The 57671-nt window shown below is 64.1% G+C and carries 50 protein-coding genes, 1 tRNA gene and 2 riboswitches (1 of these 53 running past the window's edge); of the genes, 16 read left to right on the forward strand and 35 right to left on the reverse strand.

All coding sequences use genetic code 11. The annotated features are described in order from the left end of the window. The 10 genes from NFJ07_RS21110 to pcrA all read right to left on the reverse strand — a co-directional run. Positions 1-1388 (reverse strand): CoA-acylating methylmalonate-semialdehyde dehydrogenase (locus tag NFJ07_RS21110; RefSeq protein ID WP_269997559.1); only part of this gene is annotated, 1388 nt, incomplete at its 3' end. A 49-nt stretch (positions 1389-1437) separates the two neighbouring features. Further along, on the reverse strand, positions 1438-3375 hold the full coding sequence (iolD, locus tag NFJ07_RS21115; RefSeq protein WP_269997658.1) for a 3D-(3,5/4)-trihydroxycyclohexane-1,2-dione acylhydrolase (decyclizing): 1938 nt from the start codon (positions 3373-3375) through the stop codon (positions 1438-1440). A 20-nt stretch (positions 3376-3395) separates the two neighbouring features. Then, complete coding sequence (locus NFJ07_RS21120; protein ID WP_269997561.1) at positions 3396-4325, reverse strand: Cgl0159 family (beta/alpha)8-fold protein; 930 nt, start codon at positions 4323-4325, stop codon at positions 3396-3398. Continuing rightward, positions 4322-5344 carry a 5-dehydro-2-deoxygluconokinase gene (gene iolC / locus NFJ07_RS21125; RefSeq protein ID WP_269997563.1) on the reverse strand — a complete coding sequence of 341 codons (1023 nt, stop codon included), beginning with the start codon at positions 5342-5344 and terminating at the stop codon, positions 4322-4324. Before iolC ends, NFJ07_RS21120 begins: the two co-directional genes overlap by 4 nt. A gap of 210 nt (positions 5345-5554) precedes the next feature. Beyond that, complete coding sequence (locus tag NFJ07_RS21130) at positions 5555-5959, reverse strand: tautomerase family protein (protein ID WP_269997565.1); 405 nt, start codon at positions 5957-5959, stop codon at positions 5555-5557. Between the two features lie 351 nt (positions 5960-6310). Further along, entirely contained in the window at positions 6311-6541 is a 231-nt protein-coding gene (locus NFJ07_RS21135; RefSeq protein WP_269997567.1) for a hypothetical protein, read from the reverse strand. 9 nt (positions 6542-6550) lie between these two features. Beyond that, entirely contained in the window at positions 6551-7474 is a 924-nt protein-coding gene (locus NFJ07_RS21140; protein ID WP_269997569.1) for a hypothetical protein, read from the reverse strand. A 628-nt stretch (positions 7475-8102) separates the two neighbouring features. Further along, a complete protein-coding gene (sucD, locus tag NFJ07_RS21145; protein WP_241708187.1) occupies positions 8103-9005 on the reverse strand; it encodes a succinate--CoA ligase subunit alpha in 903 nt (300 codons plus the stop codon). A 12-nt stretch (positions 9006-9017) separates the two neighbouring features. Beyond that, positions 9018-10187, reverse strand: a complete 1170-nt coding sequence (gene sucC, locus NFJ07_RS21150; RefSeq protein ID WP_269997571.1) for an ADP-forming succinate--CoA ligase subunit beta — start codon at positions 10185-10187, stop codon at positions 9018-9020. A 284-nt stretch (positions 10188-10471) separates the two neighbouring features. Further along, a complete protein-coding gene (pcrA, locus tag NFJ07_RS21155) occupies positions 10472-13033 on the reverse strand; it encodes a DNA helicase PcrA (protein WP_269997572.1) in 2562 nt (853 codons plus the stop codon). 172 nt (positions 13034-13205) lie between these two features. On the opposite strand from pcrA, the gene NFJ07_RS21160 reads away from it, so the two are divergent. The 3 genes from NFJ07_RS21160 to NFJ07_RS21170 are packed head-to-tail and all read left to right on the forward strand — an operon-like array spanning position 13206 to position 16203. After that, positions 13206-14387 carry a sensor histidine kinase gene (locus tag NFJ07_RS21160; protein WP_269997574.1) on the forward strand — a complete coding sequence of 394 codons (1182 nt, stop codon included), beginning with the start codon at positions 13206-13208 and terminating at the stop codon, positions 14385-14387. A gap of 11 nt (positions 14388-14398) precedes the next feature. Further along, positions 14399-15559 carry a hypothetical protein gene (locus NFJ07_RS21165; RefSeq protein ID WP_269997575.1) on the forward strand — a complete coding sequence of 387 codons (1161 nt, stop codon included), beginning with the start codon at positions 14399-14401 and terminating at the stop codon, positions 15557-15559. Beyond that, complete coding sequence (locus tag NFJ07_RS21170; protein WP_269997576.1) at positions 15547-16203, forward strand: sigma factor-like helix-turn-helix DNA-binding protein; 657 nt, start codon at positions 15547-15549, stop codon at positions 16201-16203. The genes NFJ07_RS21165 and NFJ07_RS21170 overlap by 13 nt, the downstream gene beginning before the upstream one ends. On the opposite strand, the gene wsfD is transcribed toward NFJ07_RS21170, so the two are convergent. The 8 genes from wsfD to NFJ07_RS21210 all read right to left on the reverse strand — a co-directional run bounded on the left by wsfD (position 16200) and on the right by NFJ07_RS21210 (position 24572). Next, on the reverse strand, positions 16200-17840 hold the full coding sequence (gene wsfD, locus NFJ07_RS21175) for a glycan biosynthesis hexose transferase WsfD (protein WP_269997577.1): 1641 nt from the start codon (positions 17838-17840) through the stop codon (positions 16200-16202). The two genes, NFJ07_RS21170 and wsfD, sit on opposite strands and share 4 nt — an antisense overlap. Continuing rightward, positions 17833-18666: a septum formation family protein gene (locus NFJ07_RS21180; protein ID WP_269997578.1), complete on the reverse strand. Its 834-nt coding sequence runs from the start codon at positions 18664-18666 to the stop codon at positions 17833-17835. Before NFJ07_RS21180 ends, wsfD begins: the two co-directional genes overlap by 8 nt. Before the next feature lie 34 nt (positions 18667-18700). Beyond that, positions 18701-19285, reverse strand: coding sequence for an exosortase S (xrtS, locus tag NFJ07_RS21185; RefSeq protein WP_269997580.1), 585 nt, complete (start codon positions 19283-19285; stop codon positions 18701-18703). Further along, positions 19285-20646 (reverse strand): glycosyltransferase family 2 protein, encoded by a 1362-nt coding sequence (locus NFJ07_RS21190; RefSeq protein WP_269997582.1) that lies wholly within the window; start codon positions 20644-20646, stop codon positions 19285-19287. The genes xrtS and NFJ07_RS21190 overlap by 1 nt, the downstream gene beginning before the upstream one ends. Positions 20647-20744: 98 nt before the next feature. After that, positions 20745-20930, reverse strand: a complete 186-nt coding sequence (locus NFJ07_RS21195; RefSeq protein WP_269997584.1) for a hypothetical protein — start codon at positions 20928-20930, stop codon at positions 20745-20747. Between the two features lie 46 nt (positions 20931-20976). Continuing rightward, on the reverse strand, positions 20977-22263 hold the full coding sequence (locus NFJ07_RS21200; RefSeq protein WP_269997586.1) for a PVV-CTERM domain-containing choice-of-anchor G protein: 1287 nt from the start codon (positions 22261-22263) through the stop codon (positions 20977-20979). Between the two features lie 130 nt (positions 22264-22393). Next, the gene (gene wecB / locus NFJ07_RS21205; RefSeq protein ID WP_269997588.1) at positions 22394-23560 is read right to left on the reverse strand and encodes a non-hydrolyzing UDP-N-acetylglucosamine 2-epimerase; all 1167 of its coding nucleotides are present in this window, start codon (positions 23558-23560) and stop codon (positions 22394-22396) included. A 169-nt stretch (positions 23561-23729) separates the two neighbouring features. Next, positions 23730-24572, reverse strand: a complete 843-nt coding sequence (locus NFJ07_RS21210; RefSeq protein ID WP_269997590.1) for an inositol monophosphatase family protein — start codon at positions 24570-24572, stop codon at positions 23730-23732. A gap of 33 nt (positions 24573-24605) precedes the next feature. On the opposite strand from NFJ07_RS21210, the gene NFJ07_RS21215 reads away from it, so the two are divergent. Then, positions 24606-25235, forward strand: coding sequence for a hypothetical protein (locus NFJ07_RS21215; protein ID WP_269997591.1), 630 nt, complete (start codon positions 24606-24608; stop codon positions 25233-25235). 21 nt (positions 25236-25256) lie between these two features. On the opposite strand, the gene NFJ07_RS21220 is transcribed toward NFJ07_RS21215, so the two are convergent. After that, positions 25257-26297 (reverse strand): hypothetical protein, encoded by a 1041-nt coding sequence (locus NFJ07_RS21220; RefSeq protein WP_269997592.1) that lies wholly within the window; start codon positions 26295-26297, stop codon positions 25257-25259. A gap of 172 nt (positions 26298-26469) precedes the next feature. On the opposite strand from NFJ07_RS21220, the gene NFJ07_RS21225 reads away from it, so the two are divergent. Continuing rightward, on the forward strand, positions 26470-26796 hold the full coding sequence (locus tag NFJ07_RS21225) for a hypothetical protein (RefSeq protein ID WP_269997593.1): 327 nt from the start codon (positions 26470-26472) through the stop codon (positions 26794-26796). Positions 26797-26873: 77 nt separating this feature from the next. Here NFJ07_RS21225 and NFJ07_RS21230 read toward each other — a convergent pair whose 3' ends face one another. The 3 genes from NFJ07_RS21230 to NFJ07_RS21240 form a co-directional block, all read right to left on the reverse strand. Next, positions 26874-28391 carry a putative bifunctional diguanylate cyclase/phosphodiesterase gene (locus NFJ07_RS21230; RefSeq protein ID WP_442865382.1) on the reverse strand — a complete coding sequence of 506 codons (1518 nt, stop codon included), beginning with the start codon at positions 28389-28391 and terminating at the stop codon, positions 26874-26876. Then, complete coding sequence (locus NFJ07_RS21235; RefSeq protein WP_269997596.1) at positions 28384-28821, reverse strand: DUF7793 family protein; 438 nt, start codon at positions 28819-28821, stop codon at positions 28384-28386. Before NFJ07_RS21235 ends, NFJ07_RS21230 begins: the two co-directional genes overlap by 8 nt. A gap of 276 nt (positions 28822-29097) precedes the next feature. Then, a complete protein-coding gene (locus NFJ07_RS21240; protein ID WP_269997598.1) occupies positions 29098-29862 on the reverse strand; it encodes a hypothetical protein in 765 nt (254 codons plus the stop codon). Positions 29863-30039: 177 nt separating this feature from the next. Here NFJ07_RS21240 and NFJ07_RS21245 point away from each other — a divergent pair. From NFJ07_RS21245 to NFJ07_RS21265, 5 genes are all read left to right on the forward strand, one after another. Further along, positions 30040-30112 (forward strand) — tRNA-Arg (locus NFJ07_RS21245). Between the two features lies 1 nt (position 30113). Further along, the gene (locus NFJ07_RS21250) at positions 30114-30569 is read left to right on the forward strand and encodes a DUF6314 family protein (protein ID WP_269997600.1); all 456 of its coding nucleotides are present in this window, start codon (positions 30114-30116) and stop codon (positions 30567-30569) included. After that, entirely contained in the window at positions 30566-30982 is a 417-nt protein-coding gene (locus NFJ07_RS21255) for an NUDIX hydrolase (protein ID WP_269997602.1), read from the forward strand. Before NFJ07_RS21250 ends, NFJ07_RS21255 begins: the two co-directional genes overlap by 4 nt. 119 nt (positions 30983-31101) lie before the next feature. Next, positions 31102-34458: a PAS domain-containing hybrid sensor histidine kinase/response regulator gene (locus NFJ07_RS21260; protein WP_269997604.1), complete on the forward strand. Its 3357-nt coding sequence runs from the start codon at positions 31102-31104 to the stop codon at positions 34456-34458. Continuing rightward, complete coding sequence (locus NFJ07_RS21265) at positions 34455-35387, forward strand: GGDEF domain-containing response regulator (RefSeq protein ID WP_269997606.1); 933 nt, start codon at positions 34455-34457, stop codon at positions 35385-35387. Before NFJ07_RS21260 ends, NFJ07_RS21265 begins: the two co-directional genes overlap by 4 nt. A 17-nt stretch (positions 35388-35404) precedes the next feature. Here the strand turns inward: NFJ07_RS21265 and NFJ07_RS21270 are convergent, their stop codons facing one another. Together NFJ07_RS21270 and NFJ07_RS21275 are read right to left on the reverse strand one after the other, a co-directional pair. Next, the gene (locus NFJ07_RS21270; RefSeq protein WP_269997607.1) at positions 35405-37318 is read right to left on the reverse strand and encodes an ABC transporter ATP-binding protein; all 1914 of its coding nucleotides are present in this window, start codon (positions 37316-37318) and stop codon (positions 35405-35407) included. Then, on the reverse strand, positions 37315-38985 hold the full coding sequence (locus NFJ07_RS21275; protein ID WP_269997608.1) for an ABC-F family ATP-binding cassette domain-containing protein: 1671 nt from the start codon (positions 38983-38985) through the stop codon (positions 37315-37317). Before NFJ07_RS21275 ends, NFJ07_RS21270 begins: the two co-directional genes overlap by 4 nt. Positions 38986-39230: 245 nt before the next feature. On the opposite strand from NFJ07_RS21275, the gene NFJ07_RS21280 reads away from it, so the two are divergent. The 5 genes from NFJ07_RS21280 (at position 39231) to NFJ07_RS21300 (ending at position 43220) form a co-directional block, all read left to right on the forward strand. Then, positions 39231-39956 carry a hypothetical protein gene (locus NFJ07_RS21280; RefSeq protein WP_269997609.1) on the forward strand — a complete coding sequence of 242 codons (726 nt, stop codon included), beginning with the start codon at positions 39231-39233 and terminating at the stop codon, positions 39954-39956. Then, on the forward strand, positions 39953-40660 hold the full coding sequence (locus tag NFJ07_RS21285) for a hypothetical protein (RefSeq protein ID WP_269997610.1): 708 nt from the start codon (positions 39953-39955) through the stop codon (positions 40658-40660). Before NFJ07_RS21280 ends, NFJ07_RS21285 begins: the two co-directional genes overlap by 4 nt. A gap of 246 nt (positions 40661-40906) precedes the next feature. Beyond that, positions 40907-41725 carry an amino acid ABC transporter substrate-binding protein gene (locus NFJ07_RS21290; RefSeq protein WP_269997612.1) on the forward strand — a complete coding sequence of 273 codons (819 nt, stop codon included), beginning with the start codon at positions 40907-40909 and terminating at the stop codon, positions 41723-41725. A gap of 15 nt (positions 41726-41740) precedes the next feature. Next, the gene (locus NFJ07_RS21295; RefSeq protein ID WP_269997613.1) at positions 41741-42406 is read left to right on the forward strand and encodes an amino acid ABC transporter permease; all 666 of its coding nucleotides are present in this window, start codon (positions 41741-41743) and stop codon (positions 42404-42406) included. Beyond that, positions 42393-43220 (forward strand): amino acid ABC transporter ATP-binding protein, encoded by an 828-nt coding sequence (locus NFJ07_RS21300; protein WP_269997614.1) that lies wholly within the window; start codon positions 42393-42395, stop codon positions 43218-43220. The genes NFJ07_RS21295 and NFJ07_RS21300 overlap by 14 nt, the downstream gene beginning before the upstream one ends. An 89-nt stretch (positions 43221-43309) precedes the next feature. Here the strand turns inward: NFJ07_RS21300 and NFJ07_RS21305 are convergent, their stop codons facing one another. The 10 genes from NFJ07_RS21305 to NFJ07_RS21350 all read right to left on the reverse strand — a co-directional run bounded on the left by NFJ07_RS21305 (position 43310) and on the right by NFJ07_RS21350 (position 55772). Next, positions 43310-46336, reverse strand: coding sequence for an alpha-mannosidase (locus NFJ07_RS21305; protein WP_269997616.1), 3027 nt, complete (start codon positions 46334-46336; stop codon positions 43310-43312). 164 nt (positions 46337-46500) lie between these two features. Further along, positions 46501-47415 carry a formate dehydrogenase accessory sulfurtransferase FdhD gene (fdhD, locus tag NFJ07_RS21310; RefSeq protein WP_269997617.1) on the reverse strand — a complete coding sequence of 305 codons (915 nt, stop codon included), beginning with the start codon at positions 47413-47415 and terminating at the stop codon, positions 46501-46503. A gap of 1 nt (position 47416) precedes the next feature. Then, positions 47417-49732 carry an FdhF/YdeP family oxidoreductase gene (locus NFJ07_RS21315; protein WP_269997619.1) on the reverse strand — a complete coding sequence of 772 codons (2316 nt, stop codon included), beginning with the start codon at positions 49730-49732 and terminating at the stop codon, positions 47417-47419. Between the two features lie 62 nt (positions 49733-49794). After that, positions 49795-51120, reverse strand: a complete 1326-nt coding sequence (locus NFJ07_RS21320; protein ID WP_269997620.1) for a molybdopterin molybdotransferase MoeA — start codon at positions 51118-51120, stop codon at positions 49795-49797. Further along, positions 51117-51404 (reverse strand): DUF6457 domain-containing protein, encoded by a 288-nt coding sequence (locus NFJ07_RS21325; protein WP_269997622.1) that lies wholly within the window; start codon positions 51402-51404, stop codon positions 51117-51119. The genes NFJ07_RS21320 and NFJ07_RS21325 overlap by 4 nt, the downstream gene beginning before the upstream one ends. A gap of 31 nt (positions 51405-51435) precedes the next feature. Beyond that, positions 51436-52053 carry a molybdenum cofactor guanylyltransferase gene (mobA, locus tag NFJ07_RS21330; protein ID WP_269997624.1) on the reverse strand — a complete coding sequence of 206 codons (618 nt, stop codon included), beginning with the start codon at positions 52051-52053 and terminating at the stop codon, positions 51436-51438. A 37-nt stretch (positions 52054-52090) separates the two neighbouring features. Beyond that, the gene (locus NFJ07_RS21335) at positions 52091-52591 is read right to left on the reverse strand and encodes an HNH endonuclease (RefSeq protein WP_028266173.1); all 501 of its coding nucleotides are present in this window, start codon (positions 52589-52591) and stop codon (positions 52091-52093) included. A 248-nt stretch (positions 52592-52839) separates the two neighbouring features. Continuing rightward, the gene (locus tag NFJ07_RS21340) at positions 52840-53604 is read right to left on the reverse strand and encodes an NlpC/P60 family protein (RefSeq protein ID WP_269997627.1); all 765 of its coding nucleotides are present in this window, start codon (positions 53602-53604) and stop codon (positions 52840-52842) included. 5 nt (positions 53605-53609) lie between these two features. Then, a riboswitch (cyclic di-AMP (ydaO/yuaA leader) is annotated at positions 53610-53776 on the reverse strand. 145 nt (positions 53777-53921) lie between these two features. Further along, positions 53922-54740 (reverse strand): M23 family metallopeptidase, encoded by an 819-nt coding sequence (locus NFJ07_RS21345; protein WP_269997629.1) that lies wholly within the window; start codon positions 54738-54740, stop codon positions 53922-53924. A gap of 2 nt (positions 54741-54742) precedes the next feature. Then, positions 54743-54951: riboswitch (cyclic di-AMP (ydaO/yuaA leader) on the reverse strand. Positions 54952-55076: 125 nt separating this feature from the next. Next, entirely contained in the window at positions 55077-55772 is a 696-nt protein-coding gene (locus NFJ07_RS21350; RefSeq protein WP_269997631.1) for a metal-dependent transcriptional regulator, read from the reverse strand. A gap of 361 nt (positions 55773-56133) precedes the next feature. On the opposite strand from NFJ07_RS21350, the gene serC reads away from it, so the two are divergent. Next, a complete protein-coding gene (gene serC, locus NFJ07_RS21355) occupies positions 56134-57264 on the forward strand; it encodes a phosphoserine transaminase (protein ID WP_269997633.1) in 1131 nt (376 codons plus the stop codon). Positions 57265-57285: 21 nt separating this feature from the next. Here serC and NFJ07_RS21360 read toward each other — a convergent pair whose 3' ends face one another. Continuing rightward, positions 57286-57671: the final stretch of an MFS transporter gene (locus NFJ07_RS21360; protein ID WP_269997635.1), read on the reverse strand. It continues 973 nt past the right edge of the window; the window shows 386 of its 1359 coding nt (coding positions 974-1359); the start codon falls outside the window, past its right edge; the stop codon is at positions 57286-57288.

Below are 57671 nucleotides of genomic sequence, written 5' to 3' on the forward strand. Positions count from 1 at the left end.
AAGAGGGAGGCTTTCCAGCCGCCGAAGGAGTGGTAGGCCACCGGTACCGGCAGGGGCACGTTGATGCCGACCATGCCGACGGTGACGGAGCGCTGGAACTTGCGGGCGTTCGCGCCGGAGGAGGTGAAGATGGCGGTGCCGTTGCCGTAGGGGTTGGCGTTGATCAGCTTGATGCCTTCATCCAGGTCCTCGACCCGGACGACGACGAGGACGGGGCCGAAGATTTCCTCGGTGTAGGCGGTCATTCCGGTCGTGACGTGGTCGATCACGGTGGGGCCGACCCAGAAGCCTTCTTCGTGGCCGGGGACCACGAGGTCGCGGCCGTCCACGACCATGGCGGCGCCGGCGGCTTCGGCTTCGGTGACGATCCGCACGATGCGTTCCTTGGAGGCCGGGGTGATGACCGGGCCCATTTCGGCGTCGGGCTCGGTGCCGTTCTTGACCTTCACCGCGAGGGCGCGCTCTTCGACTTTCTTGACCAGCAGCTCCGCGGCGTCCCCGACGGCGACCGCGACGGAGATGGCCATGCAGCGTTCGCCGGCGGAACCGAACGCGGCCGCGGCGAGGTGGTCGGCGGCGTTGTCCAGGTCGGAGTCGGGCATGATGATCGCGTGGTTCTTCGCCCCGCCCAGGGCCTGGACCCGTTTGCCGTGCTTGGTGGCGGTTTCGTGGACGTACTTCGCGATCGGGGTGGAGCCGACGAAGGAGATGCCGTCCACGTCCGGGTGGGTCAGGAGACCGTCCACGGTTTCCTTGTCACCGTGCAGGACCTGGAACACGCCGTCGGGCAGGCCGGCGTCCTTCCACAGCTTGGCCAGCAGCATGGAGGCGGAGGGGTCGCGTTCGGAGGGCTTGAGGATGAAGGCGTTGCCGGTCGCGATCGCCATCGGCGCCATCCAGAGCGGGACCATGACGGGGAAGTTGAACGGGGTGATGCCGGCGACGACGCCGAGGGGCTCGCGGAAGGAGAACACGTCGATGCCGGTGGAGACCTGGTCCGAGTAGTCGCCCTTGAGCAGGGTCGGAATCCCGCAGGCGAACTCGATGACTTCCAGGCCACGGCCGATCTCGCCCTTGGCATCGGAAATGACCTTGCCGTGCTCGGCGGTGACCAGGGCCGCGAGTTCGTCCACGTGCGAGGCGACGAGTTCGCGGAACTTGAACAGCACCGCGGTGCGCTTGGCCAGGGAGAAATCGCCCCACTTTTCCGCCGCGGCCTTCGCGGCGGCAACGGTGGCGTCAAGATCGGCCCGGTTCGCGAGCCGCAACTCCGCGGTCACGGCCCCGGTGGCCGGGTTGTACACCGGCTGGCTGCGGTCCCCGGCGCCGGCGGTTTCAACACCGTTGATGAAATGCTTGATGGTGGTCAGGGTGGTCGTCGTCGACATGTGCGGACTTCCTTGTCTGTAGCTTGAAGAGGTCTGTAGCTGGGGGGGGTTAGCCGAGCAGCTTGCGCTGGCGGTTCTTGTGGTCTGTGTACGTCTGGTAGGCCTGCTGGGTGGATTCGAGTTCGGAGACCTGCGAGACGGGAACGTCCCACCAGGATTCGGAGCTCGGGGCGTCCAGAAGGGGGTCCGATTCAACGTGGATGACGATCGGTCCGGTGTCTTCCGGTGCCGCCTTGGCGTCGCGGATGGCCTGTTCGAGTTCGGCGATGACTTTCTCGCCCGGTTCGATCCGGATGACCTTCGCACCGAGGGACTCGGCGTTGAGGGCCAGGTCGATGGGCAGGTTCTGGCCGGCGTCGAAGGAGTGCTGTTCCTTGTCCAGGACCCGGTACTGGGTGCCGAAGCGCTGCGAGCCCAGCGACTCGGAAAGGGAACCGATCGAGGCGTAGCCGTGGTTCTGGATCAGGACCACGATCAGCTTGATGCGTTCGGCGACGGCGGTGACCAGTTCGGTGTGCATCATCAGGTAGGAGCCGTCCCCCACCATGACGACCACGTCCCGTACTAATGCATCCTTGCCGCCCGCGGCGGCCTCCGCCAAGGCGGCACGCTTGACGCCCAGGCCGCCGGGGATCTCGTAGCCCATGCAGGAGTAGGCATATTCGACGTGGTAGCCGAAGGGGTCCCGAACGCGCCACATCTTGTGCAGGTCACCGGGCAGGGAACCGGCGGCGCAGATGACAACGTCCTGCTCGTCCATGGCCCGGTTGGTGGCGCCGATGATCTCGTTCTGTGCCGGGAGCGGGGTGTGCCGGGTGTCGAAGGCTTCGTCCACGATGGCGTTCCAGCGCTGCTTCTCCGCAGCGATCTTCTGCTCCAGGTCCGCGCCGACACGGTAGCCGCCCAGGGCCTGGTTCAGCTTGACGAGCGCCTTGCGGGCGTCGGCGACGATCGGCAGCACGGTGCCGTGCTTGTACGCGTCGATCGCGGCCACGTTGATGTTCACGAACTTCACGTCGGGGTTCTGGAAGGCAGTGCGCGACGCCGTCGTGAAGTCCTCGTAACGGGTACCGATGCCGATGATCAAGTCAGCTTCGGCAGCGATGGCGTTCGCCGCCGTCGTGCCCGTGGAGCCGATGGCTCCGAGGGAGAACTTGTGGTCCCAGGGCAGGACGCCGACGCCGGCCTGGGTGTTGCCCACCGGGATGCCCGTCAGTTCGGCGAACCTGGCGAGTTCCTCGTTGGCGAAGGCGTAGAGGACGCCGCCGCCCGCAATGATGAGCGGACGCTTCGCGGCGCGGATGGCCTCGGCGGCGCGGCGGATGTCGTCGTCGTCGGCTTCGGGGCGGCGGATCCGCCACTCGCGCTCGGCGAGGAACTCCTCCGGAACATCCAAGGCCTCGGCCTGGACATCCTGTGGCAGTGAAATGGTCACCGCGCCGGTCTCGGCCGGGTCCGTCAGGACGCGCAAGCCGTGGTGGAACGCGGAGAACAGCTGCTCCGGGCGGGACACCCGGTCGAAGAACTTCGAGAGCGGACGGAAGGCATCGTTGACCGTGATGTCGTACGCGTAGGGCAGCTCGAGCTGCTGCAGCACCGGGTCCGCGGCCCGGGTGGCGAAGGTGTCGGACGGCAGCAGCAGGACCGGCAGCCGGTTGGTGGTCGCCAGGGCCGCGCCGGTCAGCAGGTTCGAGGAACCCGGGCCGATCGAGGTGCTGATCGCGAACGTCTGGCGGCGGCGGGTGTGCCGGGCGTAGCCGACAGCCTGGTGCGCCTGGGCCTGCTCATTGCGACCCTGGTAGTACGGCATGATGCTCGGGTCCGCGGCCTGATACTGCTTCAGGGCCTGTCCCACACCGGCGACGTTGCCGTGCCCGAAGATCCCGAAAGTGCCAGGGATCAGGCGCTCCCGGTACTCGCTCCCGCCGAGAGTGTCCACCGTGTACTGCTTGGACAGGAACTCGACAACCGCCTGGGCGACCGTCATTCTGCGCGTTGACATTACTCTTACTCCGATACTTTCGCAGGTGTCTTCAGCAGCTCAGGTGTCTTCAGCAGCGAGGCGGCGGTGGCCACAGCCCCGGCCACGTCACCGTCGGCCGGATACAAAAGGGTCCGCCCGACGGTCAAGCCCTGGACTCCGGGCAGGGCAAGTGCGGCCTGCCAACTGGCGAAGACCTCGTCCTGGCCCGCGTCCGGGTCCCCGCCGAGCAGGACCGTGGGCAGCGTGGTGGCCGCCATGACGCGTTCCATCTCCGCCACGACCGGCAGTTTCATCCAGGTGTAGGCGCTCGTTGAGCCCAGCCCCTCTGCGATGGCGACGGACTTGATCACGGCGTCCGGGGAAAGGTCGTTGCGGACCTTTCCGTTTGCCTCGCGGACGGACAGGAACGGCTCCACCATGGCGATCAGCTTGCGCGCCGCGAGCGAGTCCACGGCCTTGGCGGTGGCTTCCAGGATCGACGCCGTATCCGGGTCCCCGAGGCAGATCCGGGTGAGCATCTTGCCACCGTCGGCGCCGAGGGCTTCCAGGGCGGCTGCGGTGTGGCCCGTGAAACGGTCATCGATTTCATTGACCAGCCCCGCGAGGCCGCCGCGGTTCATCGAGCCGAAGACAAGCTTGCCCTCGAGGGCGCCAAGCAGGAGCAGGTCATCCATGATGTCCGGCGAGGCGAGGACACCGTCGACGGCGGGATTCGCCAAAGCGATCTGCAGCCGGTCCAAGAGATCCCGGCGGTCAGCCATGGCCACCGGGTCCGGACCGACGCTCAGGGCGCCGCGGGCCGGGTGGTCGGCCGCCACGATGAAGTTCTGCGAGCCGTACTTGAGCCCCGGGTGGCGGCGACGCGCGGCGGCGGCGCGGGCAACGGCGTCGGGATCTTCAAGCCGGATAGCACTCAAGTGCTCGTAACGGCGGGGGTCATCATTGAAGCTCAACGTGTTGCTCCTTCAGAAACTGCTGCGTGGGAAGCTGTATCGGTGCCCGCCGGGGTCAGGCGGCCGCGTTCGGTCAGCAACGAGGTGACTTCCTCCGGCGTCGGCATCGCATCCGCGCACGAGAGCCGGGAGGCGACAATCGCCCCGGCGGCATTGGCGTAGTCCAGGACCTGGGCCAAAGGCCAGCCGGACAACAAACCGTGGCAGAAAGCGCCGCCGAAGGAATCGCCCGCGCCCAGTCCGTTGACGGTCTCAACCGGGACCGGCGCGGAAACAACGCGTTCGGTGCGGGTCTTGGCCATCACACCTTCGGGGCCAAGCTTGACGACGGCGATCTCGACACCGGCAGCCAGGAGGCGGTCCGCCTGCTCGTCCGGGGTTCCCTCGCCCACGGCGACGGCGCATTCCTTGTCGTTGCCGATGGCCACCGTGACGTGCGGCAGAATCTTGGCGACCTCGGCCCGGGCCTCGTCCTCCGAAGCCCAGAACATGGGCCGGTAATCCAGGTCCAGGATGGTGTACTGGCCCTCGCCCAGGCCGGTCCGCGGCCGGGCTTCGTGGGCCGCGAGGTGGGCTGACCGGCTGGGTTCCTGGCAGAGGCCGGTCACGGTAGACCAGAAGATGCCGGCGTCCTTGATGGCCTCAAGGTCGAGTTCCTCGGCCTTGATCTGCAGGTCCGGCGCCGTCGGGAACCGCCCGTAGAAGTACAACGGGAAATCGTTCGGAGGCTGAATCGCGCAGAACGTGGCAGGCGTCTGAAGGCCCGACACCGGAGTGACGAACGTGTCGTCCACCTTGAACTTGCGCAGCTCGCGGTGCAGGTAAACGCCGAAAGGGTCATCGCCGGTGCGCGTGATCACGCCGGAGCGGCGGCCGTGGCGGGCGGCGGCGACGGCCACGTTGGACGGCGAGCCGCCAAGATACTTGCCGAAGGACAGCACGTCCTCCAGTCCCACACCGATGTCGTTCGGGTAGATATCAACGCTGATGCGCCCGATGGTGAGCAGTTCGTGGGTCACGGTGATCGCGGACCTTTCTGTAGTGAACTCTTCTTGCGGGACGGTGAGAGCTCCGGTGCTTTTGCCGGCCCGCAGTGAGCGGGGCCACAACCACTACTTTGCACCAGAATTCATGTCCTGTCAAAGGTTTGTACTGACATATTTACAACGAAACGTAATGGCCTAAACTACGCAGTGATTTGGGCTTGAATCCACTCCAAAACGCCGGAGTTACCGTGCGGGAACAGCAAGCTCGCCAGTGACATACTGGGCGCGGCCAAAGCCGAAGGACCAGTCATCGGCCGTATTTTCCACGTAGCCCAGGAAGACATCCTCGCCGGCGACGCCAATCTCGCCGAGCTGGGCGGCAATGGCGGCGAACAAGGACTGCTTGGCTTCGCGGCTCCGCCCGCCCTGGGTGAATATCTGGATCATGACCACGCCTGAACTTCGCTCGAAACCGAGACCGGCATCCTGCGCAACAATCTGACCCTTGGGATGCTCGGTGATGATGTGGAAGTAGTCGCGCTCGGGGATGCCGTACTCGGCGAGGATAGCATCGTGAATTCGCTTACTGAGGTCACCGAGCTGCTCGGGCGTTCGGCCTTCGTTGACATCAATGCGGACGAGGGGCATCTGCTCTCCTTTGGTAGTTTGTCCTGACATACTAACAAACTACTCTGAAATGCTGCAAGGAATTTGGCTCGCCGCCCACGCCCCCGTCGGCCGTCGCCTGTCGCCTGTCGCCTGTCGCCTGTCGCCGGATTCTGCTGGATCATTCCACCGGCCGCAGGCAACGGCCGCGAGATTCCGCGCCTCCGAGGTTTGTCCATTCGAATGATTGAGCAGAATGTCACGCCTCGCCGAGCAGGCCCAGGGCATGGTCTTCGCGCACCTAGCTAAACACGACGATGCGCCTCTCCCCTATCAAGGGGAGAGGCGCATCTGGCCGGTCAGCCCGTTGGCGAAACAGCCGCTATCGGACTGTCATTGACTCCCAGAGTCCGGATTTCTGTTGCTGACGATCAGGGGAACGACGATAAAGACGTAGCCAACCGACACTACGAAAAGCCCCTCGACGGCACCCGGGATCGACTGCACTGCCGGCAACCAAGGAAGGAAAATGCAGCCAGCCATCAGAACCCAGAAGATCAAGCCCGTCCAACCCGTGGCAAGTGTGGCTTGGAAATCTTTCATTTGCGCGGATTTCTTTTGCATGGAGGCCTCCTACCTGCAGTTTGGGCCGTTGTAGATGACCGGCCATACAACCTGCATGCCAGTTCCCCGATATTGAATACTCAAGCACCGCCCCGTGTCACGAGCGTGCACAGCTGTATTCCAAATCGCCAGCCCATATGTCAGGCATGCGACACCCAGCCACGGCATCGCGAGCGCGCACATCGCACCAAACGCTCCTGCGTTGCCGCCTCCGACGTTGGCAACAGTACTTGTCTCATTCTTATTCAGTTGCTGGGTGCACAACGCCCAATCGCAACTAAGCGCCGGATCTGCCACTACCGAATATGACGCAGCCCGGAGCTCAACAGTTTGAGTGAGGACGTTGCCTCTGATGCTGTAAAACGTCGGGAGTTGTTTGCCGGTGGCGTCCACAGCCCAAGCAGGCGCAATCGTGTTCATCAACCTCCCGGATGCATCCTTCAAAAGGACTTGCCCAGTGGATCCTTTAGCCAGAGTCGCAGGGGCCCCATCAACGAAGAACTCGTACTCGAACGAGTCTTGAGAACCAGAACCGTGAATGATCGCGTAGGCTGCGAAACGCCCACCATCTGCGGAAGCCGCAAAATTCACGGCATTGCCGCTGGCACCATAAACTGCGCGCTTCTGGTTTCCCGCGAGCTTCCCTCTTGCCGCCCCATCAACAAATCGGAGCTCGATGCTGTGTCCAGAGGCCTTTGAAAGCGCACCGGTGTCGGTGAGCTCAGCCAGAAACCGAGTGCCGCCAGGCTCTGAGCTTGCGCCATGAACGGGTTGATCAATGGGCAACACGCGGTCCAGCGCCTCTAGGGCAGTTTCGGCCCGTTGCTCGTCGATCGCTTCTTGAGCCGTCGCAGCCGTAGCCGCATTCGGTGTCAAAATCGCGACGGCAAGAAAACATCCAAGTGCCATTTTTAATGGGTTCCAAGTCTTCACGGCGTTCCCCAATCTGTTGATTCCAGAACAGGACTAGCTACTGCGCCGAGGTGGGTCTTGCACATTCAGACCCTGAGAGCCCTGTTTGACCTACCAGGATCGGCGCCTCCTTGGTTGAGGCTAAGCCATCGTTTCTGCCGCTGGTGTGCAATGAAGACAAAATGAGTGTCCCTAAGCGACAAAATGAGTATTCCAAAGCACCAAAATGAGTGTTTGATGGTCGCCTGGTGTGAGATCTCGGGCGTCTCACGGCGATCTTCAGGTTCGGGCCTTAAACGACGGCGAGGCGCTCGCTCACAAGACGTGAGCGAGCGTTGGTGAAAGCGCCGCCAGACGTGAGCGAGCGTCGGGCCAAGACCCTTCATAAGTGAGCGAGCGTTGGGCCAAAAGCCTTCAAAGGTGAGCGAGCGTTGGTCCTGGCAGACACTCAGATGTCCACGCGCTTAAACAACGACGGCGCCCGTCACCTTCACATGGAAGGTGACGGGCGCCGATCCCCAGACGCTCCCACCGCTCGCAAGCTCGCGGCGGGTCCCTCGCGTCCGTGGGCCCTCCGGACGCTCCCACCGCTCGCAAGCTCGCGGCGGGTCCTCGCGTCCGTGGGCCCTGATTTGGGGGTCCCCGGAACCTAGAGGGTTGCGAAGACCTCGCGGAGGAGCTTGGCGGTCTCGGACGGAGTCTTGCCGACCTTCACCCCTGCAGCTTCGAGAGCTTCCTTCTTGGCCTGTGCCGTACCCGCGGAGCCGGAGACGATGGCGCCAGCGTGGCCCATGGTCTTGCCCTCGGGGGCGGTGAAGCCTGCAACGTAGCCAACAACCGGCTTGGTGACGTTCGCCTTGATGAAGTCGGCTGCGCGCTCTTCAGCGTCGCCACCGATTTCGCCGATCATGACGATCGCCTTGGTCTCCGGGTCAGCCTCGAACGCAGCTAGGGCGTCGATGTGCGTGGTACCGATGACGGGGTCGCCACCGATTCCGATGGCGGTGGAGAAGCCGAGGTCGCGCAGTTCGTACATCATCTGGTAGGTCAAGGTACCGGACTTGGAGACCAAGCCGATGGGGCCCTTGCCCGTGATGTTTGCCGGGGTGATGCCAACCAGGGCTTCGCCCGGGGTGATGATGCCGGGGCAGTTCGGCCCGATGATGCGGGTGATCTGCTTGCCGTCAGCGTCCACCGTGGCCTGGGCGAGTGCCCAGAACTCGGCCGAGTCCTGAACCGGCACGCCTTCGGTGATGACAACGACCAGGCCGATGCCTGCTTCGATGGCTTCAACCACTGCGGCCTTGGTGAATGCCGGCGGAACGAAGACGATAGAGACGTCGGCGCCGGTCTCGGCAATGGCTTCCTTGACGGTGCCGAAGACGGTGATTTCCTTGTCGCCGTGCAGCACCGTGGTGCCGGCCTTGCGGGCGTTGACGCCACCGACGATGTTGGTGCCGGCCTTGAGCATCAGGGCGGTGTGCTTGGTGCCTTCGCCGCCGGTGATGCCCTGGACGATGACCTTGGAGTCCTTGTTCAGATAAATAGACATTGTGAGGTCCCTTTACTTCGCTGCGTTGGCGAGCTCGGCGGCCTTGTCGGCGCCCTCGTCCATGGTGGCTGCCAGGGTAACCAGCGGGTGGTTGGCCTCGGCCAGGATGCGGCGGCCCTCTTCGACATTGTTGCCATCGAGGCGGACAACCAGCGGCTTGTTGGCGTTGGTGCCAAGCTCGGCCAGTGCACCGACGATGCCCTTTGCCACAGCGTCACACGCGGTGATGCCACCGAAGACGTTCACGAAAACGCTCTTGACTTGCTCGTCACCGAGGATGACGTCCAGGCCAGCGGCCATGACCTCAGCAGAGGCTCCACCGCCGATGTCCAGGAAGTTGGCCGGCTTGACGTTGCCGTGGTTTTCGCCTGCGTAAGCAACGACGTCGAGGGTGGACATCACAAGACCGGCGCCGTTGCCGATGATGCCAACCGAACCGTCAAGCTTCACGTAGTTCAGGTCCTGCGCCTTGGCCTTGGCCTCGAGCGGGTCGGCTGCGTCCTTGTCCTCAAGTTCATTGTGGTGAACGTGGCGGAAGCCGGCGTTTTCGTCCAGCGAGACCTTGCCGTCAAGGGCAACGATGTCGCCAGCGCCGGTCTTGACCAAGGGGTTGACCTCAACAAGGGTTGCGTCTTCCTTCTTGAAGACGTCCCAGAGCTTGAGGATGACGGAGGCGACCTTGCCACGCAGTTCCTCGGAGAAACCGGCTGCGGCAACGATTTCGTCGGCCTTGGCCTGGTCGATTCCGACGGCGGGATCGATGGCGACCTTGGCGAGTGCCTCGGGGCGCTCTACGGCAAGCTGTTCGATTTCCATGCCGCCTTCAACCGAGCACATGGCCAGGTAGTTGCGGTTGGCCCGGTCCAGGAGGACGGAGAAGTAGTACTCCTCGGCGATGTCCGCGCCGGCCGCGATCATGACCTTGTTGACGGTGTGGCCCTTGATGTCCATGCCAAGGATGTTGGTGGCGTGCTCAAGCGCTTCGTCAGCGGACTTTGCGACCTTGACACCGCCGGCCTTGCCACGGCCACCGACCTTTACCTGCGCCTTGACGACGGTCACGCCGCCGATGTTCTCGGCAGCAGCCTTTGCCTCTTCAGGGGTGTGCGCCACGATGCCGGCGAGCACGGGTACACCGTGCGCTTCGAACATATCGCGCGCCTGATATTCAAACAGGTCCACGGTTTAGTGTCCTTCTACGTCGAAGTAGTTTCTGTACAGCCGGAAACCACGGTGACCGCGAAAACCGGCTGCGGATAGGTGCGCATCGAACGGCCGCCAGGCAGCCGGTCACATTGCGCAAGTTCCTCTCGAACTTTAGCCCCCCGGGGAGGCCAGCCGGTTCTACAGTACCTGTTAAGTGAGTAAGCACACACTTCTATCGACCGTAGAAAAACCGCTATATGACGCGGTTTTCCGGCGCGCCAGACTCACGTCATGCTAGGCCGACAGGACGCGGGGAGCCGCTAGGAATCCAGTTTGGTCAGCGGCGCGTAACGCAACAGCAGCCGTTTCTCCCCGACGTCGAACGTCACCTTCGCCACGGTCTTGTCACCGGCGCCTTCGATGCCGATCACGGTGCCGTTGCCGAAGCTCGTGTGGTTCACTTTGTCCCCCACGACGACGGCGACCACTTCCTTTTGCGGCTGGACGCGGTTGCGTACGACGGCGGCCGGCACGTCGGCGTTGAAACCGGCGGTTGGGCTGGCGGCAGCTCCGCGCGAGGTACCGGCACCCCAGAAGGAGCCGCCGTAACGCCCGGAACCGATGGGCGCGTTGCCCCAGCCGCTCACTTGGCGGGAGGTACCTTCGCGCTTCCACTCCACGAGACCGGTGGGGATCTCCTCAAGGAATTGGCTGGCGGGGTTGTATTGGCTCTGGCCCCACATGCTGCGGACCTCCGAACGGGTCACATAGAGGCGCTTCCGTGCACGGGTGAGGCCCACGTAGGCCAGGCGACGCTCTTCTGCCAGTTCTTTGGGATCCGTTGCGGAACGCTGATGCGGGAACAACCCGTGCTCCATGCCGGTCAGGAAGACCACGGGGAATTCCAAGCCCTTGGCCGTGTGGAGCGTCATGAGCGTGACCACGCCCATCCGCTTGGCCTCTGCCACGGCGGCGGCAGCGTCCTCGGAGGATCCCTCGGGAGCGTCCGGGATCTGGTCGGCGTCGGCTACTAGGGAGACTTGCTCCAGGAACTCACCCAGCGAGCCTTCGGGGTTGTCGCGCTCGTATTCCCGGACCACCGCCACCAATTCGGCGAGGTTTTCCACGCGGGATTCGTCTTGCGGATCGGTGCTGGCGCGGAGCCCGGCAAGGTACCCGGTTTGTTCCAGGACAGCTTCCAAAGCTGCCGCGGCCCCGGAACCCGAGGCCACTTCGGCCAGGTCATCCAGGAGTTTCACGAAGCCCAGAACTGCGTTCACGGAGCGGGTGGCCATGCCGGGAGCCTGGTCTGCCTTGCGTGCCGCAGTCATGAACGACGTCCGTTCCCGTTCGGCGAGCGCCGCCACGGCACCTTCGGCACGATCGCCGATTCCCCGCTTGGGTTCGTTGAGGACGCGACGCAAATTGACGTCGTCGTCCGGGTTCACCAGGACGCGAAGGTACGCGAGGGCGTCCTTGATTTCCTTGCGCTCGTAGAAGCGGGTGCCACCCACCACTTTGTACGGCAGTCCGACGCGGACCAGGACGTCTTCAATGGAGCGGGACTGGGCGTTGGTGCGGTAGAAAATGGCGACGTCGCCTGGACGCAGGCCCTCTTCGTCCTGGAGCCGGTCGATTTCCTTGGCGATGAACTGGGCTTCGTCGTGCTCGTTCTCCCCCACGTAGCCGATGATCTTCTCGCCGTCGCCCTCGGCCGTCCAGAGTTTCTTGTCCGGGCGGTTGGGGTTGCGCGAAATAACGGAGTTCGCCGCGCTCAGGATGTTCTGGGTGGAGCGGTAGTTCTGCTCCAACTTGATGGTGCGCGCTTCCGGGTAGTCCTTCTCGAATTCGACGATGTTGCGGATGTCCGCACCACGGAAGGCGTAGATGGATTGGTCGGAGTCGCCGACGACGGTCAGCTCGCTCGCTTGGGGACCCTCGCCGACGATTTCGCGGACCAATGCGTACTGCGCGTGGTTGGTGTCCTGGTATTCGTCCACGAGTACGTGACGGAAACGACGGCGGTAGGACTCTGCGAGCGCGGGGAAGGCCCGGAACATGTAGACGGTCTGCGCGATGAGGTCATCGAAGTCCATGGCGTTGGCCTGGCGCAAGCGCTGGGTGTAGCCCTTGAAGACCTCGGCAACGGCCTGCTCGAAGGGATCGTTGTAATTAGCGCTGGAAGAGTACGCGTCGTCGTCGATGAGCTCGTTCTTGAGGGCGGAGATCTTGTGCTGGATGGCCTTGGGCGCGAACTTCTTGGGGTCAAGGTCCAGGTTCTTCGCTACGAGGGTTATGAGCCGCAGGGAGTCCGCGGAGTCGTAGATGGAGAAGTTGGAGTTCAGCCCCACGTTGGCGGCTTCGCGGCGCAGGATACGCACGCAGGAGGAGTGAAACGTGGAGATCCACATGGACTTGGCGCGGGCACCCACCAGGGCTTCGATGCGTTCCCGCATTTCCGCCGCTGCCTTGTTGGTGAAGGTGATGGCCAGGATCTCGCCGTGGTGGGCCCGTCTGGTGGCGATCAGGTACGCAATGCGGTTTGACAGGACGCGGGTCTTACCTGAACCCGCACCGGCGACGATCAGCAAGGGGCTGCCGGCATGTTTGACGGCTTCCTCCTGCTGGGGGTTCAACCCTTGGAGCAATGCCTCCGCAGACGGCAAGCCCGAGTGGCCCCCGTCGTGCCCGCCGCCGGGCGTCCCACCCAAAGACACACCCCCACCAGGCGCACCCCCACCGGGCGCAGTGCCACCGGGCGCCGGGCTGCTGGGCGCTGGGCCGCTTCCGGCGTGCGACAGCATGGCCGGAGCGGCCTTGGTGGCAGCTCTGCTTGCAGCTTTGAAGGGGCCATCTGCGTACGGGTCAAACAACATATCCATGGTGTTTACCAGTCTAGGCGGTGGCTCTGACACTGAAGGACCCGCATGATCTTCCTCGGTATCCGTCAAATACCGGCTCAGGCGGGAAATACCGCGGTTCCGAAGCCCTCTCCCACTTATGCTTCTAGAAGCTACAAGTTCGCTGGCTCAGGGACACATCTGAAGGAACGGCATGCGCAGAAAACGAGGGGTTTGGAGTACGCGCCGTCCCGGTGTGGTGTCGAAATACGGAACCCTCCTGGGGTTGTGCGTCACCACTGCGTCAAGCTTGTTCATGGCTGCGGCTAACCGGCTCCAGCCGTGGGAATTCGTCGGCGCATACCTTGTCCTGGCCGGGGTCCTCGTCTGTTTCGCATTGATGCTCCGCTCGGATGCGTGGCCCCAGCGCGTGGCGATTCTGCTGGGGCTGATCTTGCTCGCGGAACTGTTGGGCTCCGAACAACGCGACGAGTTCAATCCCGTTTTCCTCCCTTACACCCTGGTCCTCTCGGCAAGTTCCGTCCTCGTCTTCTCGATGCGCAAAACCTGGCGCTCGATGCTGTTCACATTCACGGCGTTCCTGCTGGTTCTGGGGTACACGGTTATCTCGGCCTTGGTGGCGGGCGTCCGTCCCGCGAGCGCTTACATGCTGACGGCGATATGGTTCATCACCTTGGCGATGCGCCTTGGCGGACCACGGGCCTTGGCCCTGTATTGGGGCGACTTCGCCGTGCGCCAGGGGTCCGCGGCAGCCCACATCGTGGCCCAGAACCGGCGCAGCTCCGTGGCCTGGAACGCGAGGCATTTGCACGACACCGCCTTGCGCACCCTCACCGTGATCGGCCGCCAAGGCGCCGGTGTCTCCTCGAAGGAACTGGGAGAAATGCTCGACGCCGGCACCTCCTCGGAAACGGCGGCCCGGCTGGGGCCCACGCTGCAGGGATGGGCCGACGTCGACTTCGGCGCTTCGACGCCTCCCAAGACTCCGGAACCTGGCGACCTCGCCGTTCGGCTGCGGCGGGTCGCCGAGAAACGGGCACGGGACGGCTTCAGTGTGGAGATCCACGGGATGACCGGGCCGCTGGCCGAACCTGTCCAAGCTGCCTTGCTGGCGGCCGTGGATGAATGCATCCTGAACGCCGACAGGCACGCTGGCGCAGGACATGTGGATGTCCTGCTATCCCGGACCTCGGATCACGTGTCAGTGGTCGTCAGCGATTCCGGTTGTGGGTTTGACCCTTCGAAGCTCCCCACCGACAGGCTGGGCGTCAAGGAATCCGTCCTCGCCCGGATGCGCGATGCCGGTGGACGTGCGAAGGTCTTTTCCGCGCCTGGACGAGGAACCACGATCCTGCTCGAAGCCGTGGCCGCATGACAATGCCGGCCATGTCACAGACCAGCGTGCCGCGAACCAATATAAGGGGACCGCTCTTCGTGTCCCGCGGGATTTTGGCGACAGCCTGCTTCGTGCTGTGGATCCTCAATTTCTATCTCGCTTTTGAAGCCGGCAGCAAGAGGGGCGCCGCCCCCTGGCACGTCCTGGTTACCGGCCTGGACTTGTTGGCACTCCTCGTCGCCGTCCAGGCATCCGATGCCGCCACCCCACGGGCCCGGCTGGCCAATCTGCGTGCCACGTGGCTGGTCTTGGCAATTGGCTCCGGTTGCTGCGCCGCATTGGCTACCGTGCAGGAGACGGGGCTCGCCCTGATCGGAGCGAATGCCCTGCTCTCCGGTGTCGCTGTCCTCCTTGTGTCCCATCTCTGGAATCTTCGTGGATTCGTCACCCTCGCGGTCGCGACCGCGGCGGTCAACACAGCCCTCTACTCTGTCACTCCCGGAGCCGATCCGCGCACGACGTCGAACATCCTCTTCCTTTCGCTCCTTCCCGGTGTGGTCGGAACGATGAGCGTGTTAATGCGCAGGGACGCCATCCAGCGGAAGGGCGCGAGCGGCCTGAGTGAACGGCTCGACGCTTTGACGCGGGCCATCCACGCCAAAACGTCCGCACGGGAGCTCGAACTAGCGATCACCAAGACCCAGATCGATGAATTGTTCGCCAAGGTGGCGCAGGCACCGTCATTGCCTTTGGACCCTGCGGTGGCCCAGGAAGCGATGGAACTTGCGGGTCATTTACGCCAGTTGTTGCTGGCGGAATGGTCCGACAATTGGCTCGCAGAGGCGTTGGAACTGGAGGGCCTGGGCGGCAGTGTCACTGTTGCCCAGCCAAGTGACGTGGTGGAAGAGCTGCCGGAGAGCTCACGCCCGGCCATCCTGACTGCCACTATGCTGATGGCCGTGGGCGCCACGTTGCGAGGCACGCACCGGCACGGCACCACTCCACGGCCAGGGGCGGCACACCGCATCCATTTCTTCGCGGAGAAGTCCGGCCAGGACGGTGCACGCCTGACATGGCGCATTGGCGGAGTTCACAAGAATCACCTCTCACCTCTGTTGTGGACCGAGCTGGATTCGCTGGGCCGTGCAAAAGCCCACAATGACCGTGAAGGCTGCAGCATCGTGGTTGACACAGCGGGGTGGCGACGTTGACCCGCGTTCTGCTCATCGACCACCACCAGCTTTTGATCGACTCCTTGTCGCAGTGGCTTCTCATCAATGCTCCAGAAATCCGCGTCGTGGCCGGGGTCTCTTGCTGGCCCCTCGAAGGCCTAGTGCCCACAGGTGACGGTGCCGGCAAGGCGGATGTCGCCGTCGTGGGCGAACTGCAGGGACGCGAGGCCGGGAATCTTGCCAGCACCATCTCTTCGCTGACGGCGTCTGGGACGCAAGTGGTCCTCCTCGTGGACCAGCTGCCTGTGGTGGCCATCAGCTCAGCCCTCGACGCCGGCGCGCTGGCCATTGTGCCCAAGTCCGCTGATCCGGGCCATACCGCAGCGGCGATCCGTGCGGCGGCATCCGGCCAGCGATACCTCCATCCGGATATCAAGGGAATGCTTGAGTCAACAGCCAGCACGAGAGTCGAGTTGTCAGCCAGGGAACGGCGGCTTATGGAGCTGTACCTTGGACCCATGCCTCGAAGCGTCAGGGAGGTGGCTGAGCTTTTGGGGATCAGCGAGCAGACGGTCAAGTCCCACCTGCACCGGGTGCGTCAGCGCTTTGCGGCCGCTGGCTTCAACGTGGGAAACATCATCAGCCTCCAGGATCAGCTTCGAAAAGACGGCTGGTTGAGCTAAACGGCGTGCGGTTGCGAGTGCGGCTCCGAGTGCGGCTCCGGCCGTGATTTCGACGCAAGAATGCTCACCAAAGCTACCAAGAGCGGAACGCACAATGCCGACATGAACCCGGCCACAATCATCTGGCTGTGGATCTCCGGCTGCCCCTCCAAAATCAGGACAACCCAGAACTGCGCCCAGCAGCCAAGGACCATCACCACGGCAAGCCGTCCTATTCCGGACTTCCGTCGAGCGGCAACCGCGAACCCCAGCAATAAAGTCAACAGGTGGAGGCCAAGCAACGCAACCGGTGCTGCTTTCATCGCCGTGTACAGAACCAGGACAACGGGCACCCGGCGTTCCTTGACGCCGGGACCTTGCCCCGAATCCACCATATACGATCCCGCAGAACCGAGTTCGGGCGTGAGCAGGGCGCTGATCCCCCGCTCCCCCAGGCCGATCAGCCGTTCCGGATGGGTGGCAAAGAACGCGGCGATCTTGCCACGATTGATCTGTTCCCCAAACTGCGGATAATGCGGGTTGTACACCGCGGAATTGATGGAGTCCATGGTGCTGCCCGCGGCCGTCACGAAACTCCGGTCCAGTCCCAGCCACTTCAAATCCGCGACGGGATCCGGGCTGTTGGGCAGGATCGACGCGAAGACAGTGTTATAGAGATTCACTTCCGTAGCGCGCTTGGGCTCCACCGCGAGGAACGCTACGGCAACTCCCGCAATGGCAATCACGGCTGCTGCGGGCATCACGAACGCCTGCCACCGACGACGCGCGGAGCCCGCCCGCCGCCGACCGCGCGCGCCCCAAGGCAACCAAAGGAGCGCCAGGGCAACCGCAGGCAGCCACGACACCATCTGCGGCATGGCCGAGACCGTGAACGCGGCCGCGAGGACCACCATCAGCACCGATGCCCAGCGTGGCCTTCCGCCGTTCCAGTAGCGAAGAAGCGCTACTGCCAAAGCAAGTGTGCCGAGGAACGCAGCGGGTTCGCTGTAGGGCGATACGAAGAAATCCGCGAAGATCCCGTCCGCCGTGACCAGCGTGACGAGCGCAGCGATCAGCACCCGGAACGGCGTCCGGCCCGGCAACGCCGCCACGAGTCCGGCGATGAGGGCGCCGAAGACAACGCAGCAGACAATCCCCACCGCACGCGTATCAACGCCGGGTCCCCAAGCAAGGACCGGCGTGAGCCATTTGCCGGGCCACAAGAGCAGCAATTGTGAGGAATAGACCGGTTCTCCGGATCCAGTAAAGCCGCAAGCCTCACCGTAGTACTGTTGCGGCACCCAGCTCGGATGGATGAAATTCGTGAAGTCTGTATAGCCCCAGGGCCTGAGGTTCCGAACGCCCAGCGAGCAAAGCAGCTGTTGACCGGTCCCTTGGTCGGCCATGCCAACGGTCCGGGGCACGAACAACCGGAAGATCATGACGAGCGAGGCAAGAGTGCCGGACAATGCCGGAACGCCGCGCAGGCGGGGTGACCCCGGAGCGCCCGGCCCCACCTCACCCGGCCCGAACGTCCTGGCCAGGTAGGCGGCCGCGGAGCGCAGCGCGCTAGCGGTCCCGTTCCTTCGACGGACCGGTTCCGGGGCGAACCTTGTGGGCGGCTCGAATTCCGAGACATCCGGCCTTGCGTCAACCACGTTTCTGCCCTCCCGCCGGTGCGAGCGTGCCAGTGATGGTGCCTGGACTGGACTGCGTTGGACTGGACTGCGCTGCACTGGACCGGAAGGGGGCGACGGCGCACCGCACCGTGCGCGCGCCGTTCACGGTCCTGATAATCGGACGCAGCGTGATTCCGGCGGGGAGTGCGTCGACGCCGAGGAACTGCAAGGCATAAGGCAGGCAGCGCGCGTTTCGCGCGGCCGGAGTGGCCACGCTGCTCTCCAGGTTGAACCACGCGCTGATGTCCTCGGCGGTGTGGGGCTCGGTACACGGGACGTCGACGCCGTCGTCGCTCAGCTGGCCGTCCGCGAGTTCCTGTCGATAGCACAGCCGTAAGGCGGCCGAGTCAGGGCCAGTCAGCATGCCCTTGAAATCCAAAGTGGTGGTCCGGGGAGTGCCGTCGTTCGTGGCCAGGAGCACGTCGCAACGCATGGCTCTGGCGCCGCGCTCCCAGTCGTCGCGGCTGGGGGCGTATGCGGCGATGGCCAGCCCGGTTGTACCGTCGCGTTCACCGGCGGCGAGATACTTCCGCAGCGAGGCAACATCGCACAAGCGCGCGGTGAGTGCCTTGAGCTCCTGTTGTCCGGGCCTTGTTCCCTGCCCTGACAAGGGAGCCGGAACCTGCGTGACCTTGTAGGTCTGGGCTGTGTGCGCCTCCCCGCAGGCAACCGGCGGGCTCGGTTCGCTGACAGCGTCGAATTGCTCCGGAGAGACAATCAGGTGGCACTCGCCCACTGCCGGGTTGCCGGTGGGCGCTCCGGGAAGGGTCTGGTTGCATCCACTCAGGACGCCTGCAAGTAGCAACGCTGCAGCCCCCGATCTAGCCCATTTCGCCAAGCTACGCGGCACGCCGCCCCCGGCTGGCCTTGCCTGCGCGGACCAGGACAATGATGGCCGCCACGAAACCGATGATCACTACAAACGAACCGAGGAAATGGTGCATGATGCTGAAACCCTGCTCGCCCCAGGCCTGCTGTGCGCTCGCAATCATGAAAAACCTCAAGCCATTGCTGACAACAACAATCAGCAATGCCAACGCGGCAGCGCGCGCCAATCGTGGCACCGCGATGCGGCCCATGAGGAACAAGACGCCGGACAAGGCCAGGATGGGGGCGATCAGTACCGCGCTGGAACACAAACCGGTCACCATCAGGCCGAAGGGTTGCCCGCCGCCGATGTTGTGGAAGATGATGTCGCGGACGCTATAGGACGAGCCTCCGAGCACCCGATCGAACACCCAGGCCATGGCCCAGGCTTCGAAACTACGGATGCTTTCCTGTTGCAGCATGGCGAGGACGGCCGCCGCCAAACACGCCAGGCCGGGGAGAATCCCGCCCTGGCTCGTGCGGATCCTTGCGGCGCGTGGACCTTGTGGCCGATGTGGACCTCGCGGACCTGCGGAGTAGTCGACACTCGTGGACACTAGGCTTCCTTCGCTAACAGCTGGGCGTCGTTCTCATTGTTGCGTCGGGTTTTCGCCCAGCCGTGGCGTCCCGTGACCAAGCGGTATGTTGCCCTCAACACGGATACGTAGTTCTGGTACATGTAGAGCCAGTAGCCAATTCCCCACAGGACGCCCGCCAACCGGCTCTTGTCCGGAGCTGCCTGCTTGCGGTAGACGGGACCCCACAAGGCGAACGGCGCGATGCCCGTGACAACGATGAGCGGGATGATGAACCAGGACGCAGCCAGCCAGGCTTGGAAGCCGCCCATCGTCAAGGAGCCCTGGGCCACCATGGTGATGAACAACGTGGGCCACAAGACCAGGCCCAGGATCTGGATGAACGGCTGGACCAGGAAATAGCTGGACTCGATGGCCCCGATGTTGCTGAAGTACGGAGACTCGAAAATTCGCCCCAGGTAGCTGCTGCACTGCATTCCGCCGTGGCACCAGCGGGTCCTCTGGGTCAGCAGTCGGCGAAGCCCAGGAAGTGCCTCCTGCGAAACATGGGCGTCATGCATGTATACGGTCTTGTAGCCGCTCAGCATCACGTGGATCGCCAGCTCGTAATCCTCCAGGAGGGCTCCATGCCACGGTTGCCCGGAGGTCCTGGCAATCGTGTCGAGGGCGGAAAGCCGGGTGAACTGCCCGTTGCCGCCCAAACCAACGGTCAAGGTGTGGCGGCGGAGCGACTGCATGGCGGCGATGGTGGTACGGAACTCCATGTCCTGCATGAGGATGAGGTACCGGGCGAAGCCTTGCTTCACGCGACCGAATCCGGTTGCCGTCTTCAGCGCCGGGTCATCCACATTGGACATCCAAACGGCGGTCTGCGCGGCTCCCACCTCGGGATCCCCGAATGCAAGTGGTCCGGCTGCCTGCCGGAACGCATTTTCGGACATGAGCCCATCGGCGTCGAGCACCATGACGATCACCGTTTCGCGGTCGGCGCCGGAAGGTAGCCAATCATCCAGGGCCCGGTACGTTGCGTTCAGTGCGTCGCCCTTGCCCGAACGGGCGTCCGGGAGAAAACGGCGCACAAGGTGAACCAAGGGGTCGGACTCCGATGCGTGCTGCACGATTTGGGCCGTGGCGTCTTCACTTGCATCGTCCACAACCCAAACGTGAGCCTCGGGAAACTGTCCCCGCAGCTTCGCCAGCGTATTCCCAATGACTGTTTCCTCGTCGCGGCAAGGAATAAACACGTGCCAGGTGAAGCCTCCCGGCGTTCCCTCCGGATCGGTCGTCCTGCGCAGGAACGGAACCAGGATCACGCTGATGTATGCCAGGAACACCACCAACAGCACGAATGCCAGGGCTTGCGCGGACTCGAGTACTGACATGTCTCCCCGATAGTGCTTTGAGGCTGTTTACGGCCCGATTCAAGAAAAGTTGAAGCGGGGCGGCCCCCTGAGGTAGGGCCGCCCCGCGGATGATGCAGTTAGGAATCCGTGCGGCCGGCAGCACGCTTCGCGGTCTTGAGCCTGCTGTTTCGCAGGACCACGAACCCGGCAATCAACAAGGCAATACCCAGAAGGATGACCCAGCCGAGGGCCGGTGCTCCGGTGAAGGCGAGCGTTCCGCCGCCCGCCACCGCTCCGCCTGTCGTCAAACTATTTCCGTACATGCTGCAAGTTCCTTCCGTTGTTCTTGTCTGTTGCGAGCAGGCGCAATCAGACGGCCACAACCGCGGTCCGACGGCGTGCGCGGAAGAACAACCAGCAAACAAGCGCTAGCAATGCCGCCGCGCCGCTGATGGTTAAGGTGTCCTTGTTGACCACCGGGATTGCTGCTGCAAGCAGGTTCGGGCCCACGGAGGCGTTGGCCAGGTTGACGGTGGCGATGCTGCCGCCGGCTATGCCCACCTGGAGCGCACGCTGGGTGAAGATGCCTCCGCTGGTTTGCTGTACGTTGACCTTGGCCGAGACCAGTGCGGTCAAGGCGTTGGACAACGGGGTCACGATGGTCGATGACACTCCCGAGACGACGCCGTTCAGGGCGGTGGTCAGGACGGCCAGTGCGGGGCCGGCAGTGATCTGGGCAATCGGTCCGAGAGCGTTGACTGCAGCGGTCGCGCTAGCCAGCGTGGAGTTGACCAGGCTGGTGATCTTGGCGGCAACGGCCTGCGGCAGGAACGAAACGAGGTCCGTGCCAGGGGGAAGGGCGTTCAGGCTCGGCACACCGGCAACGGCCAGGAGGTCTGCCTCGGTGATGGAGATAGTGCCACTTGCAAGAGGATTCGCCACGGTGACGCCCAAGGGACCCAGCACGGCGTTGGCGGTGTTGATGGCGGTGCCAACCGTGCCGGCGACTCCGCCGATGACCGTTCCGCCAAGATCAGCCGATACGCCGGCAACGGAATAGGCGCCAACGGGAGCTGCCCCTTGGTCCTGCTTGGCGGCAGCGGCAAGCGTGGTGATCTTCAGATCGAGGTTCACGAGGTCGGCGCCACCAAGGATGTTGGCAGTGCCCACTTTGATTTCAGCCGCCGGGATGCTGGGGCTTCCCGACGTCGGCAGGCCGCCAGGCAGGGTGACGAGGCCCGGTGCGCCGGAAACCGTACCGGAGAACGCCGCCGAGGATCCGTCATTGACGGCCTTGCCGTACTGGCTGACCGCGCCCACTTGGATGATGCCGTTGTTGCCCAGCAACGGAATGTTTCCCGCACCGACATTCACGACGCCGAAGGCGGCGGAAAGATCCAGCGGAGTGCTGTTTTCAATGACCGCCGGGCCGGATGGCGGTGTGCCGATCTGCTGGGCCGTTGCCGCGCCATTTGATGCCACACCGGCAAAGTTCGGCATCGCAAGGACGCTGCCGTCGATGATCTGCCCGCTGCCCGAGGAAATAACGTCGGTCGGTCCGGCAGTAGCTGCTGGTGCCGCTACCAGGCCGAAACCCAGCGCTACGACGGCGCTGACGCCCACCGCGGCGGACCATGTCCTGTGTCTGGTATTCAAGTATTGCCCCCTCGTGAGAGTTGCAATCACGCCAGGAGCGCTGCAACTGAAACCTTGGAGGACACACGTCCCCCCGTGGAGAAAGTAAACAAGGCCCGTGGCGAGCGCTTCCTGAAGGTACCCGAATGGGTTAAGCGACGAAGTCAGGGCGTCGCTGACCCATCCCCAACATGGAGTCGATGGCCGCCACAGCGCGGTCGGCTGCCCCGCCGTCGCCGTACGGGTTCACTGCCGTGGCCATCGCCGAATACAGCGCGTCGTCCACCATCAAGGCGTTGACGGCGTCCACGATGGTTTGCTCATCCGTCCCGATGAGCCGTGCGGTGCCTGCCGCCACGGCCTCGGGACGTTCGGTGTTGTCGCGCATCACCAGGACAGGTTTCCCAAGGGCCGGCGCCTCTTCCTGGACCCCGCCCGAGTCCGTAAGGACCACGTGGCACAGACTCAGGAGCTTGGTGAAATGCATGTAGCCGAGGGGTTCCGTGATGGTGATGTTCGGGACGCCTGCGACTTCTGGCAGGACGGCCTCCCGCACAGCTGGATTCCGGTGCAAGGGAAGGACGATTTCCACTTGGGGGCACTGGGCCGCGATCCGCGCGAGCGCCCTGCCCACGCCCACCATGGCCTGGCCCAGGTTTTCGCGTCGGTGGAGAGTCACCAACAGGATTTTGCGGCCTGAATCCGTGATGGTCCGGAGTGCGGGTTCCGCAAACTCAACGTCCTGTTCGACGGTCCCCAGCAGTTTGACAGTCCCCAGCAGCGCGTCGATGACCGTATTTCCGGTCACCGCGATGTTCTCCGCCGGAATGCCCTCGGACAGCAGATTGTCCCTGCCTGTGGAGGTAGGCGCGAGATGCAGCGTGGTGATTTGCCCGAGCAAGCGGCGGTTCGCTTCCTCTGGAAAAGGTGAATTCAGGTTGCCGCTGCGCAGTCCAGCCTCAAGGTGGACCACCGGAATTCCCTGGTAGAACGCCGCCAGTCCCGCGGCCATGGCGGTGGTGGTGTCTCCCTGGACCACCACCGCGTCCGGCCTGACGTTGTGGAGGACTTCGGTGACCCCCTGCAAGGTCTTTTCCGTGATCCCGGCAAGGGTCTGGCGGGGCTGGATGATGTTCAGGTCATGCTCCGGTTGGACACCGAAGAGCGCATTGACCTGGTCCAGCATTTCCCGGTGCTGCCCGGTCACTGCTACTGGCGCCTCGTAACGGCCTGTTGCACGCAAGGCATGGACTAGCGGCGCCATTTTGATGGCCTCCGGACGGGTGCCGTAAACGAGCAGGACGGTGCGGTTATCCAAATTTTCCCCCTGGGCTTGAGCTGCCGTCCGGAGATTAGCAGCCGCCCAGCGCCCTACGCGGGGTACTCCCCAATAGGGTCAATCCCCCCGAGGGACATGCCCCCTCCTTGCTTGAACCACTGGACATAACAGCACTATGTCCACTCCTCAAGCCAAGGAGTGCGCATGCTCAGGCGAATTGCGGCACCGAGGTGAGCGCCGCGCGCAACTCGCGGACCGCCGTCGGGCCTCCCGCAAGGAACCAGTCCAGGCCATTGACGCGCACGACGTCGGTGTCCCCACCGGCCGCGCGGACGATCGCCTTGCCGGGGAGCCAGTCCCACTCGGGGCAGCTGTGTTGGAACCAGCAGCCGAGTTCGCCGTCGGCCACCCGGCCGAGATCGCAGGAGCCGGAACCGAACATGCGCAGCGAAGCCGCGGATACCGCTGCAGCGTGCCAGGGCATGGCTGCGCGGGGATCGGCAAGCCAGGTGGGGTGGATGTAGGTCGCGGCACCGAGCTCACTGAGGGCAGCCCCAGAAGGTCCCGGGATCCGTTCGCCGTTGAGCGTCGCGGGGTGGCCTTCGCCGCCGGTCCAGAGCTTGTCCAGCTCCGGTTGATAGATGGCGCCGAGAATGACGTCGGCATCCGAGGCGACCCCAGGTGATACCGGCCGATCGTGCTTCAAGGCGATCGCCGAGCACCAATACGTGGAGCCGTGCAGGAAATTGTAGGTACCGTCAACCGGATCGATCACCCACATGCGGCCGCTGCTTCCTGCCACCGAGCTTCCTTCTTCACCCAGGATGCCGTCGTTCGGGCGGCAACGGCGCAGTTGCTCAAGGACGTAGGCCTCAGCCGCATGGTCCGCGGCGGTCACTACGTCCGAAACCGAAGTCTTCCGTTCTCCCTGCAACCCGCCCATCCGCATCAGCAGGGCAAGCTGCCCGGCTTCCCGGACCAGGGCCGCAGCGAGTTCGTAGTCGTCGAGCGAAGGATCAAGTTCTGTGGCGGAGTGCCTGCCAGTGGTCATGGGTCCAGCTTATGTGGCGGGATAATGAATGACATGGCCAAGACCCCAGCCCAACGCATCAAGAAGCACGGCGCCAATGCCGCCGTCCCCCAGCACCACTTGCCGTCGGTGATCAATCCAACCACCCAGCGGTCTCCCGAGAAGGCGCAGAACAACGGCCGCCTCATAGTGATTGCCGGGGTCGTGGCCAGTCTTTTCCTGTTCTGGTATGTGCATCTCCTGACCCTGAACCAGATGACCCAGTTGTCCGGCGGCATGGCCATGCCCGATTCCCTCATTGGCGGGTTCTCCACCGACTACGTCCATCAATTGCATGGCGCCATGACGGACGACGCACGCGGACAGCTCAGCTACATCCACAAGACCGCCGGAACCCTGTTTCCGCTGATCTTCGGCTTCACCTGGCTTCTGCTCATTGGCACCAATGTGGCCCGAAAGGCACTGCGCTGGGCTCTGTGGGCTGCTCCCCTGCTGTTCGCGGTGGTCCGCTTGTGGAGCAACGTGGCGGTTGACGCCGCGCTCGGATCTGCAACGCCCGACGCCGGCCAGGTGGCTTTGGCTTCGACGCTCACCGTTGTGGGCTGGGTGCTGTTCCTGCTGAGCCTTTTGGCTGGCGGCGCGGCGGTGTTCCTGGGGCGCCGGCGTTCCAAGAAGAGCGCCTAACAGCGCCAACGCCCGCGGGCGCTATTCCTGTTCCGAATCGGTCCGCGGCGCGAGCATCTCCCGGGCTTGGAGCGCACGCTGGTGGGCGCCGGCTTTGTCGAAGCGATCGGCCGCTTCGACAAGACTTTCCTTCGCCGCCTGCTTGCTTCCGGTATCGGCTTGGGCACGCGCCATCAAAAGAAATATCTCGCCCGCGATCTGCGAAGGCAGCTGGTCGGCCCTGCCCCTGATTTCGTCCAGCAGCTCAAGGGCCGCCTTGGCGTCTCCCGCTAGGTAGTTCCAATGCGCGCGGTTGAGCCGAAGCAGGAGAACTTCCTCTTCGCTGCCCCCGACAACATCCGTGGCAAGTTCGGCACGTTCGATGCATCGCAGGGTGGCGGCATCTGCCACTTCCGCAGCCAGCCTCATCGCCGCCGACGCCTTGTTGAACTTGGCCCAGACATCCAGGTTCCGGGAAGGGGAGAAGGTTTCCGCGGCGAGCTCATGGTACTGGAGGCCCTCATCGACTTTGTCGCAGAGGAACGCCACATTGCCGATGACCCAGTACGCCTTGCCGGCCAGCTGGTCATCCATTTCATCGGAGATTCTTTCCGAGAGGGAAAGGCATTCCTCCCATGCCTCTTCAAGTTTTCCGGATTCGCCAAACGCCGCGATCAGTGCCTGCCGTGCGTGGACGTCGATTTCCATGTCTGCGTCATCATCGACCAGGCCGACTGCCGACGCCGCAGCCGCCGTGGCCATCTCCAAGAGTCCTTCACTTCGCAGGGAGTTCGCCATCAAAATGAGAGCCCGGGCCCGGTGTTGGGGTGAGCCCGCAGCCAACGATGCCTCGGAAAGGGATCTCGCCAGGGCAGTGCACTCAGCGAAGTCACCGGCGTCGAGAAGGTTCTCGGCTTGAAGGAAAGTCATGTTCCACCACCCCGTGGAATCACCCTCGTCGCGGGCAATATCGGCGGCCGAACGCGCGCCATCGGCAGCCTTGGTGAACTCATGGCTGGCCCTGTGCCCCCTCGCCTCAAGCTCCACGGCGGCGTATGACGGCGCAACCTTCTTCTCTCGCATAGCTCCATTATGTCTCTGAGACCCTACGTCAAAGGTGCGGCCGGGTAATTAGCACGATTTTGGGAGATGTGGACAAAGCATTGATGACACGGCGTGTCGTTACTCTTATAATGAGCGTGCTTCACTTCGTTCACTCCAGTCGCATCAGTCACATAACATCAGGAGCTTCCGCATGAAAAGAACTATCGCCGCTCTCCTCGCGGCAGCAGCAATCTTGCTCGCAGGGATTACCGGCTCGGCAGCCGTGTCCGCCAGCAGCCAGAGCCCCTCGCAGGATTCGTCCATAGCCATTGGCTGGTGGCCGAACGTCGCCCAGGATGCGGCTCAGGCCATCGGCTGGTGGCCCAACGCAACCACACAGGATTCGGCTCAGGCTATCGGCTGGTGGCCGAACTTCGCACAGGATTCGGCTCAGGCTATCGGCTGGTGGCCCAACGCGACCACACAGGGTTCGCCTGAAGCTATTGGCTGGTGGCCCAACTCCACCCCCTCCAACTAGCGACACCTGAAAGGCACCGGACCCAAGGTCCGGTGCCTTTCTGCTGCCTGCCGTTCAGTTACCGGGAGGAGGCACGCTCAGGTGCCGCGCAGCAGTTCCGCGAATTTATCCGCTGCCATGGGTCGGCCAAAGTAATACCCCTGGCCACTGGCGCAGCCCAAGCGGGCAAGCTCAGCCGCCTGCTCTTCCGTTTCGATACCCTCGGCCACGGCCTGCATTCCACACGCATGTATGAGCTGGAGAACCGCCGCCACAAAGTCCCGTTCCTTGTCGTCCGTGCCCAGGCCTTGGATCAGGGAGCGGTCAATCTTGACCACGTTGACGGGAAGGCTGCGGAGGTAACTGATGGACGAATAGCCGGTGCCGAAATCGTCGATTTCCAAGCGGATACCCAGGCGCCGGAGGCCGGTCAGGGAGTATTTGTCAATGTCGCTGCCATTCACCGCCATTGACTCCGTGAGCTCGATGACCAGCTTGGATGCCTCCACTCCGGTTTCGGCGAGCACTTCCCGCACATGCTCAATCAATTCCAGGCTTTGCAGTTCGGTTGTCGAAATATTGACGCGCATGCTGAAGTCTTCGTCTACGCCCGGGCCGTCCTGCCACTCGCGCAATTGCTGCATCGCCCGCCGAAGAACCCAATAGCCGAGATCGATGATGATGCCGGTTTCCTCGGCGAGCGGGATGAATGCATCCGGCATCAACAATCCCCTGTCGGGGTGGTTCCACCGCACCAGCGCTTCAGCGCCTTCGATCCGGCCCGAGGCCAACTCGACGACAGGCTGGAAGTGGAGGGTCAGCTGATCTGTCCGGATGGCTTCACGCAGCTCCGAGATCATGAGTCCTTGGAGTCGGCGCGCGTACAACAAAGCCGGTTCGAAGACCCTGACGCTGCTCCGCTGCTCGGCCTTTGCCGCATACATGGCCGTATCGGCTTCCATCACGAGGTCGTCCACAGACTGCCCTGGCTCGGCGACCCGGAGCCCGATGCTGGTTCCACAGATGATCCGGACTTCGTCAATGTCGATGCTTTCACCTACGGCCCGGAGGATCCGCTTGGCAACGCCCCGCGCATGCGCCGCATTGGATTTGGGCAGCATGACGGCAAATTCGTCTCCGCCGAGCCTGGCCACCATGTCAGTGTCGCGGACCGCGGCGAGCAGGCGCTTGGCGGTGACCTTCAAAACGGTGTCCCCTGCGCCGTGCCCCAAGGTGTCGTTGATCCCCTTGAACGAATTCAAGTCCAAAACGAGCAGCGCAGGTGGGAGCTCGCCGCGCTCGGATTCGACGAGCTCGTGGCTCAGCGCCCTTTCGAGTGCCGTGCGGTTGGCCAACTGGGTCAGCGGATCAGTGAGCGCCATCCTTTCGAGTTCGATTTGGGCCTCGCGCAGCATGGCGGTTCGGCTTTCGACCCGTTCTTCGAGCTCTTGGTAGATGGCTTGGAGATCGTCCGCCATGAGGTTGATCCCGGTAATGACGGCGGCCACTTCGTCCCGCGGGCCGGAGACCGGGATCCTCGTGCTGAGGTCGCCGTCCGCAATCCGGACTACCCCTTCAACAAGGGCAAGGAGTCGCGGGTCCTGGGGCTCATGAATCACGGTGGTGCTCTCTCAACCAGTCACGGGCCTCTGCCTCTGAGGTGAAGAACTGCCCGGGAAGGGAGCCGGGCTTCGCGCGCAGGAGGAAGTGGGCGATCACCCGGTCCACAGGGCTCTCCCCCAAGAGGGCGCATGCCGAAACAACCACGGAATTCGAGTAGGCCAGGCGCGCGTCGTCGGTGACTGACAGTACCCCGGTCACCCTGAGCAAAAGGGGGAGCCTCCGTCCGTCGGCAAACGCACGAACGGCTGCCGCGGCCGCCCGGGCTTCCGGCGAGCGGACTACGGTGTTTGGCGGCAGGGTGACCTCAACGATGCCGTCCTCCGCCAAGTCAACGGTGATCTGATCGGCAGGGGCCGTGACTTCTCCAGGCAAGGCATCATCGGGAAGCCTGGAATCCCGGGCGGGCAGTGTCTGGGCGCTCATCGCTGCGTGGCCTGCCGCCGTCGGGCGATCGGACCGCGCAGATCCCTCAGGGCACAACCCGAGAGGTGGGATGTTGCCTTTATGGGGAATATGTCGCCTGCGTGTCCCGGACGACGCAGAACAAGCTGATGAGTCATAGGTCCTATGTTCTGCCGTGTCGGTCAATCCAGTCTGCGCCAAACTGCGTGGAACCCTCAGCCCGACGCCATTCCGGTGAGTGCACTCATGATAATGCAAAGACTACCCACCCGCTGACATGAGGCTACCCGCGAAAACTCAGCCTTTTGCAAGCCGCGCCGCCGTTCGCCGTACTTCCCGGACCCTTTGCGCCACCACGAGTCCAGCGGCGGAAAATCCGATCGTGACCGGATAACCCATCAGGCGCTCCAAGGTTCCGGGTTCGGGGACATCCATCCTTGTCAGGCCGCCTACCACGAGGGCGCCCAGTGTCAGGGTTCCGCACGCCACGATGAACCAGCTCATAGGGGTATGGGGCAGCCAAAGCAGCCCGAGGAGCAGAAGCGCGAATGCTCCACCGATGAAGAACATGAGAGCGCCCACAAGATGGAAGGGAGACCCAAGGTCTTCCGGCACGAAGCCAACAACCACAGTTCCCAGCCCGGAGATACCCGTCAGGATCCGGACCGCGACGGCGGTGGGCCACGCTTTGCGGTAGGCGGCGCCTTGCACGATCCGCACCCCGGGACGGGCCGCGATGCATAGGAGTGCGGAACTGAGCAGCAGCGCCCCGAACAGCATCCCGAGGCCCTGCACCACAAAAGAGGAATTCATGAGCAGATGCAGTGGCGAACAAACGTCACGGTGCTCGTAGATCCCGCACTTGAGCGCGCCAAGATCGCTGATGAAACCGGTTCGGCGATCGTACGGCTCGGGACCGCGCCAGGCTTCGATCACCGCCGATTCGGCCACGAAATACTGCACCACGCTCAGCTGGGCCCAGCCGCCGATGTTCGAGCGGATGGTGCCCAGGTCCGGGAGGTAGTCGCCGGAGGCGGCCGGAACCGCCATCTGCTCTCTCATGCGGGCCAGCCTAGCGCCAGCCCACCCACGTGCCGCGCCGCCTGTGTCGCCACAGTGACTGTGTTGCTGCGCTTCCGGCGTTGCGGTGCTGTCGGTGTTCGAGGGCTGCCCCGGCAGCTTGTATGCTTGTATGCGTGCCCGGCCAGCGGCTCCCAGGAGCTTCCAGCACGCGCACAGGCCCTCGTAGCTCAGTGGATAGAGCACGGCTCTCCTAAAGCCGGTGTCGTTGGTTCGATTCCAATCGAGGGCACTTGAAAGACCAGCTGCGCGAATCGTCTCCGACGCAAGACCTGCGGGCCTACCTGCTGGGCAGCTGGACCGTGGAACGGTCCCTGTGGGACCGGGCGAGCGGCACTCGCGGTACGTTCACCGGCGTCGTGCGCTATTCAGGAACTCCCGACGGCGGGCTCCTCCTTCGCGAGGACGGCACCATGACTTGGCCTACCCACACCGGCCCGGCCTTCCGCGAATACCTCCTGCGGCCCTCGGACTCCCCTGCCGCCATGGATGTCTACTTCCCGGATGGAAAACCGTTCCACCGCATGAGCTTCCGCGACCACGCCAACGAGGACAGCCACTGGTGCGATCCCGATGATTACAAAGTCAATTACCTCTGGGGTGGGCCGGATGCTTTCAGCTTCGCCTGGGACGTCCACGGGCCGGCCAAGGATTTGCTGCTGGAGTCCCGGCTAAGGAGAGAGCAATGACCCACGACAGTGCAGCCAAGGACCTGATAGTCGTCAGCGCGGTCTGCGTGTACGACGACGACGGACGGCTGCTGACGGTGCGCAAGCGTGGCACGGACAAGTTCATGCACCCGGGAGGCAAGCCCGAACCGGGCGAATCCGCGGCGCAGGCGGCATCCCGCGAGCTGGTCGAGGAAGTCGGAATCGACATCGACCCGGCCGATCTGGTGCCCTTGGGGAGCTGGCTCGCCGTCGCCGCCAACGAGGCCGCCACGGACATCGAGGCAACCGTCTTCACCGCACCGGGCACGTGGGAAGCCCATCCTTCGGCCGAGATCGCAGAGATCCGCTGGTTGGATCTCTCTGCTGAACTTCCGGACGATTTGGCACCGCTCCTGACGGACCATGTCCTGCCCTTGCTCGCGAAAGAATAAAGCCTCCCGGCACCGGGACAATTTGCCGCGGAGAACCAGTAGAGCTTTGGGCCTCCTGGTGGCAAAGTTTGGTTTAACCTAATACAGGTCAGCATTGTCAGATCCAGCTGGGGGATCGCATGCAATTTCTTGATGAGCGCCGCGACGCTTCGGCCATCGGCGTGGGCGGACGCAGCCTGCGAAAGCCCGCCTTGGCCTGGACTGTCGTTGCCACCGGTGCGGCGGTCGTCGTTCTGGCGATGGTCCTGGGAGCAAACCAAGGGACGTCCGCGGCGCAGTCCGCCGGGGATCTCACCATCCTTGCGGCCGCGCTGCTCGCCACAGTCAGTTGTGCCCGGGCAGCACGGCGCAAAGACGAAAGCTCCCGCGCGTGGTGGGTCATGGCCCTGGCCACGCTGGTCTGGACCATCGGCCAAACAATCTGGACCTTCTTTGGGCTGACGCTTGACCATGACTATCCCTACCCCTCCATAGCCGATGCCTTTTTTGTCGGCTACGCGATCCCGGCCGCGATCGCCCTCTACTTGTTCCCGCGTCCCCGGGTTTCCCGGGTTGCTTTCGTGCGCGCGCTTTTGGATGCGGCAGTGATCGCCTCCGCTGTGCTGTTCATGAGCTGGGCCACGGTCCTCGGTTCCATGTACAGGGCGGGAGGGCAGGAAACCCTCGCCCATCTCACCGGGCTCGCCTATCCTGTTGCGGATATCGTGATGGTTTCCATTGTCCTCATGCTCACCATGCGGAGGGCACCGGGAGAGCGCCTCAGGTGGGTCTGCCTGGGTGGCGGGCTCCTCGTCCTGGCACTGACTGACAGTACCTACGTGAAACTGACCTCCGACGGCGTCACCGGGCTCACCGGAACACCCCTGGCGGCCGGCTGGATCGCCGCGTTCCTGCTGATCGCCCTCGCCCCGCTGGTCCGCTACGCCCCGCGTCCCCGGACGGACCGGCGCCTCTACACCCTGGCACTGGAACTACTCCCCTACGTCCCCGTCTTCGGTGCTGTCATGGTGGCGCCCATACGCGTCGGGCGTCCCAGCGACCCCTTCCTCCAGACCGTGGGACTTACCGTGTTGGCCCTGGCCGTCACGCGCCAGATCCTCATGATCCTGGAGAACATCAACCTGACGCGGGATCTCGAATCCAAGGTTGCCCAGCGCACGGCGGAGCTCGAAGGCCTCGGCGCGATCGTCAACTCCTCGGCGGACGCAATTGTGGGCAAGACCCTGGACGGTGTCATCACCAGCTGGAATCCCGGGGCCGAACGGATCTACGGGTACAGCACCGCGGAGGCAATTGGGAGGCATGTTTCCTTCATCATTCCGGACGATCTTCGGGACGAGGAAGAAGAGCTTCTCGCGGCAATCAGGGCCGGCGGCGAAACACACAGCTACGAATCAGCACGCGTCCGCAGCGACGGTTCCATCATTCCCGTCTCCCTGACAATGTCTCCGATCCGCGGCACCGGCGGCATCCACGGGATAGCCACGATATCCCGGGACATCACCGAACGCCGGCTCGCCCAGGCCGAGTTGGTGACCGCGCGCGAAGCCGCCGAGGAATCCAGCCGCTTGAAGTCGGAGTTCCTCGCAACGATGAGCCATGAGATCCGCACACCGATGAACGGCGTGATCGGACTGACCGGCTTGTTGCTGGACACCCCCTTGGAGGAAACCCAGCGCCAGTATGCCGAGGGCGTCAAGGGGGCTGGCGAAGCCCTGCTGACCCTGATCAATGACATTCTGGACTTCTCGAAACTGGAAGCCGGCAAGGTCGATCTGGACCCCGCACCCTTCAATCCACGGACCCTGGTGGAGGAACTCGCAGTCCTTCTTGCCGAAGCCGCCCAGGCCAAAGGCCTGGAGCTGATTGCGTACTGCCGGCCGGAGGTTCCGGCGATGCTGGTGGGCGACGCCGGCCGCATCAGGCAGATCCTGCTCAATCTGGCCTCAAATGCAGTTAAATTCACTCCTGCCGGGGAAGTCGTCATCAGTGTGAAGGTCGTGGAGCGAGAATCCGCGAACGTGCGGGTACGCTTCGAAGTCCGTGACACCGGGATCGGGATCGAGGCGGCAGACCATCTCAGGCTCTTCGAGTCGTTCTCGCAAGCCGATGCCTCAACCACCCGGCGGTACGGCGGAACCGGCCTTGGACTGGCGATCTCGCGCAGGCTTACCGAGGTGATGGGCGGCGAGATCGGGGTGGACAGTTCCTTGGGCAAAGGCAGCACTTTCTGGGCCACCCTTCCCTTGGCAGTGAGCGGTCCCGCCGCGGTTCCGCCGTCGATCTCGCCCGACCAACTCACGGGACTCCGGGTCCTGGTGGTGGACGACAACTCGACCAACCGGCTGGTGCTCCAGGCGCAATTGGCGGGCTGGCGGATGAATCCGGAGGCCGTCGGCGACGCCCAACGGGGGTTGGACCGTTGCCGCGAAGAAGCAGCCGCCGGACGTCCCTTCGACATTGCGGTGCTGGACATGTGCATGCCCGACATGAACGGCTTGGAGCTGGCGCACAAGCTGAGCACGGACGTCGCGCTGGAATCCACGCGGATCATCATGCTGACGTCCACCATGAATGTGGACAAAGCGGAGCTCGTGGCCGCCGGGGTCCAGGAGTGGCTGACGAAGCCCGTGCGCAGCTCCGAATTCTACGACCGGCTCATGCGTCTTGTTGCGGCCCGCCCGCTCACGGCTCCCGTCGTTTCTCCCGCAATCCCCGTGACCATCAGCCAGCCTTCTCGCGGCCTGATTTTGGTCGTCGAGGACAACGAGGTCAACCAGCTCGTGGCGCGGAGCATGGTTGCCAAGCTCGGGTACGAGGCCGACGTCGTAGCTGATGGCAGCGAAGCAGTTGCCGCCACTGCGGCAACAGAGTATGCCGCGGTCCTGATGGACTGCCATATGCCCGTCATGGACGGATTCGAGGCCACCAAGGCCATCCGGGCACGGCACAATGGCCGCAGGAGGCTCCCCGTCATCGCCATGACCGCAGGCGCCTTGGATGAGGACCGTGAGCGCTGCCTCGCGGCCGGCATGGACGACTATCTGGCCAAACCGGTGGACGTGGACAAATTGGACCAGGTGCTCTCGCGATGGATACCTGAAACATCGAAGGAAAGTGCCGAACCGGCCCTCGACCCCGCGAGGCTGGAGACGTTGCGTGACCTCGGCCCGGCAGACGGACTGGGGTTGCTGCCTGCCGCTGCCCGGGCCTTCAGGCAAGACATCCAACCGAGCCTGGAAGCACTCCGCCAGGCTTTGGACAACGGAAGCGGAGACGCTTTCAGGCAGGTGGCCCATAAATTGAAAGGCGCGGCAGCCAACATCGGAGCCGCCCGCGCGGCCCGCATGTGCGAGGAATTGGAACGTAGCTCATCAAGCGGCAGGCCCGTCGATCGCGCGCTAATTGCAGGCCTTGAAGCCGAACTTGCCCTCGTTGACAAAGCCTTGGACCACGCCCTGTCGGTGGCATCGTGAAGGTCTTGGTGGCGGACGACGACTTCGGTTCGCGTTTGGTAGCGAAAGCGGCAGTGGAGCAGTCTGGCCACGAGTGCATCGTGGCCGCGGACGGCAGCTCCGCCTGGGAGCTGTACAGGCAACACCGGCCGCAAGTTGTCGTGACCGACCTGATGATGCCCGGACTCAACGGACTGGAGCTCTGCCGCTCCATCCGTAGCGCGGAAGAGGATTCCTACACGTATCTTGTGCTTGTCACCTCGAAGGATTCACGTGAGGACGTGGTCGCGGGCATGCAGGCCGGGGCTGATGACTACGTGGCCAAGCCCCTTGACCCGTTCGCCTTGCATACACGGCTTCTGGTGGCGCAAAGGGTGACGTCGCTGCATACGGATCTTGCCCGCTACCGTGCCGCGCTCGCTGAGCAAGCGCGCACTGATCCCCTGACGAAGCTCCATAACCGGCTAAAGCTCTCCGAAGACCTGGAACAGCTCCACCATAAGAGCGCCCGCTACGGAACGGACTACAGCCTCGCCATCTGCGACGTCGACAATTTCAAGAGATACAACGATCTTTATGGCCACCAGGCCGGTGACCTCGCCTTGCAGTCGGTTGCGGCCTCCCTTGCCGGCCAAGGGCGGCAAAGCGACGGAATCTACCGGTTCGGCGGGGAGGAATTCCTCTTCCTGCTGCCGGGCCAGACGGTATCCGGCGCAGAAACAAGGCTCGCACGCGCGCTGGAAGCCGTGCGGGACTTGGGCATCGCGCATTCGGGGAACCCCTCGGGCACCCTGACCTTGAGCGCCGGTCTCTCAGCCTTTGTGCCCGACCACCGGGTCAGCAGCGAACGGCTCCTCAAAGAGGCCGACATGGCGTTGTATGCCGCCAAGTCCGCTGGCCGGAACCGCGTGGAAGTTGCGCCGGAAGTCCGTCAACACACCCGGAGCTGATCGGCGCGGCACCGCGCCTACAGCTCCGGAACAGCTTCCTGGGCCACAGCCGTCGCCTCCGCGAACTGCGTGTTGTACAGCTCCGCGTAGCGACCATCCACGGCCAGGAGCTCTGCGTGCGTGCCGCGCTCAATGATCGATCCGTCCTCCACCACCAGGATGACGTCGGCGGCCCGGATGGTGGAGAGACGGTGGGCGATCACGACGGCGGTGCGTCCCTCGAGTGCCTCGCCCAGGGCCGCCTGGACGGCGGCTTCGCTCGTGGAATCCAGGGCTGCGGTGGCTTCGTCCAGGATGACGACCCTCGGTTGGGCGATGAGGAGGCGTGCGATAGTGAGCCGCTGGCGTTCCCCGCCGGAGAGGCGGTAACCGCGCTCCCCCACCACGGTCTCCAGGCCATCCGGCAAGGAGCGGACCATGGCTTCGAGCCGGGCGCGGCGGAGCACGTCCCACATATCCTCGTCGCTCGCTCCAGGCCGCGCAAGCCGCAAGTTGGAGGCGATGCTTTCATGGAAGAGGTGGCCGTCCTGTGTGACCATGCCCAGGGTCGCCCGCAGCGAATCAAACGTCGCGTCCCGGACATCCAGGCCGGTACCTTGACCGTGCCCGCCCAAGCGCACGGCGCCGGAGTCGACGTCGTACAGGCGGGACAGCAGCTGGGCCACCGTGGACTTGCCCGCACCGGAGGACCCCACGAGCGCCACGGTTTGCCCGGGCTCCACGCGGAAGCTGATTCCATGCAGGACCTCCTCGCCGCCGCGGGTATCAAGCGTCGCCACGTCCTCCAGCGACGCAAGGGACACCTTGTCCGCGGAGGGATAGGCGAAGCGGACGTCGTCGAACTCCACCGCAACGGGTCCCGAAGGCACCACGACGGCGTCGGGCTTTTCCTGGATGAGCGGTTTCAGGTCCAGGATCTCAAAGACCCGCTCGAAGCTGACCAACGCGCTCATGACCTCTACATGGGCACTGGACAGCGCGGTGAGCGGCGCATAGAGGCGGGTGAGCAGCAGCGCCAGCACGACGACGTCGCCCGCTGCCAGCTGCCCACCGAGCGCAAGCCAACCGCCCAGTCCGTAAACGAGCGCGAGGGCCAGGGCGGAAACGAGGGTCAGTGCGGTGATGAACGTGAACTGCAACATGGCGGTGCGGACACCGATGTCCCGCACACGGCCGGCACGCAGGGCGAACTCGGCGGATTCTTCGTCCGGGCGGCCGAACAGTTTGACGAGCGTGGCGCCGGGTGCGGAGAACCGCTCCGTCATTTGGGTTCCCATGGCCGCGTTGTGGGACGCGGCTTCACGCCGGAGGTCGGCCAGCTTGGAGCCCATGCGGCGTGCGGGGATGAGGAAGATCGGCAGCAGCACCATCGCCAGGACGGTGACCAACCAGGACGTGTTGAGCATGACCACGAGGGTCAGGGCCAAGGACACGACGTTACTGACCACTCCGGAGAGGGTGCCCGCGAAAGCCGACTGGGCTCCGATGACGTCGTTGTTGAGCCGGCTGACGAGGGCTCCGGTCCGGGTCCGGGTGAAGAAGGCGATGGGCATGCGCTGCACATGGTCGAACACCCGCGTCCGCAGATCAACGATCACGCCTTCGCCGATCACGGAAGACAGCCAACGGATCAGCAGTCCCACTCCGGCGTCAGCGACGGCCACGGCGGCGATGAGCGCGGCCAGCCCTATCACGACGTCCACGCCTGAACGGGCGATGATCGCGTTCACCACCCTGCCGGCCAGCACCGGGGTGGCCACGGCAAGGAAGGCACCGGCAATGGAGGCCAGCACGAAGGCGATCAGCTTGTTGCGGTGCGGTTTGGCGAACGCGAGCACGCGTTTGATGGTTTCCCGTGAGAACGGCTGGGAGCCGCTCTTGGCGCGGGTGATGTTGTAGAGCGAGCGCCAGGCGACGCCATCCATGCTCATGGCTTGTGATTCCCCATTCCGGAAGTATGGTGCAGTTCGGTCACGGTGCCGTTGTCAAGGTGCCAGCGGGAATCGAGCCGGACGTTTTCGAGCAAGCGGCGGTCGTGCGTGACCAGCAGGAGCGCGCCTTCGTAGCCGTCGAGGGCTTCCTCGAGCTGCTCGATGGCCGGCAAGTCGAGGTGGTTGGTGGGTTCGTCCAGGACCAACAGGTTGACGCCACGGGCCTGTAACAGCGCGAGCGCCGCACGGGTGCGTTCGCCCGGGGACAAGGAATCCACGGTCCGGGAGGTGTGGTCCGCCTTGAGGCCGAACTTGGCCAGCAGGGTGCGGACATCCGCCGAGTTCCAGTCGATCAGGACGGCTTCGACGGCGTCTGCAAGGGTGAGGTGCCCCGCGAGCAGTCCCCGGGCTTGGTCGATCTCGCCGATCGCCACGGATGCACCCATGGAGGCGTCTCCGGCGTCGGGCTCTTGAAGCCCCAACAGCAGCCGCAGGAGGGTGGACTTTCCGGCGCCGTTGGGTCCCGTGATGCCAATGCGTTCGCCGGCGTTGAGCTGGAGATTGACAGGCCCCAGCGTGAAGTCGCCTTGGTGTGCCACGACGTCGCGCAACGTTGCGACGACGGAGCTGGAGCGCGGAGCCTGGCCGATGCTGAACTGCAGCTGCCATTCCTTGCGCGGCTCTTCCACCTCGTCAAGCCGGGCGATGCGCGACTCCATCTGCCGGACTTTCTGGGCCTGCTTTTCCGAGGACTCAACGCTCGCCGCCCTGCGGATTTTGTCGTTGTCCGGGCTCTTCTTCATGGCGTTGCGGACGCCCTGCGAGCTCCATTCGCGCTGCGTCCGGGCCCGGGACACGAGATCCGCCTTGGTGTTGGCGAATTCCTCGTAGCGTTCGCGGGCGTGCCGCTTTGCCACCGCCCGCTCTTCGAGGAAGGAATCGTAACCGCCGTCGTAGACCGCCACGCTGTTTTGGGCCAGGTCCAGTTCCAGCACCTTGGTGATGCAGCGTGCCAGGAACTCCCGGTCGTGCGAGACCAGCACCGCACCGCCGCGGAGGCCCTGGACGAACGATTCAAGGCGGGCGAGTCCGTCGAGGTCCAGGTCATTGGTGGGTTCGTCGAGGAGCACGACGTCGAAGCGGCTCAGCAGGAGCGCCGCCAAGGCAACGCGGGCGGCCTGCCCGCCGGACAGGCCCGTCATGAGGGCATCGGGACCCGATTCCAGGCCAAGTTCCGCCAACACCGCGGGGATCCGGTCCTCGAGGTCCGCGGCACCCGATGCCATCCAGCGGTCAAACGCCAAGGAGTACGCGTCGTCGGCATCCGGGGTCCCGGCCGCGAGACCCTCCGCACCGGCCTCCATCTCGGCCGTGGCCTGGGCGCAACCAGTGCGGCGGGCAATGTAGGCGGCAACGGTTTCGCCAGGAGTGCGTTCGTGTTCCTGGGGCAGCCAACCCACAAAGGCGTCGCTGGGAGCGAGGCTGACCGTGCCCTCTTGGGGGCGGTCAGCTCCCGCGAGGATGCGCAGCAGGGTGGATTTCCCGGCGCCGTTGGCGCCGACGACACCCACGACATCTCCGGGCGCGACAGTGAGGGAGAGCTTCGAGAACAAGGTGCGGTGACCGTGGCCGCCGGAGAGCTCTTTGGCGACAAGCGTTGCAGTCATTGGTCTATCCTCTCACTGCTCCGCTCCAGAGCGGAAAGGCCGGCCACACGAAAAAGGGCGGCCGTGCGAAAACCCAGCAACGCAAAAAGACCTGGGCATGGAAGAACCCGCTGGTCCGTACTTGGGGGGTGTGCGGACCAGCGGGTTCGAGAATCAAGCATAATTCAATGTGCCCGCATCGTAAAATCGAGCTCGCAGACCCATCAGGAACTGTCTTCCAGTCACCGTCCATCAGAAAGTGGTTCATGTCCCTCCCTTCCAAGGCGTTCCAACGCTGGCTGCACGGGATCGCTCCGAACACCAGCACGGCCGATGTCTGCCGCTTTTCGGGAGTGAAACGCACCACGCTGGCCCAGCAATTGGTCCGCGGCAAGGTGGCCGAGAGTTCGCTCGTGAGCATTAGCCGGGCCTTCGACATGAATCCCTTCGATGCATTGGCACAGTTCGAGGCCTATGCGGCGCTTCGCGGGACCCCGGTTCTGCCCACTGACGCGGAACTTGTCAGCCAGGTCTCCACGATGGATCTGCTGCGTGCAGTCGTGGAGCGCTCAGGCCCCCGGGACGGCATCCCGCCGCTGGTCCTCGAAGAGACGCCGCACCCGAGTTCAGTCAGGAACTGGGTGGACGCGATCGACGACGGCGAGCTGCGCCACCGGGTGAGTGCCGCCACCGGGATCGCACCGCAGAACTTCTCCGCACACCTGACAGCCAACCGGCTGCCCCCGGAACTGGCCCTGGCAACGTCCCGGGCCGCCGGCGTCGGACCGGCCGGAGGCCTCGTGGCCAGCGGCCTCGTCACGGAGGCCGAAGCCGGCTGGCCCCCCGGGGCACGTCGGGACGCCCTGGACAGGATGACCGAAGGCGAACTTGCCCTACTCTCCGGAGAGCGGCTGCAGGCCCTGGGCAAGGCCCTGCGCCGCCATGAGCACGAGCTCGACCACACCAACAGAATCTGGGAGAACCTGGGATGACCACCGTGTTGGCGTGGGCCACGCTCTTCATCTGCCTCACTTTGACGGCCATTCGCATTCCCAGCGCCGTACGGGGCGAGAACCGGATGATGTTCGTCCTGTTCGCGCTGATTTCCCTCGACATCCTGCTCAGCATCGAGGGTCCCTATTTGCTCATTGACGCGTGGCTAGGCAACTTCAACCTCTGCAACTTGCTGCTCCGGTTCATGCTCTACGGAACGTTCCTGCTGATGGGCATCAAGGTGGCCAGGGCTTTTGGCTCACCCGGCGGGGAACGTGCCATCGGGGGGCCGATCGGCTTGGCCGTTTTGGGAGCTACCGCGGTCCTCACGGCCTTCTTTTTCTTCTCGATGGACACCTCGGGCTCCACCGTGGGCCTGAATGACCTGGACCCGGGGCCAGCCCTTGATATTTATGCGGCCTTGGGCAGGTTCTACCCGGGCTACGTTGCCGTATGCCTCATCCCGGGCATGTGGCGGTCAGTTCGAAACCCGGGTCCCGTTCTGCTCCGGGCGGCCTCTGCGACACTGCTCCTGGGCCTCGGTTTGCTGATCGTTTCGCAGGTCTTTCCGCTCATCCCGCTATCCAATACCTGGCTGCGGCCGCTCATCAACTACTCGGCCGCTTTGGCGGCTGCGCTTGGATTGGGAGGCATTTGGCTGTCCAAAACCGTTGCACGCCGGACCAGCCGCGCGGTAACGTAAAAACATACCGCGTAACCTCTTTCATAAATCCATTATATCGTGCCATAATTATGAATGTGTGAAGGCGACGCAGCCTGACCTTTGAATCAATGAACGGGTTTCCAAGGTTCGTGGCGCGTGCGGAAGCACTTTTGGGGGGATGAGTGGTGGCGGGCTGTTGGGGACCGCCCCCACTCAGCCTTTTTAAGCGTCCTTCCGTGTACGCCCCCGGCGCCCTGGTACGGTCCCGTGACTAAGATGGCTTTCATGAAGAGCCTGCCCACTCGCCGCACCGCACTGTCCGCAACCCTTGCCGCCGTCGCGCTGGCATTGTCCGCTTGCGGCGGCGGTTCCTCACCGTCGTCGACGTCGGGTGGAGACACCTCACTGTCCGCCATCAAGTCCAAAGGCGAGATCGTTATCGCCACCGAAGGCACGTACCGGCCGTTCAGCTTCCATGAGAACGGGGCCGGTCCCCTCACGGGCTTCGACGTCGAAATCGCGCAGGCCGTGGCCGGCAAGCTCGGAGTAAAGGCAACCTTCCAGGAAACCCAGTTCGATGGCATCTTCGCGGGCCTTGATTCCAAGCGCTTCGACACTATCGCCAACCAGATCTCCATCAACCCGGAGCGCACGGCCAAGTATGACTTCTCGGCGCCATACACGGTCTCCAACGGCGTTGTGGTGACCAAGTCGGACAACAACTCCATCAACAGCTTCGCCGATCTCAAAGGCAAGACCACCGCCCAGTCACTGACCAGCAACTTCTACAAGATGGCAGTTGACGCTGGCGCCAACGTCCAGTCCGTCGAAGGCTGGGCGCAAGCCGCCACCCTGGTCCGCCAAGGCCGCGTCGACGCTACCGTCAACGACAAGCTGACCTACCTCGACTACGCCAAGACCACCCCGGACTCCGGCTTGAAGATCGCTGCGGAGACCACCGACAAGACGCAAAGCGCCCTGGTCTTCCGCAAAGGATCCACCGAACTCAAGGCCGCGGTGGACAAAGCACTGGCGGACCTTCGAGCCGACGGCACCCTGGCCAAGATCTCCGAGAAGTACTTCGGCGCAGACGTTACCAAGTAGCCGGCGGCCAAGCAGATGACCTTCAACTGGGACCTCGTCTGGAGTTCCTTCGGGCCCATCATCGGCGGAGCCGTCACGGGCACCATCCCCCTGACCTTGGCCTCGTTCGCCCTGGGCCTTGCATTGGCGCTGCTCGTTGCCCTCTTGCGCCTGAGCCCCAACAGGGCGCTTTCCGGCGTCGCACGCTTCTACGTCTCCGTGATCCGGGGGACTCCCCTGCTGGTGCAGTTGTTCGTGATCTTCTATGGCCTCCCGAGCCTCGGCGTGAAGCTGGACCCGTGGCCCAGCGCCATCATCGCGTTTTCGCTCAATGTGGGCGGGTACGCGGCCGAGGTCATCCGCGCCGCAATCCTGTCCGTGCCCAAGGGCCAATGGGAGGCCGGGCACACCATCGGAATGTCGCGGCCGCAAACGCTCGTGCGGATCATCCTCCCGCAAGCGGCCAGGGTCTCGGTGCCTCCACTGTCCAACACCTTCATTTCCCTCGTGAAGGACACCTCGCTGGCCTCACTCATCCTGGTCACCGAGCTTTTCCGCAACGCCCAGCAGATCGCCGCGTTCAGCCAGGAATTCATGATCCTGTACCTCGAATCGGCCCTGGTCTACTGGGTCATTTGCCTCGTCCTCTCCACGGGCCAGTCCGCCCTGGAGCGCAGATTGGACCGTTATGTCGCCCACTGAGCCCAGCAACGCCTCCCAAGGAAACTCCGGGCTGGTCTTGTCCGCCCGGGACCTCGCCAAAGCCTTCGGCAGCAACGTGGTGCTGCGCGGCATCGACATCGATGTCCGCCGCGGACAGGTGGTCGCCTTGATCGGGCCTTCGGGTTCGGGAAAGACGACGGTTCTGCGCTCGCTTAACGGCCTCGAAGTGCCCGACGCCGGCACGGTCACCTTCGGGGACGCCGATGCCGGCACCGTCCGGGGGTCCGGCGCGGGACTGACCCTCGATTTCGCCGGCACCGTGGGCAAGCGGGAGGTCGCAGCCCTCCGGGACCGCAGCGCCATGGTGTTCCAGCATTACAACTTGTTCCCGCACATGACGGTGCTCAAGAACATCATCGAGGGACCTCTTCAGGTCCAGAAGCGCCCCCGTGCCGAAGTAGTGGCAGAGGCAGAGCGGCTCCTGGCCCGGGTAGGCCTCGCGGACAAACGCGACGCGTACCCCTTCGAGCTGTCAGGCGGCCAGCAACAACGGGTGGGAATCGTGCGTGCCTTGGCCCTCAAACCCCAACTGCTGCTCTTCGACGAGCCCACCTCGGCCCTGGATCCGGAACTCGTGGGTGAAGTGCTCGGTGTCATCAAGGAACTTGCCGACGAAGGGTGGACCATGGTGATCGTGACGCACGAGCTCGCCTTCGCCCGCCAGGTTGCCGATGAAGTCATCTTCATGGACGGCGGAGTGGTGGTGGAACGCGGGCCTGCCTCGGAGGTCTTGCGGGAACCGCGGCAGGAACGCACCAAGCAATTCGTCAAGCGCCTTCAGCACGACGTCTGACCCCCCAACTGACTCGCATTTGTTGTCGTTTTGAGCCCTCATAACGACAACAACTGCGAGTCAGTTGGGTGGGCGGGCACGCAAGAAACTCAGCGGCTGAAACGCAAGGTCACCAACTGGAACGGACGCAGGGTGAGTTCGGCGGCACCGGCTCCGGGCGTCACGCCGGGAACCTCGACGGGGCGCTCCAGGAGGTCCACGGATTGCACCATCCGGGAATCGAAGTTGGCGGTGATGAGGCCTGTTGAGCGCTCTCCCAGCGATTCGTAAAGCCGCACGATCACGTCTCCGGAGCCGTCCTCGGCAAGCTTGACGGCCTCGATCACCAACGCTTGGTTGAACACCGTGAAGAGCGGCTCCACAGGGTTCGCGCCCGCCAGCAGCCTCGGTTTGAGGTTGGTCCGGTAGCCCTCTTCCACGGCCCCGCCGATGCTGGCACCAGGCCGGATACTCAGTTCCAGGACGTGCACACCGAGGTCGGCCCGGGGGTCCGGGAACTTGGGCGCCCGCAGCAGTGACACCCGGACGTTAGTGGTGGTTCCGCCGTCGTCGCGGATGGTCCGGGTGACGTCATGCCCGTAGCTTGACGCATTGGAAATGGCCACGCCGTAACCCGGCTCTGCCACGTGGATCCAGCGGTGGGCGCAGAATTCGAACTTGGCAGCTTCCCAGGACGTGTTGGTGTGCGTAGCCCGGAATACGTGCCCGAACTGGGTCTCCGAGGCGGAACGGTCAGCACGGACATCCAGCGGGAAACCGATCTTCAGCAGTTTCTCGTGTTCCTGCCAGTCCACCGTGGTGGAAATGCCGAGGGATTCCGCGCCCGCTCCGAGGGAAATGCGCTGCGTGATGGTGGAGGAGCCCACAGTCCGCTCCACCACGACGACGGCGTCCCAGCCCGCGCTTTCCAGCGTCACCGATCGCGCGTCGACCAGGGAAACGACATTCCGGCGGTAGAACTCGTCGATGTCCCAGGCATCCCATTCGTTGGGCGTGTCCCGGTGGAGCTCAAGATGGTTTCCGAACATCCCGGGCGCAATGGCTTCGCGGCCCGTTGCGTAGTCCGAGAGGGAGGTCAGCAATCCGTTGGCGTCCAGCACCGCGCGGATGATGCCGTTGTCCAAAACATAACCGCCGGCGCGTTCTGTGACGTTGACTGGACTATCCGAGTGGACCGCCTCTGCAGCGGCGAGCGCGGGAACCCCGTTGCGCTCATGCGGGGCCGCATTGAGCAGGAACATGGTGTCTCCCTCGCCCAGAAGGGCTGACGCGGCACCCGCAATGATGCCTTCCAGCTCCCGGGCGATCGCGGCATAGTTCCGCTCCGCATCCTGGTGGACCCACGCAATGGCGCTGCCCGGCAGGATGTCGTGGAACTGCTGCAACAGGACAAGTCGCCACAATCGCTTGAGGTTCGCCGCAGGATAGGTGAACCTTCCGGCAGTCCTTACTGCCGCCGTCGAGCACCAAAGCTCGGCCTCGCGCAGCAGGTGCTCCGAGCGGCGGTTGCCCTGTTTGGTGTTGGCCTGGCTCGTGTAAGTGCCCCTGTGCAGCTCGAGGTACATCTCCCCCACCCAGACAGGGAGGTTCGGGTACTCGGCCTCGGCCTGCGTGAAGAACTCCTTCGCGGTTCCCATGCGCACCTTCGGCGAGCCTTCCAGATCCGCCGTCCGGTGGGCTGCGGCAACCATTTCGCGCGTGGGTCCGCCACCGCCGTCGCCGTAGCCGAAGGGGACCAGCGAAATGGTGCCCCGGCCGTGCTCCCGGTAGTTGCGCTGGGCATGGGCGAGTTCGCGGCCGTGGAGCTCGGAGTTGTAGGTGTCCACGGGCGGGAAGTGTGTGAAAAGGCGCGTGCCGTCGATGCCCTCCCAATTGAAGGTGTGGTGCGGCATCTTGTTGACCTGGTTCCAGGAGATCTTCTGGGTCAGGAACCAACGGGAACCAGCAGACTTGACGATCTGCGGGAGGGCCCCGGAATATCCGAAGGAGTCAGGCAGCCAGGCTTCCTGGCAGTCGACGCCGAACTCCTGCAGGAAGAAGCTCTTGCCCTCAACGAATTGGCGGGCCATCGCCTCGCCGCCGGGCATGTTGGTGTCCGATTCCACCCACATGCCGCCAACCGGCACGAATTGCCCGGCTTTCACCTTCTCCCGGATCCGGATGAAAAGCTCAGGATAGAACTCCTTCATCCAAGCCAATTGCTGCGCCGAGGAGCAGGAGAAGACGAAATCGGGGTTCTCATCCATGAGGGCGACGACGTTGGAGAACGTGCGGGCGCATTTGCGGATGGTTTCACGGACCGGCCATAGCCAAGCCGAGTCAATGTGGGCGTGGCCAGTGGCGAGAAGTTCGTGGGCCGAAGCGTAAGCGGGCCGGCTCAAGACCTCGGCGAGGGCTTCCCTGCCGGCGGCTGCGGTACCCGCAACATCGTCCGGGTCCATGACGTCCAGCATGCGCTCAAAGGCGCGGAGGATCTCATGCCGCCGCGGCAGTTCGAAGGGTAGCTCGTGCATCAGCCCGCTGAGGGTCCAGATGTCCTGGTGGAGCTCCCACACCACCTCGTTGAGTTCGGCAATGGCGATGCGTCCGAGCCGGTAGCGCGGCTCCTCTCCGGAAGTGGACTTGTCCCCCAGGGGGGTTGCCGCGAAGGTCCACCCCTGGCTGAGATCCGGATTGGCGGCGGCTTCCACGTAGAAGTCCACCGAGAGGCCGCCACCTAGAAGCTTCAGCGGGACGTGCTGGTTGCGCGGAGAGATTGCCTTGATGATCGTGCCGTCCGGCCGCCAGGCGATGCCTTCGCACTGGAATCCGGGGGCGTCGTTGCTGAACCCGAGATCGACGACGATCTCCACCGTGGTGCCATCGCCAACCCCCCAGCCCTCCGGGACCTCGCCCCGAAGCCGCAGCCACTTGGTGCTCCAGGCCTTGCCCCACGCAGCACCGTGTTCCTGGGGTTCAAAAACCTGCCGGAGTGCTTCCGAGACCGGGACCGGCTCTCCCGGGGCATCCCAACTGCTCAGTTCAAGAGGCAGTGCGCGGCCATAGATGGCGGGGGCTATCCGCTCCCGGACAAAACGTTCGAGCCGCTTCTCAGTGATCCGGCGGTCGTCGTGCAATTGAAGTCCCCTTTGGCGGTGGGCTGGGTTGATTGCTTCCTTACCGTCATGAGCAGCCTAGATCAGCAAGGTCACTGTCCGGAGGAAACGATTCCATTCGATGGATAAAATCTACGTTGTTCCGGAACAATAGCCAAGTGATTGGCAGCTATCCCTATAAGTCCCTAGTCCCCACCGGCTCCCGGCCAGGGAACCCCGGCGGTGTGGGCCCGCGCCGGAACACCCACCCGATCACTGCCGGCGTAGACGTTAAGACTGGTCCCCCGGCTGAATCCCACCAAGGTCAAACCGGTCTCCTGCGCGAGTTCCACGGCGAGGCTGGAGGGTGCGCTGACGGCGGCCAAAACCGGGATTCCTGCGAGCGCCGCCTTCTGGACCAGCTCAAAGGATGCCCTCCCCGAGACTTGCAGGACGGTGCCGCGCAGGGGCAATAATCCTTCGCGCAGCGCCCAGCCCACCACCTTGTCCACGGCGTTGTGCCTGCCCACGTCTTCCCGCAGGCACAGTAGCTCAGCGACACCGCCTGAGCCGCCGTCGTGGATTCTGAAGAGGCCGGCGGCATGCACTCCCCCGGTCTTGTCAAAGACGGCCTGTGCTTCGCGGAGACGATCAGGCAGCGAGGCCAGAACCTCCACCGGAACGCTCAGGGGGTCGCCCGCGGGGCTGAAGTGTGAGGATTTGCGCACTGCCTCGATGGAGTCGGTGCCGCAGATCCCGCACGAGCTGGAGGTGTAGACGTTGCGGCCGGTCTCCGGAAGGACGACGTCGGGCCGCAACTGCGCTTCCACCACGTTGAACGTCTGCACGCCGTTCTCGTCCTCGCCGGCGCAGAAGCGCAAGGAAATGAGCTGGGCCGGGTCCCAAATGATGCCCTCGGAGACCAGGAAGCCCGCCACGAGGTCAAAGTCGTCGCCAGGGGTCCGCATGGTTACCGAGAAAGACATGTGCCCCAGGCGCACCTCGAGCGGCTCCTCGACGGCCAGGAAGTCCTCGCGGTAGCGGACCGGGTGCTCCAGCGCCTGGACGGAGCCATCGAGGACAAACTTGTGAACCTTGCGGCGCTGGGTGACCCGTCCCATCTCAGATACCCACCGTCCCGGCAGCTTCATGCTTGACGAACCGCACCGTCATGGCCTTGTAGCCGGGCGTGTTGGATTCTCGGGCAACGAGCTCCCGGTGGACCAGGGCGTTGGCCTCCGGGAAGTACGCGGCCGCGCAACCCTTGGCCGTGGGGTAGGCAACCAGCCGGAACTTGTCCGCCCGGCGTTCCGTTCCGCCGAAAATGGAGATGACGTCCACCATGTCCCTGTCCTCGAAGCCGAGCTCGCTGAGATCGTCCTCGTGGACCAGGATGACCCGGCGGCCTTCGGAGATTCCCCGGTAGCGGTCGTCCAACCCGTAGAACGTGGTGTTGTACTGGTCGTGGCTGCGGACTGTCTGCAGGATCAGGTGGCCGGCCGGGGCCTCAAGGTATTCCAGAGGGCTCACGGTGAAGCGTGCTTTGCCGATGTCCGTGGCGAACGTGCGGGTGTCGCGTGGTGGATTGGGCAGCACGAAGCCGTTCTTGGTCCGGACCCTTGTGTTGAAGTCCTCGAAGCCCGGGATCACCCTGGCGATGTGGTCCCGGATGACGTCGTAGTCCTCGGCCATGGCACGCCAATCCACAGGGTGGCCGTCCCCGAGGACTGCCTGCGCCATGCGTGCGACGATGACGGGTTCGCTGAGCAAGTGCTCCGAGACCGGAGTCAACCGGCCCTGGGTGGAGTGGATGACGGACATGGAGTCTTCCACGGAGAGGATTTGCCGTCCGCCTGGGTGTTTGTCGTCCGTGTCCGTTCGGCCCAGCGTGGGCAGGATCAGGGAGGTCTTGCCGTGCACCACGTGGGCGCGGTTTGGCTTGGTGGAGATGTGCACCGTCAACCCGGCCCTCTTGAGCCCTTCCTCCAGCGCGACGGTGTCCGAGCCTGCCGCGGCGAAGTTGCCGCCCATGGAAACGAACACGTCCACGTCGCCCTTCTCCAGGGCGTGTTGGGTTTCCACAGAGTCGTATCCGTGTTCCCGCGGCGTCGTAAATCCAAACTCTTTGTCCAAGGCTGCCAGGAAGCCTTCGGAAGGCTTCTCCCAGATGCCCATGGTGCGGTCGCCCTGCACGTTGGAGTGGCCGCGGACGGGGCAGGCGCCGGCGCCACGCTTGCCGAAGTTGCCCTGCAGGAGCAGCAGGTTGATGATTTCCCGCAAGGTATCCACGGAGTGGGGCTGCTGGGTCAGGCCCAGCGCCCAGCAAATGATGGTGCCCTTCGACGCGGCCAGCATGCCGGCCACCTTGGTGATTTCGATCCGGCTCAGGCCCGTGGCGCGTTCCGTCTCGACCCAATCCAGGGCCGCCCGGGCCTCGGCGTAGGCCTCGAAACCGTCGGTCTGCGCCTCGATGAAGGAACGATCCACCACTGTTCCCGGCTGCCGCTTCTCCTCCTCCAGCAGGAGGTGGCCCAGCGCCTGGAACAGGGCAAGGTCGCCACCTACCTTGATCTGCAGGAATTCATCGGCGATGTCCGTGCCGCCGCCCACCACGCCGTTGAGCGACTGCGGGTCCTTGAAGTTCAGGAGCCCGGCTTCCGGCAGAGGATTGACGGCTACAACCTTGCCACCGTTGTTCTTGCAATCACGCAAGGCGGAGAGCATGCGCGGGTGGTTCGTGCCCGGGTTCTGGCCCACAACCAACACCAGTTGCGCTTCGTGGATGTCTTCCAGTGAGACAGTGCCCTTGCCGATGCCGATGGTCGGGTTGAGGGCGCTCCCGGAAGACTCGTGGCACATGTTCGAGCAGTCGGGCAGGTTGTTGGTGCCCAGGCTGCGGGCGAACAGCTGGTACATGAACGCGGTCTCGTTGGCCGTGCGCCCCGAGGTGTAAAAAACGCAGCGGTCCGGCGTGGTGGCATTTACGTGCTCGCCGATCAGGGCGAAAGCATCCGTCCAGCTGATCGGCGAATAGTGTGTGTCGCCAGGGCGGATGACGACGGGCTCGGCGATGCGCCCTTGGCTGCCCAGCCAGTATTCGGTCTTGTCCTCAAGCTCGGCCAGGGAGTGCCGGGCCCAGAACTCCGCGTCGACCACGCGCGTGGTGCTTTCCTCGGCGATTGCCTTGGCCCCGTTTTCACAGAACTCGGCTGGACTGCGTTTGCCGGTAATGGACTCCGGCCAGGCGCAGCCGGGACAGTCGAAACCGTCCCGTTGGTTGACGCGGAGCATTGACTTGACGGTCCGGCTCACGCCCGCTTGGGCCCAACCGCGTTCCAATGCCACGGTGACTGCCTTGACGCCCGCGGCGGAGCGCTTGGGTGGATGGATCTGGAGGTCATCTTCGTTGATGTCCTGCTCGGGAGCATGCCTGTTCATGTCCCCATCATTGCAAGGCCTGACTCGCTAATCCACCCGCGTCCATCCGGTACCGGAAGTTCTCACCCTGTCAGGGCGCTCCAGTCCACCGGCCCGGACGAAATCTTGCGGGCGCCCCTGGCAGGAGTCTTCTTGGCCTTGTCCTCCGGGGGCTTCGGCTGGGGAAGCGGTGGCCCCCACGGCAACGGAAAAGCGGGCACTGCCTCGCCCAGTTGCACGCCGTGCGGTGGCACCACCATGACTCCGTCCGCGCTGGCGAGCCCGCGCATCATCCCGGGCCCTGCATGCTGGGCCGGCGAGGCCAAGCCGTACACGAACCGGAAGGGAAGCAAGCGCGTGCGCCCGGGGTCGGCGTCGAGCATTGCACCGCAAGGCACCTCGCCGACCTCGGGCAGCGTGCCGTGACCCAGGCCCGCGAGGAGCGGTGCACCGATCGTGAAGAGAACCATCATGGCAGCGAGCGGATTGCCGGGGAGACCCAACACAAAGCGCCCGTCCGGCAACTCGGCCAAGACGGCAGGATGTCCCGGACGCATCGCGATTCCGTCAATCAGCAAGCGGCCTCCGAGCTCCGCGATGGCCCGCCGGAAGTGGTCCGTCCCCGAACGGCCGGTTCCCCCGGTGGTGATGACGACGTCGGCGGGTGGCGTGTCCGGCGACACCTCTCCTTCTTCAAGGCCCGAGAGCCATTCTTCGTAAGAGTCGCCCACCTTGATTTGCCCGCCGCGGATCCCGCCAAGGAGTTCGACGACGGCGCCAAGCTGGGGCCCGAAGGTATCCCTCACCCGGCCGGGGGCCGGGACACCCGCGGTCACCACTTCGGAGCCGGTGAGGAGCATTTTGACGAGGGGCTTGCCCAGGACGTCCAGTTCATCACGCCCGGCCAGGGCGGCCAAGGCGAGGTGGGCAGGGTTCAAGACGACGCCAGATTTGATCAGCAGCTCGCCGGCCCCGGCTTCTTCTCCCGCGTTGCGGATGTGTTGCCCGTTGCGCGGCTCGCCTGGCTTCGCGTTCCCGCCGAGCGCAAGGACCGGCAAGCCATCTTCGTCCGTGGTCAGGATCCCGCTCTCGCTCCGCAGCACGGCCTTGGCCCCCGGCGGTATCAGGCCGCCTGTGGCGATCGGGCTCGCCTGGTGTGGGGCCAGCCGATGGCCCGGCTCCGCGAGGATCCACGGGCCGCTGCCGTTGACAGCCCAGCCATCCATCGCCGACGACGCATAGTGCGGCAAGTCCTGCAAAGCGTGGACGTCCGAGGCCAAGGTCCTGCCGATGGCGTCCTTCAGCGCAACGGGTGCGGTGGGAATGGGCGTGGCACTATCAAAGGCAAGCTGCCGGGCTTCCGCCCACAGGTGGTCAGCGTGCGGGACATGGTCGGGAGCTTCCGTCATCCGGCGTCGGTTCCGGGGTTCGTATAGTCCTTGGCGAGCGTGCGTGCCAGGCCCATGGCGGCATCCATCGACGCGGCTTCACTAGCTTGTCCCGAACCCGCAGCAAGTCCCGCCGCGAAGCCCGCAATGAAGGTGGTCAAAGGAGCCGCCGGCCGAACCACTGAATGGGCTGCAACGCCTGCCAAGGACAGGATCTCGTTGATGTCGATCTCGACGTCTTCCAACTCATATGCTTGCAGCAGGCTCCTGCACCATTCCTCAAGCGTCTCTTCTTGGCTCTTCACGATCCGCCTCCACAGTCCGGTACAGCTTTTGTCACGGCAGGTCGCCGTCCACTCCAAGCGCCGCGGCATCGTCCCAGGTATCCACGTCATCGGTGGACCCTGCGGGGACAGGCACGGCCAGCAGATCAAGCCTAGCAAGCAGGCGGAACACCGCGGCGTTGGCCAGGCCACCCTGTTCTGCCGCAGCAAGCACTTCCCGTTGCAAAGCAGACAATCGGTAGATCCCGAGCAGCGGTTGCTTCCGGCCATCGGCGGACACGGACATGGCCCCTTCCGCTTCCTGGTGGCCGGCAAGTTCCTTGAGTAGGACCGGAACCGCGGCGGCGGCCAGGGGCATATCGCAGGCCATGACGAGTACCCAGGGCGCGTGCTTCGGGGACGAACTCTGGCCGGATTGCCCTTCGAGGGCGAGGAGTCCGGCGGCGATCGCGGCCGCCGGTCCGGCGAAGGGCGGGTCCTCCCGTGCGGTCAATGTGCCGTCCGGCAAAGTGCCGGGATCCGGCCCGACGACGACGATACTCCCGGCACCGTGCGCGGCCGCCAGGGCGCGCTGAAGGAGCGTGGCGCCGTCGTACCTCAACTGGGCTTTAGGCACGCCGCCGAGGCGGGAGGACTTGCCACCCGCCAATATCACCGCATCAAAGTCCACCCGCCCAGATTACCCGGGAAGCAGGCTCAATTCCGGTTCAGGCCGCCGATTCAGGCAGGAGGAAGGGATCCCATGCGGGCGCAGGTTTCTCAAGCTCCTTGATTTGCCAGATAGTCCCGGTGGGCGCCGCAGGAGTGAACCTCAGTTTCCAGCCCATCTCGGCCGGGGTGTGGTCACTCTTGGCGTTATTGCAGCGCAAGCACGCCGCCACCAGGTTTTCCCAGGAATCCGCGCCGCCCCTGGATTTGGGGTGGACGTGGTCAATGGTGTGGGCTGCTTTCCCGCAATAGGCGCAACGGTGACCGTCGCGGCGCAAGACGCCGCGGCGTGTAACCGCCGTGATGGTGTTGTACCTCGGCCGGATGTAGCGATTGAGCAGAATCACGGAGGGACGTCCGAGAATCTCCTGTGGCCCGACGACAGGCTCGTCGCCTTCGGCCACTACGCTCGCTTTTCCGGTGAGCACAAGGACCAGCGCCCGGCGGAAGGTTACTACCGCCAGCGGTTCATATCCAGCATTCAGAACGAGTGTGCGCATGCACGTACCTCTTCACGGCCGCACCCGTCAGGGGCGCGAGGGCCGGCTGCCCTCTGCATGTACGGGCTGTGGATCGACAACCTAAGAGTAAACACGCGGAGGCCAGATCAACGAATCCGTGGGTGCGTTCCGGGCCAGTGTCGGTCAAAGTTCATGTGCTGGACACGTAAGCGCATGCCGGTTAAAACAGAACATCCCCGCAGGCTGACCAGCGGGGATGTTCAGTGAAGCTGTGTAGCCGGAGCTATTTAGCCACCAACGCGGATGAAGACCGGGCCGGAGCCGATGTTGACGCTGTAAAGGGCAGTGGTGCCACCGTTCCAGCCGCCGTGGACTGCCATGCCGTTGCCGACATAAACGGCGATGTGGGCCATGCCCATGCCACCGTTCTGGTAGTAGACCAGGTCGCCCGGCTGCGCTTCAGCAGCGCTGACCGTACGGCCAAGGGAGAGGTAGTCTGCCGGCCAGCCGTGGAAGTGGATACCAACAGCAGCCAGGGAGTTCGAAGCCAGGGCGGTGCAGTCCTGGGCAACGCCAAGCTGTGCGTAAGCTGCGGCGGCAATTGCGGCGCCCTGGCCGCTGGCAACCTTCGTGGCCGGTGAAACAGCAGCGGTGACGGAAAGCGTTGAGACGCCGGTAGCGGCACCCGTTGCAGCCTGCGGAGCGGCAGCAGCTTCCTGAGTGGCAACCGGAGCTGCGGCAACCGGAGCAGCTTCGGTGGAGACCGCCGGGCGCTCGTACTTGATGGCGACGGAGGAGTCGGCCGCAATGCTGGCTTGGGCGATGGACTGGACTTCCAGGGTGGAGGTCGCAGTGGACTCGCGGGGGACGTTGGTTTCTGCAGCGTTGGCTGCGATACCGCTGGTGAGCACTAGTCCGGAAGCAGCGGCGATAACTGCTGCCTGACGGCCTACGCCACCGGCGTTGCTGCCGACAGTCTTAGCGATAACGGCAAGCGAGTTGGTCTTGGTGACCGCGGCGCGGTGGCGCGCAAGAGTAGAGCGTGAAGACACGTTAAGAGGCCTCTCCCTATGCCCGCGAGGTAAGCTGTCGGATTCGGATGGGAGTCATCCGGCCACACTTCTCCCTCTCGGAAGTTGTGCGACTTAACCCCAAGGCCATCGGTGAAGATGACCAAAAGTGGGTCCCCCGCCTCTGCCAGACGATGTTTTGCGAACGGAACCTCGGGCAGTGGCAGAGCTAGGCAATCCACCCGAGTGCATCAACTCTCTAAAAGTTGATGCGAGTTAGACGGTACATGAGTTTTGGCCGAATGTCACATTCAGATCACGGAGCGTGACAAGCATGCGAGAGACGTCCATCGGATTGGCTACAGCCAGCCCAGGGGGTCAACGACGTCGCCGTTGACCATGACTTCAAAATGGAGGTGGCAGCCGGTGGAGGCGCCCGTGGTGCCGCTCAATGCGATGACATCGCCGCGGCTGACCGTTTGGCCCACCTGGACGTTGAACGAAGACAAATGGTTGTACGTGGTTTCCAGGCCATTGCCGTGGTCCACCACAATGCGGTTTCCGCCGCCATACGGATGCCAGCCAGCGAAGGTCACCTTGCCGGCCGCAGCCGCATGGACCTGGGTGCCGCACTGGGCCACGAAGTCCTGGCCTCGGTGGAACTCTCCCAAACCGCCCGTAATGGGGTTCACACGGTAGCCGAACGGCGAGGCCGTGGTCAGGGTGTCCAGCGGCGCCCCCAGGGTGCCCTTGGAGGACGAAGTCTTGATGGTTCCGACGGATTGTGCACTCAAGAGCTGCTTGAGCTTACTGTCCGGATCTGCCGTGGTGGATACCGCAGCGCGGCTGAAGTCGATCGTGGCACTTGCCGCGGCTGGAATCTCAGGCTGCGTGCCCACGGCCGACGCGGCCTGGTTTGAATCGGCCGTGGCCGTCATAGCGCCGGTGCCCGGCATGGCCACCGTCAGGATGAGGCCTGTAGCAGCAAGGGCTACTCCGGCCTTCTGTCCCACTCCGCTCGCAGCGGCGAACTCGGCCATCTGCCGCAAAGGACCCTTGCGGCGGCGGACTTCGCGATGGGGATCGCGGGGCCGGCCGTGCGCGACGGCGCTTGTGCTCCGCAGCTCAGCAGTAGGACCGGACGCGCGTCTGCGGCCCCTGGTGTTCTGCGTGGTCAAGGTTTTCCTCTCTGGCAAGCCTGCGAAGTTAGCTGTCGGATTCGGGTCAGAGAGATCATGGACCCGGTCCGCGCGAAGGGCACGAAGCACAGGGATACCCGGAGGGGCCCTGCGCTGTTTGCACTTCCGCTACGGACTTCACCCCAAGGCCGTCTTTCGACAGCCGATGGTGGTTCCCCCGCTTCTGCCAGTGAATGGACTAATCCACCTGATCCACTGGCAGAACTCGGCTTCGGATCAGGTAACGCTTTGGTATCGGCGCCAGTAGTCAACTATAGGGGATTAACCCCCGCAGTAATAATTTCGTTATCTTTGCCAGCTGCCTTGCCGGGAAGGCTAGGCGACCGTGACAAACACGTGCGACGCAACCTCAGGCGGCAGCTCCAGCGCGCCATCAATATTGGGTACGCGAACGGAGATGTACTCCCCCACTCGTTCCAGGGAAACCCTGGCGCCGGGCCGGATTCCGCCCTCGTCCAGCTGCACCAGCAGTTCCGGTTCCACCTGGATCGGTTCGGCCAGCCGACTGACGGTGACGCGGTTTTCCGGTGAGTATTCGTTCATCGCTTCAAGAAGGTTGACCACACCATCCGTAAACGCGTGGGACGCGGCTCCGCCCAGTGCTTCGAGTCCGGGAATGGGGTTGCCGTAGGGCGATTCCGTGGGGTGGTCCAGGAGCTCGTAGAGCCTCCGTTCCACGCGCTCACTCATGACATGCTCCCAGCGGCACGCTTCATCGTGGACGTAGGCCCAGTCCAGTCCGATGACATCGGCCAGGAGCCGTTCGGCGAGCCGGTGCTTGCGCATGACCTCGGTGGCGCGTTTCCGGCCCGTTTCCGTCAGCTCAAGGTGCCGGTCGTTGGACACAATCACCAGGCCGTCGCGCTCCATCCGTCCGATCGTCTGGGAAACGGTTGGGCCGGAGTGCCGCAGGCGCTCGGCGATGCGTGCGCGAAGAGCCACGATGTTCTCTTCTTCAAGCTCCAAAATGGTCCGAAGATACATCTCAGTGGTATCGATCAGATCCGTCATCCAGCTCAGCTCCTCGAGCGCAGTATCTTGCGTATTTTCCACCGTACCGCAGCCGACTCAGTGGTCGCCCAAGTGGCCGAACCGCCGGTCGCCCCAGGCCGGGCGCCAGCTCCAAGCTTAGCCTATTTTGAATTACTCCGGATAATTCGGGGGCCGCCCTAGTGCCCCGCCCTGCACCCGGTCCGTCGCCCCGTCTGGCTCCGGCCTGACGCCCGGTGGAACAAGTGCTTCCACGTGGCGGACTATGACACCTTCAGTTCTGCCCCCGGCTGCGGAGTCAGGCAGAATTGGGAAGTCGAAGGGGGCAGCTTGCCACCTGCCACGACCCATCTAGGCCGCTACTTCACCATTGGAGCATCCCGTGAGCGACAACAGCATCACCATCCCCACCGATTTGCTGCCCAAGGACGGCCGCTTCGGCGCCGGGCCTTCCAAGGTCCGCCCTGAGCAGATCGAGGCCCTGTCCGCCGCCTCGACAACGATCCTCGGCACCTCCCACCGCCAGGCACCGGTCAAGAACCTGGTGGGCTCCGTCCGCGAGGGACTTAGCCAGTTCTTCCGTGCACCCGAGGGCTACGAGGTGATTCTCGGCGTCGGAGGCTCCACCGCGTTCTGGGATGTCGCCAGCTTCGGCCTGGTGGAGAAGAAGGCCCAGCACCTCTCCTTCGGTGAGTTCGGCTCCAAGTTCGCTTCGGCCACCAACAAGGCACCGTTCCTGGAAGCTTCGTCCATCATCAAGTCCGAGCCTGGCACCCGGCCGGTTTCCCAAGCCGAGGCAGGCGTGGACGTGTACGCATGGCCGCAGAACGAAACCTCGACGGGTGTGGCCGCTCCGGTCAAGCGCGTTCAAGGCGGCGACGAGGGTTCACTTGTCTTGGTGGATGCGACGTCCGCAGCCGGCGGCCTGGATGTTGATGTTGCCGAGGCTGACGTCTACTACTTCGCCCCGCAAAAGAACTTTGCCTCCGACGGCGGCCTGTGGCTCGGCCTCTTCTCCCCCGCCGCCCTGGAGCGCGCCGCCCGCATCAAGGCAAGCGGCCGCTGGATTCCCGATTTCCTGGACCTGCAGACGGCTATCGACAACTCGAAGCTCAACCAGACCTACAACACGCCGTCCCTGTCCACCTTGGTGACCTTGGATGCCCAGGTCCAGTGGCTCAACAAGAATGGTGGCCTGGACTTCGCTTCCGCACGCACCGCGGACTCCGCCAGCCGCATCTACAACTGGGCCGAGGCTTCCGAGTACGCCACCCCGTTCGTGGCGAAGGCGGAGGACCGCTCCAATGTCATCGCCACGATCGATTTCGATGATTCGATCGACGCCGCGGCCATCGCCAAGGTGCTCCGCGCCAACGGGATCGTGGACACGGAGCCGTACCGCAAGCTGGGCCGCAACCAGCTGCGCATCGCTACCTTCGTTGCCATCGAGCCGGACGACGTCTCGGCATTGCTCGCCAGCATCGACTTCGTGGTGGGCGAACTGAAGAAGTAAGGGCCTGCCGCGTTTTCGCGGTCAGGACTGGTCGGCGTCGTCCGGGAGAGGATCCCGGGCGGCGCCAGCCCTTTTAACAGCGTTCCTATTAAGAGTGCCGGCGCCCATCACACCACCGTCGCCTTGGGACTCAATGCGGAGGAACCGTAGCCCCTTGGCGCTGCGATCGAAACGGAGCCGCAGCTGGCGCGCGCGGATGATCCACACAATGCCGACGACGGCGGTGCTGGCGCCGGCGGCCGCGGCCACGCCAACGGCCCAGCGCGGCCCGGCCACGTTGGACACCCAGCCGACGAATGGCGCACCGATGGGCGTTCCACCCATGAAGATGGCCATGTAGAGTGCCATGACCCTGCCGCGCATGACTGGTTCCGTGGTGGATTGTACGTAGCCGTTGGCGCTCGTGA

The organism is Arthrobacter sp. B2a2-09, assembly GCF_027587375.1.
Classification (GTDB): domain Bacteria; phylum Actinomycetota; class Actinomycetes; order Actinomycetales; family Micrococcaceae; genus Arthrobacter.

Coding starts and splice junctions, on each gene's coding strand:
- NFJ07_RS21165 (WP_269997575.1), top strand. CDS start 14,399: ATGTCACAGACCAGCGTGCCGCGAACCAATATAAGGGGACCGCTCTTC.
- NFJ07_RS21225 (WP_269997593.1), top strand. CDS start 26,470: ATGAAAAGAACTATCGCCGCTCTCCTCGCGGCAGCAGCAATCTTGCTC.
- NFJ07_RS21275 (WP_269997608.1), bottom strand. CDS start 38,985: ATGACTGCAACGCTTGTCGCCAAAGAGCTCTCCGGCGGCCACGGTCAC.
- NFJ07_RS21350 (WP_269997631.1), bottom strand. CDS start 55,772: ATGACGGATCTGATCGATACCACTGAGATGTATCTTCGGACCATTTTG.
- pcrA (WP_269997572.1), bottom strand. CDS start 13,033: ATGGATATGTTGTTTGACCCGTACGCAGATGGCCCCTTCAAAGCTGCA.
- NFJ07_RS21215 (WP_269997591.1), top strand. CDS start 24,606: ATGGCCAAGACCCCAGCCCAACGCATCAAGAAGCACGGCGCCAATGCC.
- NFJ07_RS21285 (WP_269997610.1), top strand. CDS start 39,953: ATGACCACCGTGTTGGCGTGGGCCACGCTCTTCATCTGCCTCACTTTG.
- NFJ07_RS21160 (WP_269997574.1), top strand. CDS start 13,206: ATGCGCAGAAAACGAGGGGTTTGGAGTACGCGCCGTCCCGGTGTGGTG.
- NFJ07_RS21210 (WP_269997590.1), bottom strand. CDS start 24,572: ATGACCACTGGCAGGCACTCCGCCACAGAACTTGATCCTTCGCTCGAC.
- NFJ07_RS21240 (WP_269997598.1), bottom strand. CDS start 29,862: ATGAGAGAGCAGATGGCGGTTCCGGCCGCCTCCGGCGACTACCTCCCG.
- NFJ07_RS21135 (WP_269997567.1), bottom strand. CDS start 6,541: ATGCAAAAGAAATCCGCGCAAATGAAAGATTTCCAAGCCACACTTGCC.
- sucD (WP_241708187.1), bottom strand. CDS start 9,005: ATGTCTATTTATCTGAACAAGGACTCCAAGGTCATCGTCCAGGGCATC.
- NFJ07_RS21290 (WP_269997612.1), top strand. CDS start 40,907: ATGAAGAGCCTGCCCACTCGCCGCACCGCACTGTCCGCAACCCTTGCC.
- NFJ07_RS21300 (WP_269997614.1), top strand. CDS start 42,393: ATGTCGCCCACTGAGCCCAGCAACGCCTCCCAAGGAAACTCCGGGCTG.
- NFJ07_RS21220 (WP_269997592.1), bottom strand. CDS start 26,297: ATGCGAGAGAAGAAGGTTGCGCCGTCATACGCCGCCGTGGAGCTTGAG.
- NFJ07_RS21195 (WP_269997584.1), bottom strand. CDS start 20,930: ATGTACGGAAATAGTTTGACGACAGGCGGAGCGGTGGCGGGCGGCGGA.
- NFJ07_RS21335 (WP_028266173.1), bottom strand. CDS start 52,591: ATGCGCACACTCGTTCTGAATGCTGGATATGAACCGCTGGCGGTAGTA.
- NFJ07_RS21235 (WP_269997596.1), bottom strand. CDS start 28,821: ATGAGCGCCCAGACACTGCCCGCCCGGGATTCCAGGCTTCCCGATGAT.
- NFJ07_RS21130 (WP_269997565.1), bottom strand. CDS start 5,959: ATGCCCCTCGTCCGCATTGATGTCAACGAAGGCCGAACGCCCGAGCAG.
- fdhD (WP_269997617.1), bottom strand. CDS start 47,415: ATGGGACGGGTCACCCAGCGCCGCAAGGTTCACAAGTTTGTCCTCGAT.
- NFJ07_RS21255 (WP_269997602.1), top strand. CDS start 30,566: ATGACCCACGACAGTGCAGCCAAGGACCTGATAGTCGTCAGCGCGGTC.
- NFJ07_RS21295 (WP_269997613.1), top strand. CDS start 41,741: ATGACCTTCAACTGGGACCTCGTCTGGAGTTCCTTCGGGCCCATCATC.
- NFJ07_RS21270 (WP_269997607.1), bottom strand. CDS start 37,318: ATGAGCATGGATGGCGTCGCCTGGCGCTCGCTCTACAACATCACCCGC.
- iolD (WP_269997658.1), bottom strand. CDS start 3,375: ATGACGGTCGCCCAGGCGGTTGTCGAGTTCCTGTCCAAGCAGTACACG.
- NFJ07_RS21320 (WP_269997620.1), bottom strand. CDS start 51,120: ATGACGGAAGCTCCCGACCATGTCCCGCACGCTGACCACCTGTGGGCG.
- NFJ07_RS21260 (WP_269997604.1), top strand. CDS start 31,102: ATGCAATTTCTTGATGAGCGCCGCGACGCTTCGGCCATCGGCGTGGGC.
- NFJ07_RS21315 (WP_269997619.1), bottom strand. CDS start 49,732: ATGAACAGGCATGCTCCCGAGCAGGACATCAACGAAGATGACCTCCAG.
- NFJ07_RS21190 (WP_269997582.1), bottom strand. CDS start 20,646: ATGTCAGTACTCGAGTCCGCGCAAGCCCTGGCATTCGTGCTGTTGGTG.
- NFJ07_RS21280 (WP_269997609.1), top strand. CDS start 39,231: ATGTCCCTCCCTTCCAAGGCGTTCCAACGCTGGCTGCACGGGATCGCT.